Source organism: uncultured Sulfitobacter sp. (genome assembly GCF_947500075.1).
Taxonomy (GTDB): Bacteria; Pseudomonadota; Alphaproteobacteria; order Rhodobacterales; family Rhodobacteraceae; genus Sulfitobacter.
In genome coordinates this window covers 1-47,211 of record NZ_CANMQS010000014.1, presented here as the reverse complement: position 1 = coordinate 47,211, position 47,211 = coordinate 1, and the positions used below count along the sequence as shown (strand labels likewise).

The window sequence follows — 47,211 nt, the reverse complement described above, 5'->3', positions numbered from 1 at the left end:
CAATCCGAAACGGATGGCGCTGCTCAACCGACTCTTCAACAAGGGACGGCGGCTGAGGACGCACAGGCTGCGGTCGTTTGTGATGCTGCATTTTCTGGGCGGGCTGAAGGGGTATCGGCTGCGCACACGGCGGCATGAAGTGGAGGTTGCGCATCTGAAGGAATGGCTGGCTGACAGCCTGAAACCGCTTGATAGAGACTATATGCTCGCCGTTGAACTGCTGAAGAACCGGCGGCTGGTGAAAGGGTATTCCGACACCCATGTGCGCGGATTGACGAAGTTCGCCAGGGTGATGAATGCGGCCACCCTGCTGGAGGGGCGCGAGGATGCGGCGGAGTGGATGAACCGGCTGCGGGAGGCTGCTTTGCAAGACCCCGAAGGCAAAGCGCTGGCCGGGGCGATTGAAACGGTGCGGAGTTTTGTCTGAAGGAAACGCGCCGACCCGCGTGCAGACGATGCCCGGTCTATGTGGCTCTAACCGGCCTCTTCCAACAACCGTGCGCCCGTCACCTCATCCGTGATCAGCGTATCGGGTGACACCGCTTTCAGCGTTGCGCGGATGATCTTGACCTTCTCCGGCCCGCCGGAGATCAGCACCTTGTTCGGCAACCGCGCGAGGTGATCGACGGAGGCGGAAATGTTGCGCGCATTGACCGGGTGATCCAGCGGCACGCCATCGCGGTCGAGGAAGGTGTAGAGAAGATCCCCCACCGCACCGGCCTCAATCAGGGAGGTCCGCTCCGCTTCTGACACATGGCCTGCGCGGTAAGAGGTGGTCAGCGTGGTGATCCCGCCGCAGGACAGCAAAGCCACATCGCAGGCATCGGCCATGGAGATAATCCGGTCCAGCCCGCAGTGTTCCAGCAGGGCGTGTTTGGTCTGCGGCGAATCCACAATCGCAGGTGCGGGGACAAGGAAGCCTTCGGCGTCAAAGAGTTCAGCAAACTGCCAGGCGAATTCCGCCGGATTGAACCGCCGCGCCTGCGCGATGCCGCCCAGCAGCGACACGATACGCGCGCCTTCCAGTGACCGGCCCTCGATATAGGGCAGCATGGAATGCAGGGTCTGTCCCCAGCCGACGCCGACGGTGATGTTATGGTGCATCAGGCCGGACACATACTCCCCCGCTGCTGCGGCAATGACGCGGGTGGGATCGGCAGCCTGATCCGTGTGCGGGGCGAGGATTGCCTTGCGCAGACCGAATTTCTCTTCCAACCGGGTCTGTGCGTCTACCAGAGAGGTCAGCTTGGATTTGATCTGAATCACCACTTCGCCGCGCTTCTTGGCCTCAGACAGCAGGCGGGTGATCATGATGCGGTTCACACCCAGTTTCTTGGCCACGTCGGATTGGGTGTTGCCCTCAACATAATAGAGCCAGGCGGCCCGGATGCGCATCTGGCTGTGCGGATCATTCAGCGTCCGGTCGGGGATGTGCTCAACGGGGGTTGGCTGATCGTCGGGCATGGCGGCTCCTGTGCGGTGCAGGTGGTTCGCCCACTATAGCGCCGATTGCAAGAGCTTCCCAATCCCCTCTGCACGTTCGAACTGCGGCAGATGGCCGGTGGCCTCAAAGAGGTGCAGCGCGACAGGGCCGGGGGCGGTGAGGGCGTGTTGCCAGGGAATGATCTTGTCACTGCGGCCCCAGATGAGGCGGGTGGGCATACTGACCCTGTGCAGGGCGGCCTTGAGATCAAAGGCCTGTGTGCCATCGGGGAAGACGGCATGGGCCAATGCGGCTTGCGCGGCGCGCATGTGCGGATCAAGGCGGGTTTTCATCGCGGCACGGGCGTAGCCGTCGTTGATCAGGCTCTCGTCGTGGACGAGGGTTTTGAGCCAGGGGGCGAGGCTTTCGGGTTTTGTGGCGCGGGCGATCCCGGCAAGCGCGGCTTCGTTTATGTCAGGGCCAAGCCCAGCGGGCGCGATCAGCGTGAGGGACGCGATGCTGCGCGGGCGCGTGTCGGCCAGTGCAAGCGCCACCGCACCGCCGAGGCTGTGGCCAATGACATGCGCGGCATCAAGGTGCAGGTCGTCGAACGTCTGGCGGACCGTCTTGACCAGATCGGCGAAGCTGCCCACGCGCATGTTCGGGGATTTGCCGTGGCACGGCAGGTCGATGCGGATCAGGGCACGGTTTTTGAGATGCGCCTCAAGCGGTTTCCACGACATGGAATCGCTGGCAAAACCGTGGATCAGGACCAGCGGCGTGCCGGTGCCTTTGGAACGCATCACATGCAGCGCGCCGGTCTGGGCGGTGAAGGTGGCGGGGACCTCTTCCCGTGCCTGTGGCACATCTTCGGCTTGTATCCGGCCACGGGGGCCGCTGCCGGTCAGGGTCGCAAGGTCGATGTTTGCGTCACGGGCCAATGTGCGCGCACGGGGTGTGGCGCGGATGTTTTCGGTGGGAGAGGGGGGTGAAACAGGCTCTGATACAGTGGTTTCGGCGGGTTCTTCAGGTTCGGGCTGCGCTTCGGGTGCGGATACGGCAGGGGCGTCGCCCACCTCTTCGCCTTCGGCATAGAGCCACGCCACGGGTTGGCCGATGGCGACTTCGGTGCCCTCTGGTGCGGGATGGTGCAGGATGCCGTCCGCTTGCGCTTCGACCTCCATCGCGGCTTTATCTGTCTCGATATCGAACAGCGGATCCCCCTTGGCGACGGTCGCACCGGGTTCCACATGCCACGCAGCAACGGTGCCGCGCGCCATGTCCATATCGACTTTGGGCATGATCACTTCGACGGGCATCAGAGGCGGCCTTGTGCCAGTTCCGTTGCGGCGTTCAGGATGTCCGGCACCTGCGGTACGACGGCTTTTTCAAGCTCCGGGTTGTAGGGGATCGGGCTTTCCGCGCCACCGAGACGGAAGATGGGCGCATCGAGGTAATCAAACGCATCGCTTTCGGCGACCATGGCGGAGATTTCAGCACCAACGCCGAGGGTTTTGACCCCTTCATAGACACAGATCAGCCGGCCCGTCTTGCGCACGGAAGCCAGTACGGTGTCGCGGTCCATGGGGCGGATGGTGCGCAGGTCGATGACCTCGGCGTCGATACCGTTCTGGGCGAGGTCATCGGCGGCGGCGAGCGCCTTGTGCACCATGAGGGAGGTGGCGACGATGGTGAGGTCTTTGCCCTCCCGGCGCACGGCGGCTTTGCCGATGGGGATGGTGTAATGGCCCTCGGGAACGGGGCCGCGCATTTTGTAGAGGATCTTGTGCTCGAAAATCATCACCGGATCGGGGTCTTCGAGCGCGGCGAGGAGCATGCCTTTGGCGTCCTCGGGTGTGCTGGGCTGGATGACCTTGAGACCCGGCACATGACCAAGCCATGCTTCGATGCTTTGGGAGTGTTGTGCGGCCGCTCCCGTGCCGGACCCGGCAGGGAAACGCATCACCAAAGGCACGGAAACCGCGCCACCCAGCATGAAGCGGATTTTGGCGGCCTGGTTGACGATCTGTTCCATAGCCAGCGTGGCGAAGTCGGAGAACTGGAATTCGAAAATCGGACGCAACCCGGTCATGGCAGCCCCCACGGCCACGCCCGCACCGCCGAGTTCAGAGATGGGTGTGTCCATCACGCGGTCAGGGCCGTATTTGTCGATGAGGTCTCCGGTCACCTGAAACGCGCCGCCATAAACGCCGATGTCTTCGCCCATGAGCACCACGCGCTCGTCTGATCCCAGCGCGATGTCCATCGCTTCGCGGATGGCTTCGGCGTAGGAGAGCTCGCGGATGTCGGGGGCGTTCTGCATGTTCATGCAGCTTCCCCGTCGGTGTAGACAAAGCGCGTTGCCTCTGCTGCCGTGGGGGCGGGGCTGGCGTTGGCGAAGGCTATGGCGTCCTGGATGACTTGCGCGGTTTCAGTCTCTAACGCGGCAACATCGGCTTCGGACATGACCTTGTGTTCGACCAGAAGGGCGGACATGTGCAGGATGGGATCACGTGCCATCCAGTCACTGATTTCTTCCTTGGTGCGGTAGCGGTTGCGGTCGGATTTGGAGTGGCCGCGCCAGCGGTAGGTGAGGTTTTCGACAAGGCTGGGACCATTGCCGGCACGGGCGTGTGCGACGGCGGTGTCGACGGCCTCCGCCACGGCGGAGAAGTCGTTGCCGTCGACGGTGGTGCCGGGCATGTTATACGCGCTCGCGCGGTCGGCGATGTGTTTCACGGCGGTGGATTTCTCGGTCGACGTAGACATGCCGTAGCGGTTGTTTTCGCAGACGAAAACCACGGGGAGTTTCCAGACGGCGGCCATGTTCAGCGCTTCGTGGAAGGCCCCTTCATTGTTGGCCCCGTCGCCGAAGAAGCAGACGGTGACGGCACCGGTATTGAGACGTTTGGCAGACAGCGCGGCACCCACCGCGATGGGCAAGCCACCACCAACGATGCCGTTGGCCCCCAGATTACCTTTCTCCACATCCGCGATGTGCATGGAGCCACCGCGCCCGCGGCAATAACCGTCTTCCTTGCCAAAGAACTCCGCGAACATGCGGCCCAGGTCGGCCCCTTTCGCCACGCAATGGCCGTGGCCCCGGTGGGTTGAGGTGATCTTGTCCGCGTCACTCAGCGACATGCAGGATCCCACCGCAGAGGCTTCCTGCCCGATGGAGAGATGCATGGTGCCGTGGATCAGGCCACGGGTGTAGCTGTCTTCGGCACCTTCCTCGAATTTGCGGATGAGGAACATCTTGCGCAGGGCGTCCTTGAGGGTTTCCGCGTCATAGGTGCGGATGGCATAAGGCGTGTTGGGGTCAGACATTTGCGGGGTCCTTGCCGTAGAGCATTTCATCTTGCCTGCGGCGCAGATCGACGATGGGCGCATCGGGCAGGGTGGTGTTGTGGGCGGTGATCAACTCGCCTTTGGCGATGGCGGCGGTGGTGACAGCACCGGTCAGCAGGCCTGCAGGCAGGGCGCGGGCGGCGCGGGCGCGCTGCGTCTCCATCGCCCAGGCGCGGTAGGTATATTCACCGATCTGGTCGAGGGTCTCGCCCGGTTTCAGGTCGCGTTTGGCGACGGCGCAAACCTCCGCCACGGGGTTATCAAGCGGGACCATGTCCGCCTTGCCATAGAGCACCGCGCGGGCGCAGGTGAGGGGGACTTCGAGGGAGGTCAGGTGATAGGGGCGGATGAATTCAAAGTAAGGGCCGTCGCCCATTTTCAGGTCCGTGAGGCGTTCGCGGATGCGGGGGTGTTCGGCTTCGATGATCACGAAAACACCCGGAGAGACACCTTTGCCGATGGAATAATCCACGCGGCCGATGCCATCCAGCAGACCGCCGTCTTTCTTGGGGATGAGGGTTTTCGCCAGTTCCTTGGGTCCGGCGGCGGGGCCGTGCATGCCGTCGCAATCGGGGATCAATCCGGTCGCATTGCCAATCGCGCACATTTCAACAGCCGTCTTCGAGCCGTCGACGAATTCCACCAACAGGCGAGGGTTCATGTTCCGGCGCGCGGCTTCTTCCATATAGGCCTCTGGCACGGCGTCGATGTTCAGCGGGTTGTTCTTGCCCTTGCCCGCGCAGACGATCTTGTGGCCCATGGCAGAGACAAATTCGATCAGCTCCATGCAGGACGAGGGTTCATCCCCGGCCCCGAGGGAATAGACAACGCCAAGGCGGTCCGCTTCGCGGCGCAGGTAGGCGCCGATGGTCACATCCGCTTCGACGTTCATCATCACCAGATGTTTGCCGCGTTCCATGGCGCGCAGGCCAATCTCTGCCCCGACGGCGGGAATGCCTGTGGCATCAATCACCACGTCGATCAGACCTGATTCAAGGATGGCGTCAGCGTTGTCGGAGACGGCGGTCTTGCCGGATTCGATGGCGGTGTTCAAAGCATCGGTGGTATTGGCCTCGGCACTGTGGCCGTCTTCCCCATGGGCAATCGCAACGGCGCGGGCGGCGGCACCGGGGGTGATCTCTGAAATGGCGGCAACCTCAACCCCGTCCATCATGGCGGCGCGGGTGACGATGTCAGTGCCCATTTCACCCGATCCGATCAGGCCCACGCGCACGGGTTTACCGGAAGCGGCGCGGTCCGACAGGTCCTTGGCCAGACCAGTGAGAGAGATGTTCGAAGCCATGGGAGACAGGTCCTTCCGCGCTGGGGTCGTGGCACACATAATCTGAACTAACGTTCAAAAGTCAAATCATATGTTCAATCAACTGTGAAGATACTGGTTGACGTAGGGTTTAAAAAGAACAATCGTTAGGTGGAACATTCATTTGTTCAAGCCATGTCTAAAAGGCAGGGCGCTGTCGATCTTCTCCGGATGCGGGGCAGGAGCGGCACGCAAGATTATTTGGGAGGACTACGAACATGAAAAACAGTAATCACCTATCACGCCGCTCGTTTCTGAAAAGCTCATCTGCCGCAGGTCTTGCTGTGGGCGGAACAAGCTGGGGCGCGCAGGCTTTTGCAGACGGCCATCTGCCTGATCCGCAAAGCGTTCTTGATGAGATATCGATCAACAAATACGTCCGCGAGGATTACCGCGCCTTGTATGGCATGTCGGATGACAAGCCGATCTGGGACAGCAACAAGGACTGGATCCGCACCGTGGATTGGGAGGCCGTCCGGTCCGAGCTGGCCGGCACAACCGTGCGTTTTGCCATCGGTGCGGCGGATGCAGAATCAGCCGCCGAAGGTCTGGTGCCGTTTGAGAAACTCTCCGGCATCAAGGTCGAACTGGTGCCGATCCCGGATGACAGCTTCTATGACAAGGCGCTGGCGGAGTTCATTTCCGGCAATGCGTCCTTTGACGCGTTGCAGTTCTTCTCCCCCTGGCTGGGCGATTTCGCGGCACCGGGGTTCCTGGCGAGCCTTGATGACTATGCCGACAAATGGGGTCTGCCGCTGGATGACTTCTATGACACGTACCGGCTGAATTACGGCTTCTTCAACGGCAAGATGTACGGCATCCCGTTTGATTGCGACATTCAGATGGTGCACGTGCGCAAAGGCTATATGGAGACGTTGCTGGGCGGCGCGGTGGACAAGGTCAACTCCATCCCGACCTATGATGAGCTGATCCGTGTCTCTGGTGAGTTGAACAAGATCGAACCGGGTGTCAGCGGTGTCGGCATGATGGCCGCACCCGGTTTCTGGTCGACCTACACGTGGGAGCATATTGCCGCGCAGGCGGGCATGATGCTGTTTGATGAGAACTGGGAGCCGATCTTCAACGGTGACGCGGGCATGAAGGGTCTGGAGATTATCCTTGCCCTGTCCAAGAACGCCAATGAGGGCCATGCGGGTGCCGGTTGGCCGGAGAACCGCGCAGCGTGGTTGGGCGGTCAGGTGGCCACCAACATCAGTTGGCAGGACAGCGGCACGCAGGCGATGCGGCCGGATCAAAGCCAGATCGTCGACGATTTCGTCACCATCTATGAGCCACGGATTGAGGGCGGGCGGTTTGCGCCGCCGAATATCGCGGGTTCGACCTCTTGCGTGGCGGCATCTGCGCAGAACCCGGAAGGCGCGTTCCTGATGCTGGCCTTCCTGACAACTGCGTCGATCATGGCGATGAACGAAGCCAATGCGAACGGTGTGGCACCGGGGTACAAATCCGTGCTGCAAAACACCAACCTGCAAGAGGTCTCCCAGCCTGCGAAGGTCTGGGGTGACAGCCTTGAGCACGCATGGTGCTCGCCCCGTCTGCCCGGCGCCTTCCCGATTGAGCAAGCCATCGGCAACGAGATCAACCGCGCCGTCGTGGGGCAGATCAGTGCCAAGGAAGCGCTGGACAATGCTGCCGCCGCCGTCAAACAGATCATGTCGAGCAATGGGTTCTATCAGGGCAATGATCCGGTAGACTACGCCGCAGCGGCACCGGGTCTGTATGTCGGTGAAGGCAAGGACCTGCCGTTCTGATCTTGGAATAAGGCTGACGCGGACAGGATGAGATAGATGAGCACGACCAACCTGTCTGCAACCGGGGCGGCGCAATCCGCCCCGGTACGCACCTACCGCCGCCGCAGCAAACGGCTGAAGAAATGGTTCCCCTATTTGCTGGTTGCGCCCGCGGTGATCTATCTGATGATGATCACGCTGTATCCCGGCATCTACGCGATTGTGCAGAGTTTCTATGCGGTGAAGTTCGGCCCGTGGCAGCCCATTGGCTTTGGCAATTACGAACGGCTCTGGGGCGATTATCAATTCTGGGGCGCGTTGTGGAATACCTTTGTCATGGGGTCGATCGCGCTAACACTGCAATGTGTGATCGCGCTGGCGCTGGCGTTTTATGCCTATCGTGACCCTTGGGTCAAAGGCTGGCGGATCATCTTTCTGGTGCCGATGCTCTTCATGCCCTCGGCGGTGGCGTTTATTTACAAATTGTTCTTTCTGGATGCGCGGGTGTTTGCGGATTTGCTCATACGCATTGGCTTGATTGACGGGAACATCGCCTTTCAATCCTCGATCTGGATGAGCCGGTCGATATTGATCCTCGCCGATGTCTGGCAATGGACACCCTTCCTGTTCATCATCTTTGTCGCCGCCCTGCAGGGGCAGGATGAGGAGGTGGAGGAAGCGGCACGGCTTGATGGCGCGTCGTGGTGGTCGATCTTCTGGAACATTTCCCTGCCGATGATGAAACCGGTGATTGCCGTGGCACTGATCCTGCGGGGGATCGACATCACCACGATGTTCACCAACGTCTTTATCATCACCAAGGGCGGCCCGGCCTTTGGCACCGAAACGATCAGCTATTTCATCTACCGCACGGGGTTCAAGTTCTTTGACTTCGGCTATGCCTCATCCGCCTCGGTGATCATGCTGATCCTCACCATCATCATCGCGCAGCTTGTGGTGAAGCGCGCCTTTGTGTCGGCGAAGGAGTGACCGATGGCCTCGCAACGTAGAAAATCCCGCAGCGAAAGCCTGACCCTGCGCTATGCGATCCTTGGGGGATGGGCGCTGTTTTGTCTGATGCCGGTGCTGTGGTTCCTGTCGATTGGCTTCCGGCCCCGGACGGAGATCATCACCGCGCAGCCGATTTACTGGCCGACGTTCAGCCTTGATGCGTTCTGGATGATCTTTGAAGACTGGCCGATGTGGAAATATCTGCGCAATTCGGTGCTGGCGATCATCGGGTCGGTGCTGATTGATCTGGTGCTGGCCATTCCGGCGGCCTATTCGCTGTCGCGTTATACCTACCGGGGGCGGGATGACATCGGCTTTTATATCCTGTCCACCCGCATGATGGCGCCTGCGATTGTGGCGATTCCGATCTTCTTTCTGTTCCGCAACGCAGGCCTGCTGGACAGCGTCTGGGCGTTGATGCTGATCTATGCGGCGATCAATCTAAGTTTTGTGACCTGGATCATCCGATCTTACATGATGGATATCCCGAAAGAGCTGGAAGATGCCGCCAAGACCGATGGGGCCGGGGACCTGCGTATCCTATGGGAGATCATCATCCCCGCCATCCTGCCCGGCATCATCACCGCAAGCGTCATTGCGATGATCTTTGCCATCAACGAATTCCTGTTCACCCTGCTGATCGCCTCCACCCCCAACGCCTATACAATGTCGGTGGCGCTGGCGAATTTCACCGGTGGGTCGGACGGGCTGATTTACAACGCAATTGCACTGGTGGCCTTCCTCGCCTTTGTGCCGGTGTTCATCGTGGTTGTCGCGATCCAGAAGCACCTGTCACGGGGTCTGACGATGGGCGCGGTGAAAGGATAAACATGGCACGGATTGAGCTTTCGGGCATTCAGAAACGCTGGGGCAAAGTCGTAGGCGTGCGCGATGTGGATATTGAAATCGCGGATGAGGAGTTTGTGGTGTTCCTTGGCCCCTCGGGCTGCGGCAAGACGACGACGATGCGGATGATCGCGGGGCTGGAGGAGCCGACCGAGGGTGAAGTCATCATGGACGGCGAGGTGATGAACGACATCGACGCGCGCGACCGCGACGTGGCGATGGTGTTTCAGGGGTATGCTTTGTACCCCAATATGACGATTTACGAGAACATCCGCTTTCCGCTCCGCATGCGGGAGGTGCCCAAAGGCGAGCAGGACGCGCTGGTGCGGCGCGCGGCGGAGATGACGGAATTAACCGACTATCTGGACCGCAAGCCGAGCGCCTTGTCAGGTGGGCAACGGCAAAGGGCGGCGTTGGCCCGCGCGATTGTGCGCCAGCCGCAGGTGTTCCTGATGGATGAGCCGTTGTCCAATCTTGACGCCAAGTTGCGCCAGGCGATGCGGGTGCAGATCAAGCACATCCAGCGGCAGCTGAAGGTCACAACCGTTTACGTGACCCACGACCAGATCGAGGCGATGACGCTGGCCGACCGCATCGTGATCATGGAAGGCGGTGCGATCCAGCAGATTGGAACGCCTGACGACATCTACAACGACCCGGCCAACACCTTCGTCGCGGGTTTTATCGGCTCTCCGCCGATGAATTTGGTGGAGGGGGCGATTGACGCTGGCACCTTCACCGCTCAAGGCATTGAGGTCACCGGTCTGCCCGCCGCCTTGTCCGGCAACGTGGTGCTTGGTTTCCGGCCGGAGGATTGCACCGTGGGCGGCAATACCCCGCATCTGAAAGGCAGCGTCTTTGGCGTGGAGCCGACAGGCGATCTGACCTATCTGACCATCAAGGTGGGCGGTCAGCAGATTGAAGTCAAAGCTGACCGTGCCTTCCGTGCAGAGCTTGACACGGAGATCACCGTGACGTTCGATCCTGCCCGCATCTGTCTGTTTGATGCCAAGAGCGGGGAGCGGTTGCGGTAGGGTTATGACGTTTGATTACACCTCCATGGGGTTTTACACCTTTGACGCCCTGTGCCGCCCGGTGAATGACATTCCGCCGGGGGGGAATACGTTTTTTGTCGATGATTTCGCGCTGGCTGTTTCGGGTGCTGCCGGGTCGGCGGCGATTGTGGCGGCGAAACATGGGTTGCGGGTGCAGGCCGTGGGCGGTGTGGGCGAAGACCTGATGGGCGACTGGGTGCTGCGGCGGTTGGATGACTTCGGCGTTGACCGTCAGATGATGCAGCGCTGCCCGGATTTTGCGACCTCCTCCAGCATTGTGACCACGCGGCCCGATGGGGCACGTCCTGCGCTGCACAAGCTGGGCGCGACGGCGGGGTTCTATGTGGATGATAAGGCTCTGGACCGCGTGTTAGACACGAAAATCCTGCATATCGGCGGCGTGGGTCTGATGGACGCGATGGACAAGGGGCGCAATACGGAGGTGTTGGCGGAAGCCAAGAAGCGGGGTGTCACCACGACGCTGGATGTCTTTGCCTCCACCCCCGATGATCTGGCGTTGATCAAGCCGCTGCTGGCCCATACGGATGTGTTCATGCCCTCTGAGGAAGAGGCAATGGCGCTGTCCGGCCTGACGGATTTTGAAGACATTGCGCAGTTTCTGCTGGATCAGGGCACCGGGGCGGTGATCCTGACGCTGGGGGCAGATGGGGCAATGTACCGCGATCAGACGGGCGCCAAGATCGACATCCCGGCGTTCAACATCGACGTGGTCTGTACCTGTGGCTGCGGCGATTGCTTTAACGCAGGCTTCGCCACGGGGCTGCACCTGAACCGTTCGGTCGAGGATTGTATCCGGCTGGGGCAGGCAAGCTCGGCGCAGAATGCGACGGGGCTGGGATCACAGGCCGGTGTGACCGATCTGCCAACCACGCTTTCTTTCATGGAAAAGACCGCGCTGCGCCCTTATACTGTCTAATGTAGTTGACAGAAGGCCTGCTGAGATGAGCAGTTCCTATCCAAATCCACGCGCTTTGACGCTGCCCCTGCGCGACCTTGTGCGCGGGGTGCGTCAGCATGCGGGGCCTGCCGCGTCGATCGTGTCTCATGCGCTCGAAGCGCTGCCGGGGCCGCTGCGGCATGTGGTGGAGGATATCACCCCCTTTGATCCCAAAGGCGCGGGGCTGTCGGGGCCGCCGTCGCCTGCGGCGGTTGCGGGGGCGGCTGCGGCGATGCAAGGCGCGGATATGTCCGCGACAGAGATGGCGGGCTGCGCGGGCTTTGCCATTTCGGTGCTGCTGGCTGAAGCGGAGCAACCGGATTTGCTGGTCAGCGAAACGATCCTGGCAATGTGCTGGCACGACGCAGAGACAGCGCCCCATCGCGCGGCAGCGATGGTACAGGCGATGATCAAACGTGCGCCCTACGGCGTCGCGCCCGGCATGATGAACGCCCCGCGACCGGATGAAACGCTGGCGCTGCGGGTCTATATCGGGGCTGTGCTGTGGCTGCTGACCGAACCGGGCGACGCCAATACACCGGAGGAGGAACTGGTGCGCATTGCCGGGTGGCTCGGTGCGGGTTCCCTCGATGCCTGTCAGGCGGCCCTGCATGACCCGGCCGCGCTTGAGGCGATCCTGCGCGATGTGGCGGAGAGGATCTGACGTGAAAGAGGCGCTGCACGTTCTGGAAAAAAGCAACATGCCGGTGCGCAAGACCATCCGCCGTGCGCGGTGGTTTGTCAGTTCCTTCCGCGATTTCATCGCTGAGGTGGAGCAGGACACCGGGCAGGTGCTGAGCCTGGATGAACCCAAGCTGTTGCAAGCCTTCGGCAACTGGTTCCGCGCGTTTGAGGCGCAGAAATACAAGGCGCAGGAACATCGGCTGGAATATGTGACCTTTGCCGCCGGGTTGATGCTGCGCGAGCTGGTGCGCCATGGCCCGGTGACGGCGACTCCATCACAAGGATCACACGACCAACCCGCGACGTTCTGGCCGGAGGGGTATCTCTATGTCTCTTTCTGCCTTGCGGTGCGCGACGCGGTGATTGAGCAGGACTTTTCCCTCACCGCCGATACCGCGCCCAAACTGGGAGACCTGCGCGCCTGGTGGTCGTTTCGGGAGAATGTGGAAGAGGATGTGAACCTCGCCATCGGGTTCTTTGAGGAATTTGCAGGCGAAACCCCGAACTGGACGATGCCGGGGCAGTTCCTGCCGCAGCGGATTGAGAAACAATTGGGCACCAAGCCCCAGCCACGGAAGCTGACCTGATGCGCGCCTCTGTCCTGATTGTTGCAGCGGGCCGTGGGCGGCGGTTTGGGGATGAGACGCCCAAGCAGTATCTGCCGATTGCCGGTGTCTGCTCCCTCCGCCGCTGTCTGGAGACGTTCTTGTCCGTCGATGCCATTGCGATGGTGCAGCCGGTGATCCATGCAGACGATGCCGACATGTTCGCCGCTGCGATTGAAGGGCTGGACGACAGCCGCATTCTGCCGCCCGTTCTGGGCGGGGCGACACGGGCAAAATCGGTGACCTGCGGCTTGCGCGCACTGGCCGCCAACAGCCCCGATTGCGTGCTGGTCCATGACGCCGCGCGGCCCTTTGTGTCACAGCGGATCATTCTGGACGTGCTTGAGGAATTGACGCAGGCCGACGCCGCCTTTGCCGCTTTGCCCGTTGTCGATGCGCTGTGGCAGACCAGCGATGGCGCCGCGATCAACCCGGTGCCGCGCGACGGGCTGTGGCGTGCGCAGACCCCGCAGGGGTTTCGGTTTGACCCGCTGTTGTCCGCGCATCTGTCCTACGACGGCGACGCGGCGGATGATGTGGAGATTGCCCGCGCCATGGGGATCGAGGTGCGTATCGTCATGGGTGCCTCGGAGAATTTCAAGATCACCACGCCGCAGGATCTGGAACGGGCCGAGCAGGTCGTGGCCAATGACGCCACCAAAGAGCAGGCGGTGATTGCCCATCTGCCGCTGCACGCGGGGCGTGGATAAGGCTCTAACGCGGGGGAATGCGCCATGCACAGCGTTGGGATCAGGGATGAGATCAAGGACCGCGTGATTGCGCGCCGGGGCAAGGTGCACCTGTTTGACCGCTTTGATCCCGCCCGCACCGCTGTGATCGTGATCGACATGCAGGCGACCTTCTGCGCCGAAGGAGCCCCCGCCGAAGTGCCGCTGTCACGGGGATTGGTGGGGCCGATCAACCGTCTGAACGGGCTGGTGCGGCAGGCCGGTGGCCATGTGATCTGGATCAACCACGCCAATGACAACACCGGCGGCCGCAGCGATTGGGACGGGTTCTATAACAGGTTTGTTGCAGACGATGTACGTGCGCAGACCATTGCCAGCATGGCCCCCGGCAGTCCGGGTCAGGAGATCTGGGAAGGGCTGGAAGTGGCGGAGAAGGACCTGCGGCTGATCAAGAACCGCTACTCCGCGCTGATCCCCGGATCGTCGGCGCTGGAACGGGTGCTCCGGTCACTGGGCGTGGATACCCTGCTGATCACAGGCACCAAAACCAACGTCTGCTGCGAATCCACTGCGCGGGACGCGATGATGATGGATTTCAAGGTGGTCATGGTCGAAGACGCCACTGCCACCCTGTCCGATGACGAACATCGCGCCGCGTTGGAGACGATGATCCAGCAATTCGGTGACGTGATGACCGTTGATGAGATCGCCGAACGCCTGCCGTCCTGAGAAAATGCAAATCAGCAGGTCTCGACTGATCTGGATCAATATCGCCACCCGAAATTGACGCATTCCGTTTGAAGCACCGGGCCGTATTTGCCACAACAAGGCAGTGCCCCCAAACCCCCTTTGGACAGGAGACAACAGGCGATGAAGCGACTTATTCTTGCAGGACTTTTTGCGGTTGTGGGCGGGCTCGCATCAGCGCAGGACAGCATCAAACTGGCGGTCACCACGTCGTTTCACAACTCCGGCCTGTCCGAGGTCCTGTTGCCTGAAATCGCCAATGATCTGGGGTTTGACGTGCAGTTGCTGGTGGTCGGCACCGGGCAGGCGCTGAAGCTGGGGGAAGCGGGTGATGTGGATGCGATCCTCGTGCATTCGCGCGCGGCGGAGGAAGCCTTTGTCGCCGATGGTTTCGGCACCCACCGGCGGGAGATCATGTACAACGATTTCGTGGTGATCGGCCCTGCGGATGATCCTGCGGGCGTTCAGGAAGTGCCCACTGCGGCAGCCGCGTTGCAGGCCATCGCGGGTGCCCGCGCGACCTTTGTCAGCCGCGGCGATGACAGCGGCACCCACAAGAAGGAGCTGTCGCTGTGGTCCGCCGCCGGATTGGACGCGGGCGCGTTTGACGGCTGGTACAGGGCGGTGGGCGCGGGCATGGGCGCCGCTCTAAACACCGCCTCCGGCATGAACGCCTATATCATGTCCGACCGCGCAAGCTGGCTGAATTTCGGCAACAAAGGCGATCTGGCGCTGCTCTTTGCCGGCGATCCGGTGCTGTTCAACCAATACGCCTACCTGCCGGTGAACCCCACGCGCCATCCGCATGTGAAGAATGATCTGGTGATGCAGCTGGAAGGCTGGCTGACCAGCCCGCGCGCGGCCACGTTGATCAACAGCTATACGATCAACGGAGAGACGTTATTTACCTTCAATGCGGGGGAGTAGCCTGCATCAGAGCCTGTTCACCGGCGTCTTCAGCATCATATTCCCATCCGCATCCGTCGGCACCTCGCCCCCGCGCATGTTGACCTGCAAGGATGGCAGGATCAGCTTGGGCACGGACAATTGCGCGTCCCGTTCGGTGCGAAACTTGATGAACTCTTCGCGTGATTTGCCACCGCCCACGTGAATGTTGGAAGCGCGTTGGTCGCCAATCGTTGTCTCCCACGAAATGGCGCGGCCGCCGGGGCCGTAGTCGTGGCAGATAAAGAGCCGCATCGCATCCGGCAGGGACAGCACCCGCTGGATGGAATCGTAGAGTTGCCCCGCGTCCCCGCCCGGAAAATCACAGCGGGCAGAGCCGCCGTCCGGCATGAACAACGTATCGCCCGCAAAAGCCGCATCGCCGATCACATGCACCATGCAGGCAGGCGTGTGTCCGGGCGTGTGCATCGCAAAGCCCGTAAGCCCGCCGATCTGGTAGGTGTCACCATCCGCAAACAGCGCATCAAACTGCGAGCCGTCGCGCTGGAACTCCGTCCCTTCGTTGAAGATCTTGCCGAAGGTGTCCTGCACCGTCTGCACATGTTCGCCGATGCCGATCTTGCCGCCCAGTGCGTCCTGAATATAGGGCGCGCCGGAGAGGTGGTCGGCATGCACATGGGTCTCAATGATCCATTCGAGCGTCAGGCCGTTGTCGCGGATATGCGCGATCATCTGGTCGGCACAGCCAAAGGTCAGACGCCCTGCGGCCTGGTCAAATTCCATCACTGGATCAATCACCGCACAGGCGGTTGAGCCGGGGTCGCGCACCACATAGCTGATGGTATTCGATTCAGGGTCAAAGAACCCCAGAACGTCCGGCTTTTGCGACATATCGACGGGCAAGGTCATGGCGTATCCTCCCTTTTTCATCGGGGATGATGCGCTATTTTTGCCCGTCTGGGAAGGCGCTGTGCTGCTACGATTTGTCCTCGTCCCGTGCGACGGGACCACCGTGCTTTTCCCAGGTCGAGAAGCCCTCTTTCAGGTGTGCGGCGTCAAACCCCATGTCCTGCAAGGTGGCCACCGTGATCGCGGATCGCCAGCCGGAGGCGCAGTGAAAGACGTATTTCTTGCCCTCCTGGGCAAAGACATCCTTGTGATAGGGGCTGTCGGGATCGACCCAGAATTCGATCATCCCGCGCGGGGCATGAAAGGCACCGGGGATATAGCCCGTCCGCTCGCGTTCGCGCGGGTCACGGATGTCGACGATCACCACATTAGGGTCCTCAACCATGGCGATCAGATCGGGGGTTTCGATTTCCTCGATCCGGGCGCGGGCGTTAGCAACCATTTGTGCGGCAGAGATTTTCAGCGAGGGCATGGGGCTGGGTCCTTGTTGATGTGTCTGTCCTGCGTATGTGGGCAAGGATGGCAGAGGCTGCAAGGCGTTTTGCGTGTTGGCGGGTATTGTGGGGCGGGTTCAGAGTCATGAGATAACATAATGGCTATTATCACATCTTTGGATCGCTTGAGGGTGGATTCACAAACGAAGTGCAAATTCTTTATGAAAACAGAGCCTTGCATGGAGAATGAAGAATGGGAAGCCACTGCTGTCACCTGAAGTTGGATGACCGCTATGAGCCCTTCGTGCTGCGGTTCCAACGAAGGTCCGCTTCAGCCGGTTTGTTGTGCTTGATGCACGCATGAACGCCAAACTTGGCGAAAGCGATACCCAAAATCACAGCATTCTGACCGCTTTGCGGAATGCACTGGGGCTTTGGCCGGATGTCGCTTCGAATGCGCGGCTAAAGGCACTGCGGCTTGAAAATCCGACGGATTCAGCGACGCGCTTCATTGGTAAATCTGTATTGCGTAGCAGGTCACCCGCCTTGCGAACCCGCAGATTGCGCAGCAGCTCCATCGGACCTGCGCCGTATGCGTCGGAAAAGCGCTTCGCAAACGCGGCCCGGCTCATGCCCGCAATGTCCGCGAGGGTTTCGACAGAATACGGCTTGCCCGGGTCGTTCAGCATCGCATTCAGCGCTTTCCACAGCATCGGATCACGCAGCGCAGCCATCCAATCCAACGGCCCGTCCTGCTCGGTCATGCGTTTGCGCATCATGACAATCACAGCCTGCATCAACAAAACCCGGATCAGGGCGCGGCTGCCGACGCTGGGCTCGCACACTTCGCGCATTAATGTGTCGACCAACACCATCAGGTCGCCGCCGGGTTCGGCACGCGTCACCAGTGGTTCACGGATCAAGTTGACCACATCCGTCGCCCCCATGAGCCCAATATTGACATGAGCACAAAGTGCGATCAAGCGGCTGACGCTGTCGGCACTTTCATCTGGAACCGATTTGAGGACCCGCGCCAGGTTCAGTGCCGCTGGTTTGCACGATGGTCCGGGCACGACCGTCGCACCATCATTCAAGACCTCGTGGCTGTTCAGCGATGGGATCAATACCAGACTGCCCTTGGAAATCTTGATCGGGGCCTGCCCCCGCATCGTGATCTGGCCCTCACCGCACAGTATGTAGTGCAGAGTCACCGCCGCATCCGGCTTGAGGGCAACATGGCAGGTTCCGTGAATCTCACAGATCGCAAACGGCTCCGTACGGATATCGAGTTGATCGAAAATGTGGTCATAGCTCATCAGGTGTCTTTGGCCTTAAACTTCTTTGTCGTCACGGAAATTTTCGGACCTGGTCCAAATCAAGACGAAAAGGCACACCAATTGTCACACATAAGGCTTCTCGATACATCCAAAGAAGGAATGACCTTATGTGCAATTGCGATGACCATGATCACGGTGGCAAGAAACTATCACGTCGCGCGGCGCTGACCACCGGTCTGGCCGGGACTGCGGCGGCTGCCACTGCGCTGGCAGGGACCGCTCAAGCGCAAGAGACGGCCAACCCCTATGCAGAACCGGCCGCGCCTGCATTGCCGCCCTCAGACATGAAACTCGACCTGAGCCGCGCGGCCCTGGTGGTAACCGACCCGCAGAACGATTTCCTCAGCCCCGATGGCGTGACCTGGGGTGTGATTGGTGCGTCGGTCACCGAACTCAACACGGTCGAGAACATCGAAACGCTGTTCCGCACGGCCAAGGAACACGACATCACCACCGCCGTTTCGCCGCATTACTACTTTCCAACAGACCATGGTTGGAAGTTCGAGGGTGCGTTGGAAAAGCTGATGCACCAGATAGGCATGTTTGACCGCAAAGGTCCTTTGAACGTCGAAGGTTTCGAAGGCTCTGGCGCGGACTGGTTGGAGCGATACAAGCCCTACATCAACGATGGCAAGACCATCGTGACCTCGCCTCACAAGATGTACGGCAATGACACCAACGATTTGACGCTGCAACTGCGCAAGCAAGGTGTGGATCAGGTTATTCTGGCGGGTATGTCGGCCAACCTCTGCACGGAATCGCATATGCGAGAATTGATCGAGAACGGTTTCGAAGTGGCCGTGGTGCGGGATGCAACCGCTGCGGCGCAATTGCCCGAGGGGGACGGATACCTTGCTGCCCTGATCAACTTCCGCTTCATCGCCAACGCGGTCTGGAGCACTGAAGAAGCAGTCGCACAAATCAAGGCGGCTGTTCTCTAGACGCCCGCTTCCCCAAGGCGCTCTGACCCAGGTCAGGGCTATGCCGTGCCCTCTATCGGTGTCTCCGATGGCGGGTACGGTCATAGCCTTGTTCGCGCGAGGAGACCAAAATCATAGGACAAAGAATGAAATCAAACTCCGTCAAGGAAGACACAATAAGGGTGGTTTTAGGCGCGGTTTTCCGCCTTTACGTCCAAAGTCACTGTTATCATTGGAATGTGGAAGGTCCAAACTTCCGCAGCTTGCACGCCATGTTTGAGACCCAATACCAGACGCTCAACGGGTTCATCGATGCGATCGCAGAGCGGCTGCGTGTGCTGGGTGTCAAAGCACCTGCATCATTGGATGAGCTGCTTGCCTTATCCAAGGCGACCCAGGATTCGACCGCCCAGACGACAGATGAAATGCTGGCAAATCATTGCGCCGATTTTCAGGGCTTCATTGATGTTCTCCGCAATGCGATTCAGGTTCTTGCTGATGTCCGGGATGATGGCACGGTCGGGATTCTGTCCGACATTCTCGAATGGTGTGAAAAGGAGTGCTGGATGATGTCAGCCACGATGAAATAGTGCTGAAGCGCTCGATATGGCAGTATCAATTCCACCTGCGTCGGAATAGTCACCCGCCTCAAGCATAAGTTGAGTTTGGGCAAAGCGGTCATTGGTCGCCAAGAGCTATCGGGCAGCAAAGTCCCCCACACCCGTCATTCCCACTTCAAACACCCAGGACAGATACAAACGCAGCGTCTTATGCCGGCCGCCCCACCCGCGCAGGGGCGTTCACTCCCTGCCAACATCCGGTTTTGCTCTGCCTGCATCCATGGCAAACTCGCCCCATGCGTCGCACCCACGGGACGCGCAAAAAGGAACGCCGCCGATGTTTGAGCAACTGTTGCTGGGGTCCACCCTCACCCTCGTGTCGCTGGTCGGCGGGGCGATGATGTGGTGGATGTTGAACGAAGCGCTCCTGCGGATGGAAACCTGGCTGCGGCGGCCGCCAAAACCGGTGAAGTCCTTTGTGGTGGTGATGATGGTCATCTTCTCGACCATGGCGATGATGACCTTCGGCGTCTGGCTCTGGGCGGTGACCTTCTGGTCGCTGTCCGTTTTCCCCACGCTGGAGGGCGCGGTTTATTACGCGCTGGTCGCCTATACCACCTTGGGGCTGGGCGATGTGGTTGTCCCGCCCGAGCGGCATCTGCTGGGCGGGATGACGGCGGCGAACGGGTTCTTGATGTTCGGCCTGATGACCGCGATGCTGACCGACACGCTGCGCCACATCCGGCGGGTGCAGCATAACTTGCCGGATTAGGGTCTGTTTACATTCAGATGCAGCGACCGCCGTCGACTTCCATGCAAACACCCGTGATCATGCTCGCCTCGTCCGAGCACAGGTAGCACGCCGCGTTGCCCATGTCCTCCGCCGTGGAAAAGCGGCCCAGCGGGATGGTGGACAGGAACTTCGCCCGCATCTCCGGCGTGTCTTCGCCCATGAAGCTCTTCAAGAGCGGCGTTTCCCCGGCCACGGGGTTCAGCGCGTTGACGCGGATGCCCTCGGGCGCAAGCTCAACCGCCATGCCTTTGGTCGCGTTGTTCATCCAGCCTTTGGAGGCGTTGTACCAGTTCAGCCGCGGGCGCGGGCTGACCCCGGCGGTGGACGCGACATTGAGGATCACACCTGCGCCCTGCGCCTTCATCACCGGGACAATCGCGCGGGCGGTCAGGTAGACGGATTTGCAATTCACGGCAAAGACCTTGTCGAAATCCTCTTCCGTGACGTCTTCCATCGGGCTGGGCAGATGGGTCGTGCCCGCGTTGTTGACCAGAATGTCGATGCGGCCAAAAGCATCCAGCGTGGCTTGGCCCATCGTCTCAACCTCATCGCCATTGGCAACATTGGCCTGCACCACACGCACATTGCCGCCGACCTCCCGTGCGACGTCCTGCGCCATGTCGGTGTTGAGATCGGCGATCATCACCTGTGCGCCTTCGGCCACAAACTTGCGCACAATCCCCGCGCCAAAACCCGATGCACCGCCTGTCACGATGGCTGTCTTCCCTGTCAGTCTCATGTTCAATCCTTCTCTGCGTGAAACGCCGCGACGGTTTTCAGGGATGAAAACCCATAGAGCGCCTCGAACCCCTTTTCGCGGCCATGGCCGGACAGGCCCGTGCCACCAAAGGGCAGTTCCACCCCGCCGCCCGCACCGTAGTTGTTGATAAACACCTGCCCCGCGCGCAGCTTTTTCGCCAGCCGCATCTGCCGCGCGCCGTTCTCCGACCAGACAGAGGCGACAAGGCCGAAGTCCGTGCCATTGGCGATCTGCACCGCCTGCGCTTCGTCGTCAAAGGGGATGACAACCTGCACCGGGCCAAAGATCTCATCCTGCGCCAGCCTATGGTCCGGCGCGACCCCGGTGAAGAGCGTGGGGGCGACGTAAGCACCACCGCTTGGTGCACGCTCCACGACGTGCCCCTGTGCCGCGACCTCCAGATCTGCGCCTTTCGCGATGAACTCCTCGACGATCTCCTTCTGGCGGCCAGAGACGAGCGGCCCGACCTCCAGATCATCCAACGCAGGCCCGGCGCGCAACGCGCCATATCGGCCAGCCATCTTGCTCACGACTTCATCATACCGATTGCGGTGCACCAGAATGCGCGAGGAGGCCGAACAGGTCTGCCCTGCATTCTGAATGCCTGCGTTCACCAGAAACGGCAGCGCCGCGTCCACATCTGCATCCTCAAACACCAGCTGCGGGGATTTCCCGCCCAGCTCCAGCGTCACGGGCACCACGTTTTGCGCCGCCGCCGTCTGGATCAATTTGCCCACGCCCACCGACCCGGTGAAAGACATGTGATGCACGCCGGGATGCGCGCTCAGCGCCGCGCCCGCTTCCGCGCCAATCCCCGGCACCACGTTCAGCGCGCCGGTCGGAAGCCCTGCCCGGTGGGCCAGTTCGGCGAAGGCCAGCGCCGTCAGACAGGCCTCCTCCGCCGGTTTCAAAACGCAGGCGTTGCCCACGGCCAGCGCCGCGCCGACCGACCGCCCGATGATCTGCATCGGGTAGTTCCAGGGGATGATATGCCCCGTCACCCCATGCGGTTCCCGCAGGGTGTAAACGGTGTAGCCATCAAGATAGGGAATGGTCGCGCCATGCAGCTTGTCGGCACTCCCGGCATAGAATTCCATATACCGCGCCAGCGCCACAACATCGGCCCGCGCCTGTGTCAGCGGCTTGCCCACGTCCAGCGCTTCCAGCTGCGCCAACTCCTCGATGTTCTCCAACACCAGGGCGCCAATGCGGGCCAGCACGCGGCCCCGCTCCACCGCCGTGGCGCGGCCCCAGTCGCTGGCCAGCGCAGCTTCGGCAGATGTCACCGCCGCGTCGATATCCGCCGCCTGCCCGCGGGCGATGGCACACAGCGTGCTGCCGTCTGAGGGGTTGATCAGATCAAGGGTCTGCCCCGTTTCCGGCGCGCACCATTTGCCCCCGATGAAACAAAGCGCGGCATCCATGCCGAGCGGTTCAATCGACATAACCAACTTCCTCCCTGGCAGGCACAGCTTCGGGGCTGCACCTCTCTTCAAATGACCTGCGCCGCGCCCTGACGTGGGGCAGTCATTCTTTCACCGCCGCCGTCACAATCACCTCGACCTTCAGCACGTCGCGGGCCAGCTTCGCTTCGCCACACGCACGCGCGGGGGCATGGCCGTCAGGCACCCAGGCGTCCCAGACCGCGTTCATCTCTGCAAAATCCGCCATGTCGGCCAGCCAGATCACCGCCTGCAACATATGCTCCCGACTTGATCCCGCATCCACCAGCAGCGCATCGACGCGGGCCAGACAATCGGCGGTCTGCTCGGCCACCGTCGCCCCCTCGCCCACCTGACCGCAGAGGTAAACCGTGCCGTTGTGCTTGACGATCTTGCTCATCCGCGCGCCGGTGTGCATCCGTTCAATCATTGCTTATCCAATCAACTTGCGCGCCGTCAGCGCTTCGGAAATCTCATCCAGAATGGCCGGATCATCAATCGCCGCAGGCATCTTGAACTCTGCCGCATCCGCGATCTTCTGCACCGTCCCGCGCAGCACTTTGCCCGACCGTGTCTTGGGCAGGCGTTTCACCGCCACAGCTGTCTTGAACGCCGCCACCGCGCCGATCTTGGCGCGCACCAGCTGCACCAGCTCTTTCTCCAGCTCCGCCGCGTCGCGGCCCGCGCCATCGTTGGTCACATACAGCCCCAGCGGCATCTGCCCCTTCAGGTCATCCGCCTTGCCCACCACCGCGCATTCGGCAATGTCGGGATGGCTGGCCAGCACTTCTTCCATGGCACCCGTGCTCAACCGATGCCCCGCCACGTTGATGATGTCATCGGTCCGCGCCATGATGAAGAGATAGCCATCCTCATCCACGATCCCGGCGTCCGAGGTGGCGTAATAGCCCGGAAAGTCGTTCATGTAGGAGGACAGGAACCGTTCTTCGGCATTCCACAGCGTCGGGAAGACCGAGGGAGGCAGCGGCAGCTTGCATACGATGTTGCCCAGCGTACCGGGGGCGACCTCCTTGCCCGCGTCATCCAGCACATGAATGTCATACCCCGGCATCGGCTTGCCGGGTGAGCCGAGTTTGACCGGCAACATGCCCAGACCCAGCGGATTGCCGGAAATGGTCCAGCCGGTTTCGGTCTGCCACCAGTGGTCGATCACCGGAACATTCAGCTTGTCCTGCGCCCATTCGATCGTGGCAGGGTCTGACCGTTCGCCTGCCAGAAACAGCGACCGCAACTTGCTGAGGTCATAGTCCGCCAGCAGCGCGCCCTTGGGGTCTTCCTTCTTGATCGCGCGAAAGGCCGTGGGCGCCGTGAACAGCGACACCACATCATGATCCTGCATCACCCGCCAGAACGCGCCCGCATCCGGCGTGCCCACGGGTTTGCCTTCATACACCAGTGTGGTGCAGCCGTGCAGCAGCGGCGCGTAACAGATATAGGAATGGCCCACGACCCAACCCACGTCGGAGGCGGCCCAGAACACTTCGCCCGGTTTGATGTCATAGATGTTCGGCATCGACCATTTCAACGCGACCATATGCCCGCCGTTGTCGCGCACCACGCCCTTGGGCTGGCCCGTCGTGCCGGAGGTATAGAGGATATAAAGCGGATCGGTCGCCGCGACGGGAACGCATTCCGTCCCCTGCCCCGCGTCAATCGCGGCACCCACGGCGGCGGCATAATCCACATCGCGGCCTTCGGTCAGATCGCAGGTCTGCGTCTCCCGCTGCAAAATCACACAGCCCGTGGGCTTGGACGTCGACATCTCAATCGCTTCATCCAGCAGCGGTTTGTAGGCAATCACCCGCCCCGGCTCGATCCCGCAGGAGGCGGAGATGATCACCTTGGGCGCGGCATCATCAATCCGTGTCGCCAGTTCCTTGGCCGCAAAGCCGCCGAACACCACCGAATGCACCGCGCCCAGCCGTGCGCAGGCCAGCATCGCGAAGACCGCCTGCGGCACCATCGGCATGTAGATGACAACACGGTCGCCCTTCTCCACACCCATCCCGCGCAGCACATGGGCCAGCGCGCTGATCTGCGTCTGCGCTTCCGCATAGGTGTAGCGCGCCACCGTCTCCGTCACCGGGCTGTCGTAGATCACCGCCAGCCGGTCGCCGTGCCCGGCCTCCACATGGCGGTCGATCGCGTTGTAACAGGTGTTGCAGGTCGCGCCGTCAAACCAGCGGCCATAGACGCCTTTGTCAGGGTTCAGGACATGGGTCGCTGGTGTGAACCAATCAATATCTTCCGCTGCCCCGGCCCAGAACGCCTGTGGATCAGCTGCCCATGCAGCATAGGTTTCTTCATATGTTGGCATGTTGTCTCCCCTGTCTTCCTTCGGCCTCCCGGCCCCGTATTCCCTTGGGGGTGTATACCCCCTTCCGCGCGGGTGCGACCCCTGCTTGCGCTATCAGAACTGATAAAATGCACGCGCCGTGCCGCCCATCACCGCCATGCGCGCCTCCGCATCCTCGCCCACCTCGCCTTCCACGAAAGCCAGCAACGCGGGGTAGGAGAGGTGCAAACTGTCCACCGGGAAGTTGCTGCCAAACATCACGCGGTCGGGGCCAAAACCTGTGAGGATCTCCTGCGTCACCCGCTGCGCCGGACCGTCCAGATGCGGCCCAAAGAACATCGCATATCCCGACAGTTTGACACTGACATGAGGCAGTGCGGCCAGGGTCCCCATCCCCCGCGCCCAAACGCTCAGGTCCCGCGGGTCATAGGGTGAGCCCATGTGATCAATCACCACCGGGATGTCGGGGTGATCGCTGAGGAACTCAGCCGCCTGCAACATCTGTTCGGGATAGAGCTGCAAATCAAACCGCAACCCGTAATCCTTCAGCCCCGCGAAGTTTGCCCGCCACGCCGGATCATCCAGCAGATTGGTCGCGGCAAAGCTGATTTCCGGCCGGTCAGGCAGATGCGAGATGATCTGCCTGATGCCGCGCAGGTTCTTGTGCGCCTTGTGCCGCTGCATGACTTCTGCCGCATTGTCCGCCGTCAGGTCCACAAACCCCACGATCATGATCGGATGGCCACTGTCCTCGCTGATCTTCTGAACAAACGCCGTCTCCGCCACCGGGTCGGGGATCTTCGGGTCCGCCTGCACATGCACCGACCCGGCGAGGGTGCGCGGCGCAGGCTCTCCCAGAAACTCCGGCAACAGATAGTCGCGCTGAATCGGCGTCGGATCACCAAAAGGCTTCATCGCCCCGATATCCTTGAGCCAGACATATCCCACATCCAGTTCCGGCGTCTGCGGTGCCCACAAATGATGATGCGCGTCGATCAACTCCATGCGCCGTCCTTCCAGTCCTTCAACGCCTGCGCTACACGGCTCAGCCCTTTGCCAAGGTTCACCCCTGCCCCGCCGCCAACGCCCAGCCGGATATGCTGCGGCTGGTGATAGGCACTGCCCGGCAACAGGAACGTGCGATACGGATCTTCCAGCAACCGGGTCGCGAAAGCGTCACTGTCCAGCCCGTTTGGCAGCTTTCCCAACCCGATCAACCCGGCCCTTGGCAGCACCCAGCTCAGCCCGTCCTGCGCCGCAACCCAGTCGTTCATCTGCGCCAGATTGGCTTGCCCCTCGGCCCGCGCCTTCTCCATGGCCGGGGCCAATCGCTCCGGTCGCAAGGCCACTTCCGCAATCACCTCTCCCATGATGTTCATAATCTCGGAACTGTTCTCCCGCAGGATCACCGCATCCATGACCAACTCCGGATCAGGGCAGATCAACCACCCGGTCCGCAGCCCCTGCAACCCCAGCGCCTTGCTGACCGATCCGGTGGTGATCCCCCGCGCATACATCCCCGCCACCGACGGCGCGCGCGGCCCGTCCCACTCAAGACCCGCGTAAACCTCATCCACCAGCAACCACGCGCCCACGCCATCGGCGATCTGCACCAGCGCGCGCAAGGTGGCCTCATCCATCACATCCCCGGTGGGATTGTTGGGGTTGGTGACAAAGATCATCTTGGTCGCAGGCGTCACCGCCTCCCGCATCCGGTCCAGCGGCATCCGCCAGCCGTCTTCCTCCCGCCGGTTCACCCGCACGATCTCCGCCCCGATGGCCTTTGCCAGCACCTCCGCCTGCGGCCAGCCGGGGCTTTCCACCACGATCCTGTCGCCGGGTTCCAGCCTCTGCATCACCGCCAGATAATTCGCCTCCGCCGCCCCGGCCGTGATCAGCACATCGGCTGGGGTCAAAACCCCGTCCAGCCCCGCCTGGCGCAACACATGATCCCGCAGTTCCGGCAGCCCGCGAAAATCGCGATTGTTCCAGTCCAGCGACAGCTCGGGGTCCAGTTCCTCCAGAAACGCCCCCAGCTTCGGCGATTCCGACAGCGAAAACCCCACAATCGCCTCCGGCTGCGCCTCGACCGTCTCCAGCAGATACTCAAACAACCTGTGTATCTTGACTTTCATCACGCCCCCTCACCCTATGGTGGCATGAAAAACCAGTTCCCCCTCAAGGGCAAACCCAAACGTCTCGCTGTGCTGGATTACGGGCTGTTCGAGGTCCACGCAGGCCCGCGCACCATCGGCATCTGCGGGTTCGTGATTGAAACGGACGCAGGCGAAGTCGTGCTGATCGACACCGGTTTCCCGGAGAAATACGCCATCGACGCCGAAGCCGCGACAGAGGAAGACGCGCTTGGAAACTTTGGCCGCGTGCTCTCCGTCACCGTGGAGAATCTGCCCGAAGCGCAACTGGCCAAGCTGGGCCTGCGCAAGTCCGATGTCACACTGATGATCCAGAGCCATACGCACATCGACCACGTGGGTGACATGGACGGCTTTCCCGGCGTGCCGATCCTGATCTCTGCCGATGAACGCGCCCTGCCCCGCCCGCTCTATTGGTCCGGCAAACAAGCGATGGAATGGCCTGTTAGAGACTATATTCAGGTCTCCAAGGACACCATGCTCGGCCCTGATTTCGAAGTGCTGCATTGCCCCGGCCACGCCCCCGGTCAACTGGCGTTCATGCTGCGCCTGCCTGAAACCGGCTGGGTGCTGCTGACCTCAGACGCGATCAGCCGCGCGGCAGAGATTGAGGAGAAATTCGAAGGCTCCTGGGACGTACAGCAAGCCATACACCACGGTTCGCGACTGATGGAGATGGCGGCAGAGCGCAAGGCCTTCGTGATCTTCGGCCACTCGCCCGAGCAATGGCCGGTGCTGAAAAAAGCGCCGGAATGGTTCGCGTGATCAGTAGCCCTGAAACAGGAAATCGAGCGCACGCGTCATATCATCTGCAAGATGGGCATAGGTCCCAATGGATGGTTTGAGCACAGCCGTTGGAACAGCAGCGATCAACGGCGTGATGATGACAAAGGGTTTCTCGTCAATACTGAGCTTCACATGCAGGGTCTTGATGAACAGTGGCGCACGATCCGCTGGCAATACGGGTATCACCACACGCGTGATCTGCGGGGCCAGCAGATCCGTCTGCACATCCAAAAGATACTCGTCTTCTACGCTGGTTCTATAGATGTCGTACTTAGACATTGAACATGCGGTATTTTTCAAGAGGCAGGCCATTTTCCTCAACCCACTCGTTCCACGCCTCCATTGCCGCCGCATTCTCCCGCTGCCACGCCTCGCCCTTGGCGCGGCGGACTTCTGCGTCCAGACCTTTCTCAGCAGCCTGAGAGACATTGACCCCCAGCGCCTTGGCATCCCTCAGCAACGCCTGATCCAACGACACATTTGTCGCCTTCTTGCCTGACCCTTGAATACCCATGATGCGCTCCTTTGATGTGCATAGATTATGCGCATCCCGTTAAACATCCGTCAACGCACATCACGTCCCTGGTTGAGGATGATCACATTCCCGCTCGACACATCTCCGGCGGGTGAGATCAGGAACCCCACCCAATCTGCCACCTGATGCGGCTTCATCGCCTGACCGTGGGGCATCTGCGCAATCGCTTCGGCCAGCACCTCTTCGCTCACCACGTTAAACAATGGTGTCTCCGTCATCGCGGGCGCAATGGAATTCACGCTGATCTTGTCGCGGGCATAGCGCCGGGCCAGATCCTTGGTCAGCGTGTCCAGCGCGGCTTTGGAGGCGCGGTAATGCGGCGGATCAAACGCATCGAAATTATAGGCGCCGTTGGAGGAGATATTGACGATCTTGCGCACCCCCTCGCGCCCCTCCATCAGCTTGACGGCGGCTTGCGCACAATGAAATGCGCCCGAAAAATTCAGCGCCATCTGGCTCTCGAATTCCGCCACCGGGATGTCCGGGAAATCCGACATGAAACAGGTGCCCGCGTTATTTACCAGCGCATCAACGCCCCCATGCGCCTGCGCGATATGATCAAACGCCGCGCCAATCGCGCCCGCATCGGTCAGGTCCACCACGATCCCCTCAAAATGCGCCGCCTGCCCCAGTTCGGCCAACCCGTCCGCATCCACATCCAGACCAACCACATGCAGCCCGTCATCCATCAGCTGCTTGGAAATCGCGCGGCCCAGCCCGCCTGCGGCCCCGGTTACAACGGCAATCTTTCTCATGATGTCCCCCTTAAATCAGTCTCTAAACAAGCGCTTTCAGACCATCAAACAGCTGATCGATCCCGTCTTTCGTCGTCACCGCACCGGGGGACAGTCGCAGGATAGCCCCGCGCGCATCCACATGCACGGCCCGGTCGCGCAAGCCATTCACCACGGCTTGCGGATCAACAGGTGCGGGCAGTTGTAGCATCACCGATCCGCCGCGTTTTGCCTCCTCCGTCGGACTGGCAAGGGTCAGACCCTGCTCTGCTGCCCGCACCATAATCTCCGCCCTCAGCGCCCGGTTCTGCGCCAGCAGATCCCCCTGCCCCGCATGCCATCTGAGCGCCGGAACCGATCCGACACAGGCCAGAACCGACGGCGTGCCATGGTCAAACCGCCGCGCGTCCGGGGCATAGACAAACGCCTCCAGATCCCATGAAAACGGATTGTCCTGAGAGAACCACCCGCGCAGCTCCGGCTGAACCTCAGCGATCAAATCCTCCCGCATCTGCACGATCCCCGCGCCGGGCGTCCCGCACAGCCATTTGAGCGTGGTGGAGATCACGAAATCCGCAGGAAAATCAGTCAGCGAGAACGGGATGATCCCAATCCCCTGCGTCAGGTCCACGCCTACCAGTGATCCCATCTTGTGCCCATGATCCATCAACGCGCCCAGATCACACCGATGCGACGCGGTGGAGGTGACAAAGGTCAGCAACGCCAGCCCCACATCCGCATCCCAGGCCGCCAACATGTCTTCGTCCCGCACCCAGAATTCCCCCTGCCGCACCGGCACCGTTTCCAGCGTGAACCCCAAGCGGTCCTGCATGCCCGCAAGCAGAAAATGCAGCGAGGGAAAGCAATCCGCCGCGATCAGCACTTTCTTGCCCCTGAGCCGCGCCGCAGGCAGCCCCCCCAGCACAGAAAACAACGCCGTCGTCACATTCTCCGCGCTCGTCAGCGTCCCCTCCGGTGCATCAATCAGCGCGCGCCACAGGTCCAGAAACTCTTGACGCCGCTCCATGACATTCGGCCATTGCCCATCATCCATCTCACCCCAGTGCTGCGAAAACAGGGTCAGCGCGGCCGCCATCTCCTCCGCCTTACCGGGATAAAGCCCGATGGAGTGATAGAGGAAATAGGCAGGGTCAGCGGTCATAAAAGCAGTCTCTAAATGGGGTTATTTGCAGCATAGGTCTTGAAGAACGCAAGATAGGCCCTGTCCGGATCGCGCGCGGGCGGCTTACCCCCGGCCCAGTCCCGCCATGCGCCTTCGACGAAATAGATATCATAGCCCGGAAAGCGCAGCTTCGCCGTCTCGTAGGTCTCAGGCCGCAGCGCGGCCCCCCGCGCATCCAGCCAGCCAGGCCGCGGCTTCGCCTTTTCCTGCACCCTTGCGGCACGCCCGACCTTGGAGAACGACAACTCCCGTTCCGCTTCCGCCTCCCCCTTGGCATCCTTGCGCCACCACCGCAATTCCACATGGGTCACCCGCCGCCCCGTCTTCACCGGGGCCACTTCCACGATGTAATCCGACAGCGCCGACACCTCTTCAACCGCCGGATCAATCGCCCGCAATTTCAGGTTGGACCAGGAGGTCAGCTTGCCCTTCGGCACGCCCAAAACCCCGCGCAGATCATCGAGGCTGAATTTCTCCGACGACCGCCAGCGCAGGTTCCCGCGTTTCTGCACCATCTCATAAAGCGTCAGCGCGTATTTTGAGGACAGCGCAAACATCACCTCCCGCTGGAGCCGCGCAAAAACCGTGCTGTCCTTGATGATCCGCCGCAGCCGTTGCGGGATCTCATATTCCAGCAACCCGTCCCGCCGCGCCGTCTCCACGTTGCCGCCCAGCAGTTGCACCCGCTCAATCGCAGGCTCCCCGTCGCGCACCACGCTGATTTTCACGATCGAGGCCATCAGCCGCTCGATACTCGCCCCGACCCGATCATTCGAATTATGCGATCCACGCAGGTCCGACTTTGCAATCACATGGGTCACAGGTTTCTCAATCGCGTCCCAGGCATTCTCCAGCAGCTGGTTGTAGATCCGCCGGTCCGCCAGCGTCAGCGGCGTCACTTCCACCAGATCGACCAGCTCACCGGGTTTGACCAACGTCTGCGCGTTGGGCTGTGCTTCGACGGTGCGATAGGCTTTGCTCATGGCTGGACTTACGTCTTATTCTTACATTTGTGCTTTCTGTGGCGTAAGGTATCATGGGGCTCCCGCCCCGTCTATCACCCAATTTGTAAGGCTTGAATCGCCCTATCCAGCCGCGCCGATTCGCAAACCCCTGATCTGCGACACTATTCTAGCACCTCGATGGAACCCTTGAGGACCCACCCCAAACGTAAGCCAAGCCCCCTGCCCCGTTTGTAAGTCCAGCGCTCCCACGACGTAAGTCTACCTGTCCCCGGATGTAAGCCAAAGCACCCCTTAATGTAAGCAATAGAGCCTGAATCGCCTTGCAAACAAAGCCCTTGAGCGCATTGAACACAGAACACTAAGAATCCAGAACCTAAGAGGTGTCTTTTGATTTGGATTCAGGGTGGTTTTGGCGCTGATTCGGCAGCCGACTGTCCCAAGACTTACTTTTCGGGACTCTCAACAGGCTTCGCGGTACACTTCATCGACAAACCCTGCAAAAATCAAACGCAGCGGATCGTGCCGCCAATTTCCACCTTTTCGACCAATCAAGCAAAAACTTCACACTTGAGCCGTCTCACTGAATCCTTCATGATTCGCAAAAATCATACACCAGAGGCGAAATAATGCAGCAGCCCGTCCTTCCTCCCGTGACCTTGACCGAACTCGCCAACCTCAGCGACCGCGCCAGCACCGTCATCGAACGCCTGCGCGAACGCATCTACGCGCCTGGGGCTGCCAAATCGCTCGACCTGCGGTTCAACGTGCGCAAAGCCGCCGATATGGTGGGCCGCAGTGACAAACTGATCCGTGACGCCGAAGCAGATGGCCGCCTGCCCGCCCCTGAAAAAGACCCCGACACCAACCGACGCACCGGCTATTCCCTCGCTCAGGTTAACACCATGCGCGAGGTCTTTGGCACCCTGCCCCACCGCGCGCCCGGCGATCCGGCGATGGTGCTGGCGATCCAGAATTTCAAAGGCGGCGTGGGGAAATCAACGCTTGCCTGCCACCTCGCCCAATACCTCGCGCTCAAAGGCTACCGCGTCTGCGTCATCGACTGCGACAGCCAGGCAAGCACCACCTCCATGTTCGGCCTCAACCCGGACGTGGACGTCGACGAGGACGATGACACCCTCTACCCTTTCTTCCGCCACGGCGGACCCGACAGCCTGCATTACGCCCTGCGCGCGACCTATTGGCCCGGCATCGCGCTGATCCCCGCCAACCTCGGCCTCTACGATGCGGAATATGAATTCGCCGCCCGCATGGCCCGTGACAGCACCTTTGTGCTGGACCGTCTGCGCACCGGCATAGAGTCTATCAAGGCCAATTTCGACGTGATCCTGATGGATCCGCCCCCGGCGCTCGGCATGCTCTCCCTCTCCGTCCTGCGCGCGGCCAACGCCCTCGTTATCCCCGCCCCGCCCAACAACATCGACTTCGGCTCCACCGCACATTTCCTCAAGATGATGGGGGCCACGCTTGAGGAGTTGTCGCGCGCCGGCGGTGCGCGTGATTATGCTTTTGTTAAAATTTTGGCGACAAAGATGAACGACTCCAAATCGGCACACCAGGCGATCAAACGCATGATGGAGGCGGTGTTCCCGATGGATATGATGACCGCCGTGCTGAAGGATTCCGCCGAGATCGACAATGCCGCGGCCAACCTCAGCACGGTCTATGAACTCACCGGACCGGGCACCCGGTCTGAGACCCACAAACGCTGCCGCGCCTATCTGGACGCGGTGAACAGCGAAATCGAACTGCTGATCCGCAAGACCTGGCCCAGCCATCACGCCAGCCTGCGGAAGGAAGGATTGCTATGAGCAAGAAACACGACGCGATCATGGATGACGTGCTAAGCGGGCTGGACCGGCCCACCGCAACCCCCGATCGGGGCGGCGCGCGCTTCCTCAAACGCTCCACTTCCATCGCCGAACGCATGTCGGGCGAACGGCAGGAAAAAACCCTGCATCTGGTCGATCCTGCCCGCTGCCGCATGTGGGAGCGTCACAACCGCGATTATGCGCTGCTCACGCCCGAAAACTGCCGCGACCTGATCGACGGGATCAAGGCGCAGGGGCAACAGGAATTTCCCGCCATCGTCCGCCGCCTCGACGGTGAATCGCATGACTTCGAAGTGATCTGCGGCGCCCGCCGTCACTACGCCGTCAGCTGGCTGCGCGCCAACAACTACCCGCAATTCCGCTATCTGGTGGAGGTCCGCGACCTCACTGATGAAGAGGCGTTCCGCCTCGCCGACATCGAAAACCGCGACCGCGAAGACATTTCTGACTACGAACGCGCGGTGGACTATGCCCAGGCGATCAAGCTCTATTACGGCGGCCAGCAAAAGGCGATGGCGGAGCGGCTGGAAGTCAGCCCCCCATGGCTCTCCCGCTATCTGACACTGGCGAAACTTCCCGAAGAAGTCCTCAACGCTTTCGCCACCCGCCGTGACATCCGCGAACGCCATGCGCGGGCGCTGAAACCCATGTTGAATGTCCCCGAACAAGCCGAGGCGATCCTTGAAGAGGCGCGCTTCATCGCCAAACAACAAGCCCGCGCCGCGCAGGGGCAGGGCGGCTACATCGACGCGCAGGAGGTGTTCAAACGCCTCACCCGTGCCGCGAAACCCAAGCCGAAAGTCGCGAAGGTCAGCACCGGCACGCTCTACGCCCGCTCTCAGGGGGAACGCGGGATCATGGTGAAAAAGCAAGGCAAACAAGTGAACATGAGCTTCGACGCGGACCTCACTGAAGCCTCGCTCCGGGCTGCCTTTGAGAAATACCTTGCCGCCCGAAAGGCCTGAGTTGCCCCTGGGCAATTCTAAAATACTCAAATAAAATCAATAAGATAAATCCCAATTGCTCCTGCCTCCCTTCCAAATGGTTCCAAAAACCTCGGGTGTATGAGGGCAGACAGCCCTCATCCCGCCGCCCCCCGTGGCGGCGGTGCGCGCTTTCAACAGGCGCAACGCAACAAATTGAAAAACAACAGAAAATCCCGAATTGCCCAGGGGCAACTCACCCCCAGGTCTGATGGGGATCGGGCAGGGGGATCGCCCCCAGCAACTCCCGCGTATAGGCCGCCTGTGGCGCGTCAAACAATGCCGCGGTCGCGCCTTCCTCGACAACTTCCCCATGATGCAACACCAGCACCCGGTCACACAGCCGCCGGATCACCGACAGGTCATGACTGATAAACGCCAGCGTCAGACCCAGATCGCGCACCAGCTCCCCCAGCAGGTTCAACACCTGCGCTTGGGAGGACACATCCAGCCCCGACACAATCTCATCCGCCAGAATGAAATCGGGCCGCAGGGCGATGGCCCGCGCAATGCCAACCCGCTGCCGCTGACCCCCCGACAACTCATGGGGATAGCGCTGCGCGAAACCACGCGGCAGACCGACCATATCCAACGCCTCATCCACGCGCCCCGTTAAGCCGTCCAGCCCCTGCAACCGCAAAGGCCCGGCAATGATGCCCCCCACCCGGCGACGCGGGTTCAGGGAGGACATCGGATCCTGAAAGATCATCTGAAACCGCTTGCGCATGCCCCTCAGCTGATCCTCGCCCATATGCGTGATGTCGGTGCCATCAAAGCTGATCGTCCCGCCCGTCGGCTCCAGCAGCCGCAGCATCGCGCGGCCCAGCGTCGATTTGCCAGAGCCAGACCCACCGACAATCCCCAGCACAGCCCCCTTGGGCACGTCAAAACTCAGCCCTTTCAGAACCTCAAGCCGAGGTGCTGCCCCGATCAGCGGTTTGTGGGCCATATCGGGAAACGACAGCCGCAGGTCGCGTACTTCATACATCATGGCGCGGCCCTCATATCGTGTTCGGCGACCTCACGTTCCACCCCGTCGATCACCGTTTGCGGCACGGGCGTCAGGCTACCGGTGGGGTCGGTATAGGTGGGTGTCGCGGCGAGCAAAGCGGCGGAATAGGGGTGGATGGGGCGCATGAAAAAGCGGTGCATGTTCGCCTCCTCCACCACTTTGCCAGCGTAAAGCACCGACAGCGTGTCGCAGACCTTGGACACCACGCCCAGATCATGGGTGACAAACAGCAGTGCCGTATCATGCCGGGACTGCATTTCGCTGATCAGGCGCAGGATCTGTTTTTGCACGGTCACATCCAGCGCTGTGGTCGGTTCATCGGCGATGATCAGCTTGGGTTCTGCCGCAAAGGCGGAGGCGATCAGGATCCTTTGCCGCATGCCCCCTGACAGCTCATGGGGATAGCTGCGCATCACGCGGGCCGGATCGGGGATATGGACCTCCTCCAACAGCTCCAGCGCGCGGGCTTCGGCGGCGATCTTGGGCCAGCCGAGGATATCCACCAGCCGCCGGGTGATCTGCGGCCCGATGCGTTTTGACGGGTTGAGCGCGGTCAGCGGGTCTTGCGGGATCAGTGCAGCGCTTGCCCCAATGCGTCTGCGCCGTTCCTTGGGGTCGAGGGTTTGCAGGTCGGTGCCGTCCAGAATGATCTGACCCGACACCACCTCCAACGCGCGGGGCAGGGTGCCCAGCACCGCCTTGCCGATCATCGACTTGCCGGCGCCACTTTCCCCCACCAGCCCATGCACCTGACCGGCGCGCACGGTCAGCGACACATCGCGCAGGATCATCGCCCCGCCTTTCAGGCGCACGGTCAGATTGCGGATCGACAAATAGCCGCTCATCGCAGCACCGGATCGAAACGGTCTTTCAGACCCTCGCCCAATTGCGAAAAGCTGAGCACCGTCAGGAACAGCGTGATCAGCGGAAAGACCAAGACCCACCACGCTTGGTGGACGGAGGTGCGCCCTTCGGCGATCATCCCGCCCCATGTGGGGCTGTCGGTGGAGATCGACAGGTTCACGAAACTCAGGATCGCCTCAACAATCACGGCGACGCCCATTTCAAGGGTCAGCAGCGCCACGATGGTCGGCAGCACGTTGGGCAGGATTTCGGTGAGCATCGTGCCAAACCGCGTGCGCCCGGCGACCTGTGCGCTGGCGACGTAATCCATCGCGCCCTGTGTCATCGCCTCGGCCCGGATCACGCGGGCGAAGCGGGTCCAGTCAATCACCACAATCGCGATGATGATCGACATCAGCCCCGGTCCCAACACCGCGATGAGCAGGATCGCGAAGAGGACCGGGGGAAAGGCCATCCAGATGTCGACAAAGCGGCTGATGATCCGATCCGGCCAGCCGCGATAATAGCCCGCGATCAGACCGAGGGTGGCGCCCACAAGGCAGGTCAGCGTACCCGCTACCAGCGCCACGATCAACGCAAGCCGCGCGCCGTAGAGGATGCGGCTCAGCACGTCGCGGCCCAGTGAATCAGTGCCTAACCAGAACCCCGGCTCTGCCCCGTCCATCCAGAAGGGTGGCATGCGGCCCAGAAACAGGTCCTGCATCAGGGGGTCATTCGGCGCGATGAGCGGGGCGCACAGGGCGGCCAAGACCAGCAGCGCCAGCCAGCCGCCCGACAGCCACAACCGTAGCCCTATGGGCCGTTTTACCTCCCCGCGCGCGTCACGCATGGCGCAGCTTTGGGTTCAGCACGACATAGAGCATGTCGACGACCAGATTGACGAGGGTGAACAGCAGCGCAAAGAGGATCACAATGCCCTGGATCAGCGGCAGGTCCCGGTTGATCACCGCGTCGATGGCCATATTGCCGAGGCCTTCGTAGCTGAACAGCCGCTCGATGATGACGGTGCCGCCGATCAGAAAGGTGAACTGAACCCCCACCAGTGTCAGCGTCGGCAGGATCGCGTTGGGCAGCGCTTCGCGGGTGATCACGTGGTTTTCGCCATATCCCTTGGTGCGGGCCAGCGTCACGTAATCAAGGTGCATCGTCTCTTTCAGAGACTGTTTCAAAAGCTGCGCGATGATCGCGGCGAGCGGGATGGCCAGCGCCAAAGCGGGCATGAACATATGCGCCACAAGATCGGCCCAGACGTCAAAGCGCAGGCGGATGAGGGATTCGAACATGTAGAAATTCGTTGTGAAATCAATGTTCAACGACGGGGAGATGCGGCCGGAGATGTGGAATACCGGCCAGAGCACCCCAAAAAGTAAGATTAACACCAGACCCCACAGGAAATCCGGCACCGACAGCGCCATGCCAGCGCTCACGTCCACCGCCGCTTCGCCCTTGGTGTCGCGATAGAGCGTGCCCAGCAACGCCAATGCGCCACCGATCAGAACCGCAATCACCAGCGCGAAAATCGACAGCTCCAGCGTCGCGGGCAGGCGGCCCAGCACCAGATCGGCGACGGGCTGGCGCAGGGAAATCGAAGTACCGAAATCGCCCTGCATCACACCGCCCAGCCAGATCACGAATTGCTCGAATATGGACTTGTCGAAGCCGTATTGCGCTTGCAGCCGTTCGATATCGGCGTCCGTCGCACCCGGCGGCAGCATCATCGCAATCGGATTGCCGGGCACCACGCGGATCACCACAAACACGATCACTGCCACACCAAAGAGCGTGATGGCCGTGGTCAGCAGCCGGATCAGGATGTTGCGCAACAGGGTCATGGAGGGGCCGGTTCAGATAAAAAGGACGGGGCCGCGACAGCCCCGTCTCGTCTTGGGAAGTCCTGCTTTACGCCCGGGTCATCAGGTGCGGCAGCAACGCGCCGGAGCGGTGCGGCGTGACCTTCACGCCTGCTGCATGCACGATGGGTTGCACGTATTGCAGCAGGGGAATGACTTCGGCGTTTTCCGCGATCTGGCGGTCGACTTCCTTCCAGCCTGCGATGCGCTTGGCTTCGTCCGCCTCGCCCCAAAGCGGCAGGATGGAATTGAAGCGTTCTTCCCCATCCCACACCGAATGCGGGGAGGGGCCGAACATCGCAAACCCGGTGGAGGTTGTCGGATCCCCCACCGAATTGCCCCAGTTGTAGAAGGCGGCAGGGGCCAGTTGGTCCGCTGCGCGCAGCTCAAAATGCTTGGCGATCTCATAAACCTCGATCTCCGCCTCGATGCCCACGCGACGCCAGAGGCCGACGATGGCCTGTACCATCTCGTAATCCTTGGGTTTGAACCCCTTGGTGGTCTGGATCTTGAATTTCACCGGATTATCAGGGCCATAGCCGGAGGCGGCGAGCAGTTCCTTGGCCTTCTCCGGATTGAACTCAACGGTGATGCTGTCGTCATAGGCGATGTAGTCAGGCGTTTGCAGCGTGTCGATGGGCACGCCGTAGCCGGACAGCAGGCGATCGACGATCAGTTGCTTGTCGATGGCGTGCGCGGCGGCTTTGCGCACGTTGGGATCGGTCATCACTTCGATGTCGTTGAGGAAGATCATGCCGATGTCGGAGATGGGGGAGGCGGTGCCGTCCAGCCCGTCCTTTGCTTTCAGCCGGTCAAATTCCTCGTAGGGAATCTCAAGCGTCACATGGGAATTGCCCGATTCCACTTCGGCCACGCGGGAGGCTGCGTCGGTCACGAATTTGATCGTCACGGTTTTGAATTCCGGCGTGCCGCCCCAGTAGTTTTCATTGGCTTTCAGGCGGACAAAGGCGTTGCGCTCAAACTTCTCGACCATGTAAGGCCCGCTGCCGATGGGGGCTGCTTCAAAGCCTTCGGCACCCACTTCCTCATAGTATTTCTTGGGCATGACATAGCCGGTGAGGAAGGACATCCATTTGAAGAAGGTTGGTTCAAATTCGGGCATGTCAGCGGTGACGCGGTTGCCGTCGGCTTTGATGTTGGTGATCTTGCCCCAGATGAACTGAATGGGGGAGCCGGTGTCTGGATTGGCCACACGTTCAAGCGACCAGGCGACATCCTCTGCCGTCAGCGGATCACCATTGTGCCAGGAGACACCTTCGCGGACGTCCATCCAGATGGCTGTGTTGTCGTCGTTCCAGCCATAGTCGGTGATGATGCCGGACCCGAAGCTGAGGTCAGGGTTCTGCGGGATGTAGAGGTCAAAGACGGATTGGTAGAACCCCTGAATCGTCGGGTTCACCGCCGACAGACCCACGGTGGGATCCCAGCTGGGCAGGTTGACGTTATAGGCGATGACGAGCTCATCAATGTTGGCGAAAGACGGCAGGCCGACGGTGGCAAAGGCAGCCGCCGCAGCGGAGGTTTTGAGCAGGCTTCTTCTGGATAGTTTCATGTGATTTCTCCCTTATTGGTGTCTGTTTTTATCAGTTTCCGGCGAGTTTTTTGGCCAGCAGGGTGCCGGGCCCCGCACCCGTGCCGCCACCGGGCCAGACAGCGGCGCCGGTGTGGTACAGGTTCTTGATCGGTGTGGTGCCGTCCGCATAGCCACGGGCGGGACGGTTCATGAAATGCTGGTGCAGATGGTGGCTGCCGCAGACCTGATCGCCGCCGATGAGGTTGGGATTGTCGGCCTCCAGCATATCCGGTGTAACGATGTGCTGGGCGAGGATTTTCGACCGCGTGCCGGGGGCGTAGCCTTCGAGGATATCCAGCGCGCGGCCCGCGAAGGGTTCGGCAGCCTCGGCCCAGCTGGTCGCAGTGATCTCCCCCTTGGCGTCGCCTTTGATCTGACCGGGGGCCATGCGCACTTGCAGCCACAACACGTGCTTGCCCGCAGGCGCGCGGGAGGGGTCCACAACCGTGGGTTGCCCGCAGACAATCACCGGCTCATCGGGCAGCAATCCGGCTTTGGCCTGGGTATAGGTCCGCGCCATCTGGTCCATCGAGGGGGCGAGGTGGACATAGGCGAAACGTTTCAATTCGGGCGCAGGCCAGTCGGGAAGGGCGTCCATCGCAAGGTGGATCATCATCGTGCCGGGGGCGTGCTGGAATTTCTCCATCGCGGTGTCATGGCGGCTGTCACCGGACCCGCCCGTCAGTTTCAGCAGGGCGGAGGGGGCGACATTGGCGATCACCGCTTTCTCCGCGTCGATCAGCGTGCCGTCTTTAAGGATGACGCCAAAGGCGCGCCCGGCGGCGTGGTTGATGCCGGCAACGGGGCTGTTGCAATGGACCGCCCCGCCGCGCGCTTCGATCATCTTGACCATGGCGCGTGTCATCGCGTCAGCACCGCCGGCGCCCAGCACCATGCCAAAGGCCTGACCCGCCATCGCTTCGAGATAGGGGAAGACCGCGCCACCTGCGACGTCGGGCGCGAAATCGAGGTGCATCCCCCAGGCGGCAAGCGTGGCTTTGACATGGTCGGATTCGAATGTCTGGTCGAGCCATGCGCGCGGCGACATCATCAAAAACCGTGCAAGATCAAGGGTGCCGCCGCCGCCGCGCTTGCGCCACGTCTTCCATCCTAAGGATGAAAATGCACGTAAATTCATCGGGCTGCCGAGGACACCGAAGATCGCTTCGGCCTCTGCCGGGAAGCGCGCGGTAAGCGCCGTCCAGGCGTCCGCATCGGCGCCTGAAAAGCCGCGCACACGGGCGGTGGTCAGCGCCGGATCGTTGGAAATGCCCAGCCAGCGGCCATCGGGGAAAACGGAGGAAAAGGGATTCGCCGTTGGCGCAAATCCCAATCCGTGGCCCGCCAGTTCAGCGGCGTGTTGGGTATGAAAGGCAGAGCCTGCAAACAATGACAGGTTCATCGCGGCCCAGTCATGGCGGAAGCCGGGCAGGGTGTATTCCCCTGTTTTTACAGCGCCTCCGGGTGCTGCGTTCTGTTCATAGACCGCCACTTTCCATCCGCGCGCCGCAAGGTGGCAGGCGCAGGCGAGGGAGTTATGTCCCGCTCCGATAATGACGGCATCTGGATTGGTGGTCATGCAGTGTTTTCCATTCGTCCATAAGATAATTGCAAACGCATGTAATCTTGTCTAGCATTGATTCATCAACTTAACCGCGAACCATATCGCGGGTTTCAGGGAGAAGAGATATGAGCGCAACTGACGTTGTAAGCAGCCTTGGTGCAATGCTGGCCTCGGGCGGGGTGGAAGTGGTGGATTGTTCCGGTGTTCTGGGTCCGGACACACCGATTCTGCAGCTGCCCCCGGATTTTGCCAAGAACACGCCCAAGGTGGAGATTCACAAGATCTCCGAATACGACAACGACGGCCCGTTCTTTGCCTGGAACTGGATGGTGCTGGGGGAGCATTCGGGCACCCACTTTGACGCGCCGCACCATTGGATCACGGGCAAGGATTATCCCGATGGCTATACCGACAGTCTGGATGTGCAGCGGCTGGTGGCCCCGGTCAACGTGATTGACTGTTCTGCCGAAAGCGCTGCGAACGAGGATTTTCTGCTGACCGCGGATGGCGTGAAAGCCTGGGAGAAAGAGCACGGAGAGATCAAGGCGGGCGAATGGGTTGTGATGCGCACCGATTGGGACAGCCGCGTGGATGATGAGGCGAAGTTCCTCAACGCGGATGAAACCGGCCCGCATTCGCCGGGGCCGACGCCGGATTGCATTGAGTATCTGCTGAGCAAGAAAATCGTCGGTTGGGGCACGCAGTGCATTGGCACGGATGCGGGCCAGGCCGGCGGGATGGAGCCGCCCTATCCGGCGCATAACCTGCTGCACCGGGACAATTGCTTTGGTCTGGCGTCGCTTGCCAATCTCGACAAGCTGCCAGCAAAGGGTGCGATCCTGATTGCGGCCCCTTTGAAGATCAAGAACGGCACGGGCTCTCCGATCCGGGCTTTGGCGCTTGTGCCCAAAGGCTAAGCGGTGGCGCAGGTCGACCATCTGATCATCGGGACGGGCATCAATGCGTTGGTGGCCGCAGCGATGTTGTCGCGCAAGGGCGATTCTGTGCTGATGATCGAACGCGAAGACCGGATCGGGGGGTGCATGTATACCTCCGATCAGGTCACGCTGCCGGGGTATCATCACGATGTGATGGCCGCGACCTTTGTGTTGTTCATGACCGGTCCCGCGCAGGAGGCGCTGGGGGAGGATCTGGCCAAACACGGGTTTGAGTATTGCCACTCCCCTCATCCCACGGCCGTGCTGCGCCCGGACGGGTCTTCGCTTGTTTTGACGATGGACCGTGCCGCGAATGTGGCGGCATTCAACGGGCGTGGGGCAGGGGACGGCGATCAGCATGGGCGTGACGTGGGCGGCGTGGAAGCGGATGCGCCGTTTCTGTTTGCGCTTCTGGGTCAGCCTTTGTGGTCACGCGGGACGGCGATGTTGTTGGCCAAACAGGCGTGGACGCGCGGGTTAGGGCCTTTGAAGGCGTGGTTTGGCGAAGCGTTGGAGCCTGCGCGCGGGTGGTTGGAAACGCGCTATACCAGCCCGGACGTGCAGGCGATCTGGGCACCCTGGGTGTTGCACGTGGGGCTGACGCCGGAGGCGAGTTACGGTGGCCAGATGGCGCGGGTGATTGCCTTTGCTTTGGAGGCGGCAGGTGCACCTGTTGTCAAAGGCGGGGCAGGGCAGGCGGCGGCTGCGTTTCGGGGGCTGATCGAGGCCAACGGCGGCCGGATCAGAACCGGCGTTGAGGCCAAGCGCATTGTGATCGAAGGCGGCAAGGCCGTCGGGGTAAAGACAACGGCGGGCGAAGGCATTCGGGCCAAGAATGTGATTGCCAGCACCGCACCGGGGCAGCTTTACGACGATCTGCTGGCGGATGCGGCGCTGCCCAGACCGGAGAAGAAATTCCGCCACGGGCGGGGCAATTTCCAGCTGCATTACGCGTTGGACGGTCCGATTGAATGGGCCGCGGAGGGCTTGGAGGATGTGGCCTTGATCCATTTGTCGGATGGGATCGATGCCGTTTCCAAATCCAGCAATGAAGCAGAGCGTGGGATGTTGCCCGCCGTGCCGACCATCTGCGTGGGGCAACCACACCGCATGGATCCGACGCGCTGTCCCGAAGGCAAGGCGCTGCTGTGGTTGCAGATCCCCGACGCGCCGACGCTGATCAAGGGCGACGCGGCCGGAGAGATTGAGACCACGCCGGAGTGGACGAAGGCCACGCGCGAGGCCTTTGCCGACCGGATCGAAGGCATCCTGAGCAGCCACATCCGCAACTGGGACGCCATCAAGTTGAAACGCCGCGCCTTTTCCCCCGCTGATCTGGCACGGATGAACGTGAACCTTGTGGGCGGGGACCCCTATGGCGGGGCCTGTACGCTGGATCAGTTCTTTGTCTGGCGGCCCCATGCGGGGCAGGTCAACAACGGCACCGCGATCAAGGGACTGCATCACATCGGCGCCTCGACCCATCCCGGACCGGGGTTGGGCGGCGGATCGGGTTTCAATCTGGCGAAAGGGTTGGGCGCATGAACAAACAGGACAAGGTGAACCCGCCCCGGCTGGGCGAGATCGGGCTGGAGAACTTCGCGCCCTATCTGATGAACCGTATCATCGGGCGGTACAACGCCGCGCTGTCTTCAGAGATGACGGCGCTGGGATTGACCACGCCGCAGATGCGGTCGCTGGCGGTGTTGTCGGTGATTGATGGCATTCTGATCCGGGAATTGGCGGTCTACGCGGTGGTGCAGCAATCGACCCTGAGCCGGGCGTTGGACACGTTGGACCAGAACGGCATGATCCGGCGGGAGACCGATGAAAGGGACAGCCGCGCGACGCGGGTGTTCATCACGGAGGCGGGCCGCGAAGCCTATGAGCGGATGTGGCCGCATATGGCGGGGGCGGCGGATGCGATGTTCGCAGGTGTGGACGACGCCGAGAAACGCGCCTTTGTCGGCACCCTGCAAACCATCCTGCGCAACATTCGCAAGCACGATTTTTAAAACGTATCACGAACAAGGTTTCGGAGAGAGATCATGGCAGAACGCTCGTTCAAGGCTGAGGTGGAACATCTGCGCAAGGGCGATGGGGATGTGTTCACCGGGGAGGGGATCCTCGCCATTACAAAGGCGTTGCTGGAAAACGGCGTGGGCTACGTGGGTGGTTATCAGGGCGCGCCCATTTCGCATTTGATGGACGTGCTGGCCGATGCTGAGGAGCTGATGGGCGAGCTGGGTGTGCGGTTTGAGGCGAATGCGAGCGAGGCGGCGGCGGCGGCGATGTTGGCTGCAAGTGTTCACTATCCCATTCGCGGGGCGGTGACGTTCAAGGGTCCTGTGGGCGTCAATGTGGCCTCGGACGCTTTGGCGAACCTGTGTTCCTCGGGCGTGAACGGGGGGGCGCTGATCATCGTGGGGGAGGACTACGGTGAGGGCAGTTCCATCATGCAGGAACGCTCCCATGGGTTTGCGATGAAGTCGCAGTTCTGGATGCTGGACCCGCGCCCGAACCTGCCGTCGATCACCAAGGCGGTGAAAGACGGGTTTGAGTTGAGTGAAGCGAGCAATACGCCGGTGATGCTGATGGTGCGCATTCGGTCGTGCCACGTGACGGGGAGTTTCGCGACCAAGGACAACGTGCCGCCGCCGCTGACGGTGAAGGAGGCGATTGCCAATCCGCAGTCGGATTTCAAACGGGTCGTGCTGCCGCCGTGGAGTTATGTTCACGAGCAGGACAAGGTGCAGAACCGTTGGCCGGCCGCCGAGAAGTTCATCATGGAGAACGGGTTGAACGAGGTCTTCGGACCCGACAAAGCCAAGCTAGGCATCGTGGTGCAGGGGGGGATGTACAACGGTCTGATCCGCGCTTTGCAGCGGCTGGGGCTGGCGGATGTGTTTGGGCAGACGGAAGTGCCGATTTACTGTCTGAACGTCACCTATCCGCTGGTTAGAGACGAATTTGACGCTTTCTGTGAAGGCAAGGAACACGTGCTGGTCGTGGAAGAAGGCCAGCCGGAGCATCTGGAGCAGCATCTGGCGTCCTTCCTCTATCGCGGGGGCAAGACGCTGAAGCTCTATGGCAAGGACGTGTTGCCGATGGCGGGGGAGTATACCGGACAGGTGATGCTGGACGGGGTGACGGCGTTTTTGAAACAGGCCGCACCCGACATGCTGCCGGGGCAGGTGCGCGCGCCCAATCAGGAGGAGCCGGCGATCCCGGATCTGTCGAAGACGGTGCCGATCCGTCCGCCGGGATTTTGTACGGGGTGCCCGGAACGGCCAATCTTTGCGGGGATGAAACTGGTCGAGGAAGAGTTGGGCAAGCACCAGATCACGGGCGACATTGGGTGCCACCTGTTTGGCTCGCTGCCGCCGTTTGAGATTGGCGGGGCGACGATGGGATACGGGCTTGGCCCTGCGGCCAATGCGGCCTTCGACGGCGGGGGAGAGCGGCGCGCGATCTCCATGCTGGGAGACGGCGGGTTCTGGCATAATGGGTTGAGTTCTTCGATCGGGAACATGGTGTTCAACAAGTCGGACAATGTCGTGGTGATCGTCGACAACTACTATTCCGCCGCGACGGGGGGGCAGGACATTCTGTCGAGCCGCGCGCATAATGATACGAAGGCGACGAACAATCCGATCAGCGCCGCGCTGAAAGGGGTGGGGGTCGAATGGATCCGGCAGATTGATCACACCTATGATGTGGGCAAGGTGCGCGACACGGTAAAAGAGGCTCTAACAACGGAGTTCAAGGGGCCGAAGGTGATTGTCGCCTCCTCCGAATGTATGCTGAACAAGCAGCGGCGGGAGAAGCCCATTCGCAACAAAGCCATCAAGGATGGGCGGCGCGTGGATGTGCCGCGCTTTGGGGTGGATAGTGATGTCTGCACCGGGGATCACGCGTGCATCCGGCTGTCGGGCTGTCCGTCGCTGTCGCTGAAACGGCTGGACGATCCGCTGCGCGACGATCCGATTGCGCATATTGATCAGACCTGCGTGGGCTGTGGCAATTGCGGGGAAGTGGCGGATGCCGCTGTGCTGTGTCCGTCGTTTTACCGTGCGGATGTGGTGCATAATCCCGGTGGGTTTGAACGCTGGCGCGCAGGTGTGCGGGGGCGTGTGATCCGTTGGCTGCAAACGCGGCGCGATGCCAAACGGCTGCGGCTGGACGGGGCGCCCACATGAACGTGACGCTGCCACAGAAGACGCCCGACGCGCGGGTGGGTCAGATCATCAAGCTGGCGGTGATGGCCGTGGGCGGGCAGGGCGGTGGCGTGCTCACGGGGTGGATCGAGAGCCTCGCGCGGGCACAGGGATACGCCTGTCAGGCGACCTCCGTGGCGGGTGTGGCGCAGCGGACGGGCTCGACGATTTATTATGTTGAGATGACGCCCGCGTCGGATCAGATGCCAATCTTTGCGCTGGCCCCGTCGGGCGGCGATGTGGATGTGCTGATCGCCTCGGAAATGATGGAAGTGGGCCGCGCGATCATGCGGGGGTTTGTGACGCCGGACCGGACGGTGCTGATCGGCTCCACCCATCGCGCGCTGGCGGTGTCGGAGAAGATGACGCCGGGCGATGGGATTGCGGACGCCGATGAGGTGCGGGCGGCGGCGGAGATTGCCGCGCAACAGTTGATCCTCGCGGATATGGAGACGCTGGCGGTGGGGCAGGGGTCTGTAATCTCGGCCAGTCTGTTCGGGGCGCTTGCGGGGTCGGGTGCCTTGCCGTTCGCGCGGGAAGCGTTTGAGGAGGCCATTCGCGCAGGCGGCAAGGGGGTGGAACCTTCGTTGCGGGCCTTTGCGGTGGGGTTTGATGCGGCGCAGAACGGTGTTGCGGTGCCTGAGAAGGACCTGCGACCGGCGCGTCCGTCCTTGGCTGGACCAAAGAGCGAGATGACCAAATGGGAGGCGCTGCTGATGCGGGTTCAGCGCCTTCCGGAGCCGGTGCAGGAGATGGCGCAGGCGGGGCTGACCAAGGTCGTGGATTTTCAGGATTGCGCCTATGGGGGTGTGTATCTGGACCGTCTGGATGGCGTGATCGCGCGCGACGATGCGGGCCACGATTGGCTGCTGAGTGCGACAGCGGCGAAGTATATCGCCAACGCGATGGCTTACGATGACATCATCCGCGTGGCAGATCTGAAAACACGTGCGCCGCGCATGGAACGGATCAAGGGAGAGATGGGCGCGCAGGACGCTAATCTGGTGGAGCTGACGGAGTTTTTCCATCCTCGGGCAGAAGAAGTGGCGAGCCTGATGCCTGCAAAAATGGGGGCGAAGTGGGAGGCCAATCCGAAACGGATGGCGCTGCTCAACCGACTCTTCAACAAGGGACGGCGGCTGAGGACGCACAGGCTGCGGTCGT

General features: G+C 61.3%; 47 protein-coding genes. 22 read left to right on the top strand and 25 right to left on the bottom strand.

Annotation, left to right across the window (positions count from 1 at the left end):
- A partial coding sequence (locus tag Q1A91_RS23065) for a DUF6537 domain-containing protein (RefSeq protein ID WP_367278708.1) occupies window positions 1-427 on the top strand: 427 nt, incomplete at its 5' end.
- Window positions 428-474: 47 nt separating this feature from the next.
- Here the strand turns inward: Q1A91_RS23065 and Q1A91_RS23060 are convergent.
- The 5 genes from Q1A91_RS23060 to Q1A91_RS23040 are packed head-to-tail and all read right to left on the bottom strand — an operon-like array spanning window position 475 to window position 6,077.
- Window positions 475-1,464, bottom strand: a complete 990-nt coding sequence (locus Q1A91_RS23060; RefSeq protein WP_299883095.1) for a sugar-binding transcriptional regulator — start codon at window positions 1,462-1,464, stop codon at window positions 475-477.
- A 33-nt stretch (window positions 1,465-1,497) separates the two neighbouring features.
- Window positions 1,498-2,742 (bottom strand): acetoin dehydrogenase dihydrolipoyllysine-residue acetyltransferase subunit, encoded by a 1,245-nt coding sequence (locus Q1A91_RS23055; RefSeq protein ID WP_299883094.1) that lies wholly within the window; start codon window positions 2,740-2,742, stop codon window positions 1,498-1,500.
- Window positions 2,742-3,752: an alpha-ketoacid dehydrogenase subunit beta gene (locus Q1A91_RS23050; RefSeq protein WP_299883093.1), complete on the bottom strand. Its 1,011-nt coding sequence runs from the start codon at window positions 3,750-3,752 to the stop codon at window positions 2,742-2,744. Before Q1A91_RS23050 ends, Q1A91_RS23055 begins: the two co-directional genes overlap by 1 nt.
- Window positions 3,749-4,753, bottom strand: a complete 1,005-nt coding sequence (locus Q1A91_RS23045) for a thiamine pyrophosphate-dependent dehydrogenase E1 component subunit alpha (protein ID WP_299883091.1) — start codon at window positions 4,751-4,753, stop codon at window positions 3,749-3,751. Before Q1A91_RS23045 ends, Q1A91_RS23050 begins: the two co-directional genes overlap by 4 nt.
- Window positions 4,746-6,077, bottom strand: coding sequence for an SAF domain-containing protein (locus tag Q1A91_RS23040; protein ID WP_299883089.1), 1,332 nt, complete (start codon window positions 6,075-6,077; stop codon window positions 4,746-4,748). Before Q1A91_RS23040 ends, Q1A91_RS23045 begins: the two co-directional genes overlap by 8 nt.
- Before the next feature lie 236 nt (window positions 6,078-6,313).
- Between Q1A91_RS23040 and Q1A91_RS23035 the strand changes: the two genes are divergently transcribed.
- From Q1A91_RS23035 to Q1A91_RS22990, 10 genes are all read left to right on the top strand, one after another.
- Complete coding sequence (locus Q1A91_RS23035) at window positions 6,314-7,867, top strand: ABC transporter substrate-binding protein (RefSeq protein WP_299883086.1); 1,554 nt, start codon at window positions 6,314-6,316, stop codon at window positions 7,865-7,867.
- 36 nt (window positions 7,868-7,903) lie between these two features.
- Window positions 7,904-8,836 carry a carbohydrate ABC transporter permease gene (locus Q1A91_RS23030; protein WP_299883084.1) on the top strand — a complete coding sequence of 311 codons (933 nt, stop codon included), beginning with the start codon at window positions 7,904-7,906 and terminating at the stop codon, window positions 8,834-8,836.
- A gap of 3 nt (window positions 8,837-8,839) precedes the next feature.
- Window positions 8,840-9,685 (top strand): carbohydrate ABC transporter permease, encoded by an 846-nt coding sequence (locus Q1A91_RS23025; protein ID WP_299883082.1) that lies wholly within the window; start codon window positions 8,840-8,842, stop codon window positions 9,683-9,685.
- A 2-nt stretch (window positions 9,686-9,687) separates the two neighbouring features.
- Window positions 9,688-10,737: an ABC transporter ATP-binding protein gene (locus tag Q1A91_RS23020; protein ID WP_299883080.1), complete on the top strand. Its 1,050-nt coding sequence runs from the start codon at window positions 9,688-9,690 to the stop codon at window positions 10,735-10,737.
- 4 nt (window positions 10,738-10,741) lie between these two features.
- A complete protein-coding gene (locus Q1A91_RS23015) occupies window positions 10,742-11,695 on the top strand; it encodes a carbohydrate kinase family protein (protein WP_299883078.1) in 954 nt (317 codons plus the stop codon).
- A 25-nt stretch (window positions 11,696-11,720) separates the two neighbouring features.
- On the top strand, window positions 11,721-12,380 hold the full coding sequence (locus Q1A91_RS23010; RefSeq protein ID WP_299883076.1) for a hypothetical protein: 660 nt from the start codon (window positions 11,721-11,723) through the stop codon (window positions 12,378-12,380).
- A gap of 1 nt (window position 12,381) precedes the next feature.
- On the top strand, window positions 12,382-12,987 hold the full coding sequence (locus Q1A91_RS23005) for a hypothetical protein (protein ID WP_299883074.1): 606 nt from the start codon (window positions 12,382-12,384) through the stop codon (window positions 12,985-12,987).
- Window positions 12,987-13,715: a 2-C-methyl-D-erythritol 4-phosphate cytidylyltransferase gene (gene ispD, locus Q1A91_RS23000; protein ID WP_299883072.1), complete on the top strand. Its 729-nt coding sequence runs from the start codon at window positions 12,987-12,989 to the stop codon at window positions 13,713-13,715. The genes Q1A91_RS23005 and ispD overlap by 1 nt, the downstream gene beginning before the upstream one ends.
- Before the next feature lie 24 nt (window positions 13,716-13,739).
- The gene (locus Q1A91_RS22995) at window positions 13,740-14,423 is read left to right on the top strand and encodes a cysteine hydrolase (RefSeq protein WP_299883070.1); all 684 of its coding nucleotides are present in this window, start codon (window positions 13,740-13,742) and stop codon (window positions 14,421-14,423) included.
- Between the two features lie 141 nt (window positions 14,424-14,564).
- Complete coding sequence (locus tag Q1A91_RS22990; RefSeq protein ID WP_299883068.1) at window positions 14,565-15,368, top strand: substrate-binding domain-containing protein; 804 nt, start codon at window positions 14,565-14,567, stop codon at window positions 15,366-15,368.
- A gap of 6 nt (window positions 15,369-15,374) precedes the next feature.
- On the opposite strand, the gene Q1A91_RS22985 is transcribed toward Q1A91_RS22990, so the two are convergent.
- The 3 genes from Q1A91_RS22985 to Q1A91_RS22975 form a co-directional block, all read right to left on the bottom strand.
- Window positions 15,375-16,256, bottom strand: a complete 882-nt coding sequence (locus Q1A91_RS22985; RefSeq protein ID WP_299883066.1) for an MBL fold metallo-hydrolase — start codon at window positions 16,254-16,256, stop codon at window positions 15,375-15,377.
- 67 nt (window positions 16,257-16,323) lie between these two features.
- Complete coding sequence (locus tag Q1A91_RS22980) at window positions 16,324-16,728, bottom strand: rhodanese-like domain-containing protein (RefSeq protein WP_299883065.1); 405 nt, start codon at window positions 16,726-16,728, stop codon at window positions 16,324-16,326.
- 357 nt (window positions 16,729-17,085) lie between these two features.
- Complete coding sequence (locus Q1A91_RS22975) at window positions 17,086-18,006, bottom strand: AraC family transcriptional regulator (protein ID WP_299883063.1); 921 nt, start codon at window positions 18,004-18,006, stop codon at window positions 17,086-17,088.
- A gap of 128 nt (window positions 18,007-18,134) precedes the next feature.
- On the opposite strand from Q1A91_RS22975, the gene Q1A91_RS22970 reads away from it, so the two are divergent.
- From Q1A91_RS22970 to Q1A91_RS22960, 3 genes are all read left to right on the top strand, one after another.
- The gene (locus tag Q1A91_RS22970) at window positions 18,135-18,968 is read left to right on the top strand and encodes a cysteine hydrolase (RefSeq protein WP_299883061.1); all 834 of its coding nucleotides are present in this window, start codon (window positions 18,135-18,137) and stop codon (window positions 18,966-18,968) included.
- 125 nt (window positions 18,969-19,093) lie between these two features.
- On the top strand, window positions 19,094-19,537 hold the full coding sequence (locus tag Q1A91_RS22965; protein ID WP_299883059.1) for a DNA starvation/stationary phase protection protein: 444 nt from the start codon (window positions 19,094-19,096) through the stop codon (window positions 19,535-19,537).
- A gap of 307 nt (window positions 19,538-19,844) precedes the next feature.
- A complete protein-coding gene (locus Q1A91_RS22960) occupies window positions 19,845-20,279 on the top strand; it encodes a two pore domain potassium channel family protein (protein ID WP_299883056.1) in 435 nt (144 codons plus the stop codon).
- A 13-nt stretch (window positions 20,280-20,292) separates the two neighbouring features.
- On the opposite strand, the gene Q1A91_RS22955 is transcribed toward Q1A91_RS22960, so the two are convergent.
- The 6 genes from Q1A91_RS22955 to Q1A91_RS22930 all read right to left on the bottom strand — a co-directional run bounded on the left by Q1A91_RS22955 (window position 20,293) and on the right by Q1A91_RS22930 (window position 26,954).
- Window positions 20,293-21,039 (bottom strand): SDR family oxidoreductase, encoded by a 747-nt coding sequence (locus tag Q1A91_RS22955; RefSeq protein ID WP_299883054.1) that lies wholly within the window; start codon window positions 21,037-21,039, stop codon window positions 20,293-20,295.
- 2 nt (window positions 21,040-21,041) lie between these two features.
- Window positions 21,042-22,505, bottom strand: coding sequence for an aldehyde dehydrogenase family protein (locus Q1A91_RS22950; protein ID WP_299883052.1), 1,464 nt, complete (start codon window positions 22,503-22,505; stop codon window positions 21,042-21,044).
- 82 nt (window positions 22,506-22,587) lie between these two features.
- Window positions 22,588-22,932, bottom strand: coding sequence for a RidA family protein (locus tag Q1A91_RS22945; RefSeq protein ID WP_299883050.1), 345 nt, complete (start codon window positions 22,930-22,932; stop codon window positions 22,588-22,590).
- 3 nt (window positions 22,933-22,935) lie between these two features.
- Window positions 22,936-24,840, bottom strand: a complete 1,905-nt coding sequence (locus Q1A91_RS22940; RefSeq protein WP_299883048.1) for a propionyl-CoA synthetase — start codon at window positions 24,838-24,840, stop codon at window positions 22,936-22,938.
- Between the two features lie 93 nt (window positions 24,841-24,933).
- Window positions 24,934-25,824 carry an amidohydrolase gene (locus tag Q1A91_RS22935; protein ID WP_299883046.1) on the bottom strand — a complete coding sequence of 297 codons (891 nt, stop codon included), beginning with the start codon at window positions 25,822-25,824 and terminating at the stop codon, window positions 24,934-24,936.
- Complete coding sequence (locus tag Q1A91_RS22930; protein ID WP_299883044.1) at window positions 25,815-26,954, bottom strand: pyridoxal phosphate-dependent aminotransferase; 1,140 nt, start codon at window positions 26,952-26,954, stop codon at window positions 25,815-25,817. Before Q1A91_RS22930 ends, Q1A91_RS22935 begins: the two co-directional genes overlap by 10 nt.
- A 24-nt stretch (window positions 26,955-26,978) precedes the next feature.
- Between Q1A91_RS22930 and Q1A91_RS22925 the strand changes: the two genes are divergently transcribed.
- Complete coding sequence (locus tag Q1A91_RS22925; RefSeq protein ID WP_299883042.1) at window positions 26,979-27,737, top strand: N-acyl homoserine lactonase family protein; 759 nt, start codon at window positions 26,979-26,981, stop codon at window positions 27,735-27,737.
- Here the strand turns inward: Q1A91_RS22925 and Q1A91_RS22920 are convergent, their stop codons facing one another.
- The 5 genes from Q1A91_RS22920 to Q1A91_RS22900 are packed head-to-tail and all read right to left on the bottom strand — an operon-like array spanning window position 27,738 to window position 31,193.
- Window positions 27,738-28,037 carry a CcdB family protein gene (locus Q1A91_RS22920; protein WP_299883040.1) on the bottom strand — a complete coding sequence of 100 codons (300 nt, stop codon included), beginning with the start codon at window positions 28,035-28,037 and terminating at the stop codon, window positions 27,738-27,740.
- Window positions 28,030-28,272: a type II toxin-antitoxin system CcdA family antitoxin gene (locus Q1A91_RS22915; RefSeq protein ID WP_299883038.1), complete on the bottom strand. Its 243-nt coding sequence runs from the start codon at window positions 28,270-28,272 to the stop codon at window positions 28,030-28,032. Before Q1A91_RS22915 ends, Q1A91_RS22920 begins: the two co-directional genes overlap by 8 nt.
- Window positions 28,273-28,322: 50 nt before the next feature.
- Window positions 28,323-29,048 carry an SDR family NAD(P)-dependent oxidoreductase gene (locus Q1A91_RS22910; protein ID WP_299883036.1) on the bottom strand — a complete coding sequence of 242 codons (726 nt, stop codon included), beginning with the start codon at window positions 29,046-29,048 and terminating at the stop codon, window positions 28,323-28,325.
- Between the two features lie 22 nt (window positions 29,049-29,070).
- Window positions 29,071-30,189, bottom strand: coding sequence for an aminotransferase class V-fold PLP-dependent enzyme (locus tag Q1A91_RS22905; protein WP_299883034.1), 1,119 nt, complete (start codon window positions 30,187-30,189; stop codon window positions 29,071-29,073).
- A gap of 11 nt (window positions 30,190-30,200) precedes the next feature.
- The gene (locus tag Q1A91_RS22900) at window positions 30,201-31,193 is read right to left on the bottom strand and encodes a replication initiation protein (protein ID WP_299883032.1); all 993 of its coding nucleotides are present in this window, start codon (window positions 31,191-31,193) and stop codon (window positions 30,201-30,203) included.
- A gap of 608 nt (window positions 31,194-31,801) precedes the next feature.
- Between Q1A91_RS22900 and Q1A91_RS22895 the strand changes: the two genes are divergently transcribed.
- Window positions 31,802-33,004 carry an AAA family ATPase gene (locus tag Q1A91_RS22895; protein ID WP_299883030.1) on the top strand — a complete coding sequence of 401 codons (1,203 nt, stop codon included), beginning with the start codon at window positions 31,802-31,804 and terminating at the stop codon, window positions 33,002-33,004.
- A complete protein-coding gene (locus tag Q1A91_RS22890) occupies window positions 33,001-33,990 on the top strand; it encodes a ParB/RepB/Spo0J family partition protein (protein WP_299883028.1) in 990 nt (329 codons plus the stop codon). The genes Q1A91_RS22895 and Q1A91_RS22890 overlap by 4 nt, the downstream gene beginning before the upstream one ends.
- Window positions 33,991-34,204: 214 nt before the next feature.
- Here the strand turns inward: Q1A91_RS22890 and Q1A91_RS22885 are convergent, their stop codons facing one another.
- The 6 genes from Q1A91_RS22885 to Q1A91_RS22860 form a co-directional block, all read right to left on the bottom strand.
- Window positions 34,205-34,999 (bottom strand): ATP-binding cassette domain-containing protein, encoded by a 795-nt coding sequence (locus Q1A91_RS22885; RefSeq protein WP_299883026.1) that lies wholly within the window; start codon window positions 34,997-34,999, stop codon window positions 34,205-34,207.
- The gene (locus Q1A91_RS22880) at window positions 34,996-35,865 is read right to left on the bottom strand and encodes an ABC transporter ATP-binding protein (protein WP_299883024.1); all 870 of its coding nucleotides are present in this window, start codon (window positions 35,863-35,865) and stop codon (window positions 34,996-34,998) included. The genes Q1A91_RS22885 and Q1A91_RS22880 overlap by 4 nt, the downstream gene beginning before the upstream one ends.
- A complete protein-coding gene (locus Q1A91_RS22875; protein ID WP_299883022.1) occupies window positions 35,862-36,713 on the bottom strand; it encodes an ABC transporter permease in 852 nt (283 codons plus the stop codon). Before Q1A91_RS22875 ends, Q1A91_RS22880 begins: the two co-directional genes overlap by 4 nt.
- Window positions 36,706-37,716 carry an ABC transporter permease gene (locus Q1A91_RS22870; RefSeq protein ID WP_299883020.1) on the bottom strand — a complete coding sequence of 337 codons (1,011 nt, stop codon included), beginning with the start codon at window positions 37,714-37,716 and terminating at the stop codon, window positions 36,706-36,708. The genes Q1A91_RS22875 and Q1A91_RS22870 overlap by 8 nt, the downstream gene beginning before the upstream one ends.
- A gap of 67 nt (window positions 37,717-37,783) precedes the next feature.
- Complete coding sequence (locus Q1A91_RS22865) at window positions 37,784-39,307, bottom strand: ABC transporter substrate-binding protein (protein ID WP_299883018.1); 1,524 nt, start codon at window positions 39,305-39,307, stop codon at window positions 37,784-37,786.
- 31 nt (window positions 39,308-39,338) lie between these two features.
- Window positions 39,339-40,907: an NAD(P)/FAD-dependent oxidoreductase gene (locus tag Q1A91_RS22860; RefSeq protein ID WP_299883015.1), complete on the bottom strand. Its 1,569-nt coding sequence runs from the start codon at window positions 40,905-40,907 to the stop codon at window positions 39,339-39,341.
- Window positions 40,908-41,017: 110 nt separating this feature from the next.
- Between Q1A91_RS22860 and Q1A91_RS22855 the strand changes: the two genes are divergently transcribed.
- From Q1A91_RS22855 to Q1A91_RS22835, 5 genes are all read left to right on the top strand, one after another.
- Complete coding sequence (locus tag Q1A91_RS22855; RefSeq protein ID WP_299883013.1) at window positions 41,018-41,809, top strand: cyclase family protein; 792 nt, start codon at window positions 41,018-41,020, stop codon at window positions 41,807-41,809.
- A 3-nt stretch (window positions 41,810-41,812) separates the two neighbouring features.
- Window positions 41,813-43,375, top strand: coding sequence for an NAD(P)/FAD-dependent oxidoreductase (locus tag Q1A91_RS22850; protein WP_299883011.1), 1,563 nt, complete (start codon window positions 41,813-41,815; stop codon window positions 43,373-43,375).
- Complete coding sequence (locus tag Q1A91_RS22845) at window positions 43,372-43,845, top strand: MarR family winged helix-turn-helix transcriptional regulator (protein WP_299883009.1); 474 nt, start codon at window positions 43,372-43,374, stop codon at window positions 43,843-43,845. The genes Q1A91_RS22850 and Q1A91_RS22845 overlap by 4 nt, the downstream gene beginning before the upstream one ends.
- A gap of 33 nt (window positions 43,846-43,878) precedes the next feature.
- Window positions 43,879-46,029: an indolepyruvate ferredoxin oxidoreductase subunit alpha gene (locus tag Q1A91_RS22840; RefSeq protein WP_299883007.1), complete on the top strand. Its 2,151-nt coding sequence runs from the start codon at window positions 43,879-43,881 to the stop codon at window positions 46,027-46,029.
- The coding region (locus tag Q1A91_RS22835) for an indolepyruvate oxidoreductase subunit beta family protein (protein WP_299883005.1) at window positions 46,026-47,211 on the top strand (1,186 nt) is incomplete at its 3' end. The genes Q1A91_RS22840 and Q1A91_RS22835, both read left to right, overlap by 4 nt.

Excerpts from the sequence above, each read along its gene's own strand:
- Q1A91_RS23060 (WP_299883095.1), bottom strand. The coding sequence starts at position 1,464 with ATGCCCGACGATCAGCCAACCCCCGTTGAGCACATCCCCGACCGGACG.
- Q1A91_RS23055 (WP_299883094.1), bottom strand. The coding sequence starts at position 2,742 with ATGCCCGTCGAAGTGATCATGCCCAAAGTCGATATGGACATGGCGCGC.
- Q1A91_RS23050 (WP_299883093.1), bottom strand. The coding sequence starts at position 3,752 with ATGAACATGCAGAACGCCCCCGACATCCGCGAGCTCTCCTACGCCGAA.
- Q1A91_RS23045 (WP_299883091.1), bottom strand. The coding sequence starts at position 4,753 with ATGTCTGACCCCAACACGCCTTATGCCATCCGCACCTATGACGCGGAA.
- Q1A91_RS23040 (WP_299883089.1), bottom strand. The coding sequence starts at position 6,077 with ATGGCTTCGAACATCTCTCTCACTGGTCTGGCCAAGGACCTGTCGGAC.
- Q1A91_RS23035 (WP_299883086.1), top strand. The coding sequence starts at position 6,314 with ATGAAAAACAGTAATCACCTATCACGCCGCTCGTTTCTGAAAAGCTCA.
- Q1A91_RS23030 (WP_299883084.1), top strand. The coding sequence starts at position 7,904 with ATGAGCACGACCAACCTGTCTGCAACCGGGGCGGCGCAATCCGCCCCG.
- Q1A91_RS23025 (WP_299883082.1), top strand. The coding sequence starts at position 8,840 with ATGGCCTCGCAACGTAGAAAATCCCGCAGCGAAAGCCTGACCCTGCGC.
- Q1A91_RS23020 (WP_299883080.1), top strand. The coding sequence starts at position 9,688 with ATGGCACGGATTGAGCTTTCGGGCATTCAGAAACGCTGGGGCAAAGTC.
- Q1A91_RS23015 (WP_299883078.1), top strand. The coding sequence starts at position 10,742 with ATGACGTTTGATTACACCTCCATGGGGTTTTACACCTTTGACGCCCTG.
- Q1A91_RS23010 (WP_299883076.1), top strand. The coding sequence starts at position 11,721 with ATGAGCAGTTCCTATCCAAATCCACGCGCTTTGACGCTGCCCCTGCGC.
- ispD (WP_299883072.1), top strand. The coding sequence starts at position 12,987 with ATGCGCGCCTCTGTCCTGATTGTTGCAGCGGGCCGTGGGCGGCGGTTT.
- Q1A91_RS22995 (WP_299883070.1), top strand. The coding sequence starts at position 13,740 with ATGCACAGCGTTGGGATCAGGGATGAGATCAAGGACCGCGTGATTGCG.
- Q1A91_RS22990 (WP_299883068.1), top strand. The coding sequence starts at position 14,565 with ATGAAGCGACTTATTCTTGCAGGACTTTTTGCGGTTGTGGGCGGGCTC.
- Q1A91_RS22985 (WP_299883066.1), bottom strand. The coding sequence starts at position 16,256 with ATGACCTTGCCCGTCGATATGTCGCAAAAGCCGGACGTTCTGGGGTTC.
- Q1A91_RS22980 (WP_299883065.1), bottom strand. The coding sequence starts at position 16,728 with ATGCCCTCGCTGAAAATCTCTGCCGCACAAATGGTTGCTAACGCCCGC.
- Q1A91_RS22975 (WP_299883063.1), bottom strand. The coding sequence starts at position 18,006 with ATGAGCTATGACCACATTTTCGATCAACTCGATATCCGTACGGAGCCG.
- Q1A91_RS22970 (WP_299883061.1), top strand. The coding sequence starts at position 18,135 with ATGTGCAATTGCGATGACCATGATCACGGTGGCAAGAAACTATCACGT.
- Q1A91_RS22965 (WP_299883059.1), top strand. The coding sequence starts at position 19,094 with ATGAAATCAAACTCCGTCAAGGAAGACACAATAAGGGTGGTTTTAGGC.
- Q1A91_RS22960 (WP_299883056.1), top strand. The coding sequence starts at position 19,845 with ATGTTTGAGCAACTGTTGCTGGGGTCCACCCTCACCCTCGTGTCGCTG.
- Q1A91_RS22955 (WP_299883054.1), bottom strand. The coding sequence starts at position 21,039 with ATGAGACTGACAGGGAAGACAGCCATCGTGACAGGCGGTGCATCGGGT.
- Q1A91_RS22950 (WP_299883052.1), bottom strand. The coding sequence starts at position 22,505 with ATGTCGATTGAACCGCTCGGCATGGATGCCGCGCTTTGTTTCATCGGG.
- Q1A91_RS22945 (WP_299883050.1), bottom strand. The coding sequence starts at position 22,932 with ATGATTGAACGGATGCACACCGGCGCGCGGATGAGCAAGATCGTCAAG.
- Q1A91_RS22940 (WP_299883048.1), bottom strand. The coding sequence starts at position 24,840 with ATGCCAACATATGAAGAAACCTATGCTGCATGGGCAGCTGATCCACAG.
- Q1A91_RS22935 (WP_299883046.1), bottom strand. The coding sequence starts at position 25,824 with ATGGAGTTGATCGACGCGCATCATCATTTGTGGGCACCGCAGACGCCG.
- Q1A91_RS22930 (WP_299883044.1), bottom strand. The coding sequence starts at position 26,954 with ATGAAAGTCAAGATACACAGGTTGTTTGAGTATCTGCTGGAGACGGTC.
- Q1A91_RS22925 (WP_299883042.1), top strand. The coding sequence starts at position 26,979 with ATGAAAAACCAGTTCCCCCTCAAGGGCAAACCCAAACGTCTCGCTGTG.
- Q1A91_RS22920 (WP_299883040.1), bottom strand. The coding sequence starts at position 28,037 with ATGTCTAAGTACGACATCTATAGAACCAGCGTAGAAGACGAGTATCTT.
- Q1A91_RS22915 (WP_299883038.1), bottom strand. The coding sequence starts at position 28,272 with ATGGGTATTCAAGGGTCAGGCAAGAAGGCGACAAATGTGTCGTTGGAT.
- Q1A91_RS22910 (WP_299883036.1), bottom strand. The coding sequence starts at position 29,048 with ATGAGAAAGATTGCCGTTGTAACCGGGGCCGCAGGCGGGCTGGGCCGC.
- Q1A91_RS22905 (WP_299883034.1), bottom strand. The coding sequence starts at position 30,189 with ATGACCGCTGACCCTGCCTATTTCCTCTATCACTCCATCGGGCTTTAT.
- Q1A91_RS22900 (WP_299883032.1), bottom strand. The coding sequence starts at position 31,193 with ATGAGCAAAGCCTATCGCACCGTCGAAGCACAGCCCAACGCGCAGACG.
- Q1A91_RS22895 (WP_299883030.1), top strand. The coding sequence starts at position 31,802 with ATGCAGCAGCCCGTCCTTCCTCCCGTGACCTTGACCGAACTCGCCAAC.
- Q1A91_RS22890 (WP_299883028.1), top strand. The coding sequence starts at position 33,001 with ATGAGCAAGAAACACGACGCGATCATGGATGACGTGCTAAGCGGGCTG.
- Q1A91_RS22885 (WP_299883026.1), bottom strand. The coding sequence starts at position 34,999 with ATGATGTATGAAGTACGCGACCTGCGGCTGTCGTTTCCCGATATGGCC.
- Q1A91_RS22880 (WP_299883024.1), bottom strand. The coding sequence starts at position 35,865 with ATGAGCGGCTATTTGTCGATCCGCAATCTGACCGTGCGCCTGAAAGGC.
- Q1A91_RS22875 (WP_299883022.1), bottom strand. The coding sequence starts at position 36,713 with ATGCGTGACGCGCGCGGGGAGGTAAAACGGCCCATAGGGCTACGGTTG.
- Q1A91_RS22870 (WP_299883020.1), bottom strand. The coding sequence starts at position 37,716 with ATGACCCTGTTGCGCAACATCCTGATCCGGCTGCTGACCACGGCCATC.
- Q1A91_RS22865 (WP_299883018.1), bottom strand. The coding sequence starts at position 39,307 with ATGAAACTATCCAGAAGAAGCCTGCTCAAAACCTCCGCTGCGGCGGCT.
- Q1A91_RS22860 (WP_299883015.1), bottom strand. The coding sequence starts at position 40,907 with ATGACCACCAATCCAGATGCCGTCATTATCGGAGCGGGACATAACTCC.
- Q1A91_RS22855 (WP_299883013.1), top strand. The coding sequence starts at position 41,018 with ATGAGCGCAACTGACGTTGTAAGCAGCCTTGGTGCAATGCTGGCCTCG.
- Q1A91_RS22845 (WP_299883009.1), top strand. The coding sequence starts at position 43,372 with ATGAACAAACAGGACAAGGTGAACCCGCCCCGGCTGGGCGAGATCGGG.
- Q1A91_RS22840 (WP_299883007.1), top strand. The coding sequence starts at position 43,879 with ATGGCAGAACGCTCGTTCAAGGCTGAGGTGGAACATCTGCGCAAGGGC.